Raw genomic sequence first — 57,671 nt, 5'->3', positions numbered from 1 at the left:
ATCTATTTTAAATATGCTGTTGGCAACTGCGTTGATGCTGTTCGTATTTGTTGTCGGTCCGACCATTTTTATCTTGAATGCCTTTATGGAAAATACAGGTAGTTATTTGGGTAATATTGTCGAGCGTACCTTTAGCTTGCAGGCATACGAGAATAGCAATTGGATCGGTAGCTGGACTTTATTTATTTTTGCATGGACGATTGCATGGGCCCCCTTTGTCGGTCTGTTTATTGCCAAGATCAGCCGTGGTCGTACCATCCGTGAGTTTGTACTCGGTGTGATGCTGGTACCGACTTTCTTTACGTTCTTCTGGTTTTCGGTGTTTGGTGATACCGCGCTACACATGATTATGGTCGATGGTTATACCTCATTAATCAGTGAAGTACAAAACAACCAAGCGATTGCTTTGTTTAAACTGTTAGAGAATCTACCGTTTACTGAATTTGTATCGTCGTTGACCATTTTATTGATTATTACCTTTTTTGTGACGTCATCGGATTCTGGCTCATTGGTAATCGACTCGCTAGCGGCAGGTGGTCGCAGTGATACACCATGGTGGCAGCGTAGCTTTTGGGTAGTGACTGAAGGTGCTGTCGCAGCAGTATTGCTACTTGCAGGTGGTTTAGAAGCCCTACAGACAGCGGCTATCGTTAGTGCGTTACCTTTTGCGATTATTATTCTGATTTCTATGTTTGGTATGTGGCGTGCGTTACGTATCGAAGGACATCGTAATCAGAGCCTTGGTAATGACAACAGACTGCCGCCGCATTTACTCAAACCGTCTGCATGGCGCGAGCGTATTGATTATATGACCGATAAGCCAACGCGTGAAAAGGTTCTTAGCTATATTAAAGAAGTGGTTATGCCTTCGATGATGGAGGTGTCGTCTAAATTTGCAGAAACTGGCTGGACGACTGAGGTCAACTATGATGCGGTCAATAACCGAGCCGTATTAGAGCTACAGCGCGGTGACGATGTCGAGTTTTGGTATGAGGTACGCTTATCTGAGCATGATGCGCCTGATTATTATACTGAAGACAGCGCAGATACTTTGCCACAAGAGCACCATCATCGCGCTGAGGTGTATCTACGCCGTGGTGGTCAGACCTATGATTTATACGGCTACAAATCTGAATCAGTGATTAATGACATCATTGATCAGTTTGAGAAGTATTTACATTTCCTCAATGTATCGCCTGATAGTCTACCGTGGCGCATGCAAGAGCATGATGATGACATCACGCTAGAGCAGGGCAGTGTGCTTGATAAATAATGCATGGGATTTATTAAAAACGAGTAATGCTTATGCAAGCTATTCACGTTAATCGCTTGCATTATGTGCACGAATCCTTAGAATAACGGCTTGTTTTCTTTACAAATCAAGCCGTTTTTTATGTCTATTGATTCTCTCATTTTACCTTCGTCCTCGACTTTGTCTGATCATCCGCTATTACAGCCATTAAATATCGGTGGCCTGACGATTGAAAACCGTTTGATGGTTGCGCCGATGGCGGGCGTGACGGACAATCCTTTTCGCCGATTGTGCAAATCATTTGGCGCAGGTCATGCGGTCAGCGAGATGATCATCGCTGATACGGCACTTTATGCACGCAAAAAATCCTTGTACCGTGCCAATTTTGACAATGAGATTGCGCCTATCTCGGCACAGATAGCAGGCGCAGAGCCAGACAAATTGGCTGAAGCGGCTCGTTATCAAATCGATAATGGCGCGCAGATTATCGATATCAATATGGGCTGTCCTGCCAAAAAAGTCTGTCGTAAGCTGGCAGGCTCTGCATTGTTGCAAGACGAAGATTTGGTCGCGCGTTTACTAGATGCAACGGTCAATGCCGTTGATGCACCTGTCACGCTAAAGACACGTCTAGGCTTTGAAAACGGTCGTGAAAATATCTTACGAGTCGCCAAGCGTGCTGAGCAGGCAGGCATTGCAGCGGTTGCTATTCATGGCCGTACGCGTGAAGACATGTATACAGGCAATGCACGCTATGAGCTAATACGCGAAGTCAAAGAAAGTATCAGTATTCCTGTTATTGCTAACGGTGATATAGATAGCGCGCAAAAAGCCCAACACGTCTATGAGATGACAGGCTGTGATGCGGTGATGATTGGGCGTGCTGCACAAGGGCAACCATGGATATTTCGCGATATTGAGCACTTTTTGCGTACTGGCGAGCGCCTAGAGGCACCAAGCGTCAGTGAGATAAAAGAGATCGTACTGGCCCATTTGCAAGAGCTCTATGATTTTTATGGGGAGTACTCAGGCTGCCGTATCGCTCGCAAACATATTGCATGGTATACGACAGGTATTCCAAACTCCAACGCCTTTAGACAGGCGATGTATGGCGAAGAGAGCACGGCTGGGCAATTTAAAGTGGTCGAGACTTTTTTGCAGGCGCACGAATAGCAAACGCTTAAATCTTGTTTTATAAACTCGTGCTAATCATGTCTATGCATCGCTTTTTGATGGCATTTTTGTCCAACAGCTATGTTTTATCAATTGGCACAGTATGATTGTCAGTATCAGACTGTTTATCAGGCGCAGGCTTTCTATTTTGCCAAGGGAACCGTCCTTCTAATTCAACCTGTAACGATAAGCTTAAAAAGGTTCGAATCAGTACGATAAAACCTAGCACCAGTACGCTGCGTAGCGATGGCTCGGTGACGACAGTAGCCACGATATCAGCGGCGATTAGCACCTCTAATCCTAACAATATAGACTTGCCTACGGTCTGCCTGATTTCAACATAAGTATCATTATTGAAATGCCCCGACGCTCGAAAAGCTTTATACAAGGCAAGAAATAGCCCAAAAAACATAATGAGGACGCCAATGACTTCGATCATTTTGGCAATTAAGTCGATATAGTGAGTTAGTGTTTCTATCAAAGCAGATACTCCTCATAATTAATCAAAAAAAAGTTTAGCACTTAACACTTGGTACTTAGCACTTAGCACTTAGCACTTAGCACTTAGTAATTAGTAATTAGGAATTAGGAATTAGGAATTAGTAATTAGGAATTAGGAATTAGTAATTAGGAATTAGTAATTAGGAATTAGTAATTAGGAATTAGGAATTAGGAATTAGGAATTAGGAATTAGGAATTAGGAATTAGGAATTAACAATAAGCTAAAAATGTATTTATAAATATTTATATCGACGACGAAATTTGTAAAAGTTCCGTTAGCTAACGCCTACTATGGTTTTGTTCACTCCATATAACATTTTTTTGCTATGCTATAACCGAATACCAATAACTATAGAATAAACGAAAAGGACTTTTTATGGCCAATCTCTCGAAAAAAGCAATCACCAAAGCCGTCAAAGGCAAGAATATTATCATTACAGGCGCTTCAAGTGGTATTGGTGAGCGCACGGCTTTTTTGCTCAGTGAATGTGGCGCGCATGTTATTTTGCTGGCCCGTACTGAAGATAAGCTAAAAATGGTCAAAGAAAATATTGAAACGCTTGGCGGCGCGGCCAGCTACTATCCATGCGATCTGACCAATATGGATGAGATTGAAAAAACCAGTGAAAAGATTTTGGCTGACTTTAAGCATGTCGATGTACTAGTCAACAATGCGGGTCGTTCGATTCGCCGTTCAGTGCATGAGTCGGTCAACCGTTTTCATGACTTTGAACGTACCATGGAGATTAATTATTTTGGCGCGGTCAAAATCATTCTTGGTTTCTTGCCAACGATGATTGGTCGCCAAACTGGTCAAATCGTGAATATCTCATCAATTGGAGTATTGGCAAACAGCCCTCGTTTTTCAGCGTATGTCGCGTCAAAGGCGGCCTTAGATGCATTTAGTCGCTGTTTGGCTGCTGAAGTCAAAGGCGATAATATCAAAGTAACCAATATCTTTATGCCACTTGTGCGTACCCCAATGATTGCGCCAACCAAGCTATATCGTTATATGCCAGCACTGATGCCTGATGAAGCAGCGATGATGGTCGCAAAAGCCATCGTTCATAAGCCAAATAGCATTGCGAGTAATATGGGCAAATTTGCCTCGGCGACTTATTCACTAGTACCAGCCTTTAACGTTGGCGTTCAGTCCATTGGTTATCGAATTTTCCCAAGTTCGACCGCTGCGCAAACGACGGATAGCAAGCCTAACCTTGCTCAGCGTGCCTTTGCCAAAATTCTTCCTGGTGAGCATCACTAGAATCGATTTGTTATCAGGCTCGAATTTGAAAAAAAAGGATACTACGGTATCCTTTTTTTATGCCTTAAAAATATGCTTAAGCAGTATAAAAGCCTCTTCGCTGCCATTGTGTGAAGGGCTTAGTTGTACGTTAAATAAATCCTTAAAAATTCCGCTGTTAAATTTCCTTCATATGTCTAATTTTCAGGAAGATGAATAAAATTCATCTTATGTTTAAATTGTATCGTTTTTATTCATGTTTAGATTTCGGTATGATTCACCTCATACACAGATTTGGTTTTATCTCAGATAAATAAGGTAGCGGATCACCATGAGTAAAGAATTCAATTGTTCAATTAAGCACATTCGTTTTGACGAAAACTATCAGCCTGCAGATAGCACGCGTTTGACGACTAACTTTGCAAATTTGGCACGCGGCGAGCACCGCCAAGAGAACTTACGCAAAACGTTAAATATGATCAATAATCGATTCAATGCATTGGCGCATTGGGACAATCTGACAGCAGATCGTTATTCTGTTGAAGTTGATATCATCTCTGTCGATCTGGATGTTAAAGGCAATGGTCAGACGTTCCCTATTATCGAAACGCTAAAAACAACGATTGTGGATCACAAAGAAAACAAGCGTATCGACGGTATGGTTGGCAACAGTTTCTCATCTTATGTGCGTGATTATGACTTTAGTATTGTGTTACCAGAGCATCGTGACAAAAACCTAGCATCCATAACGCCAGATAATTTTGGTGAGTTGCACGGCAAGCTGTTTCAATATTTATTGAATTCAGAGGCTTACAACGCTCATTTTCACAAAAAACCAGTGATTTGCCTGAGCGTGTCAACCAGCAAGACTTACTACCGTACTGTCAATCAGCATCCTGTATTGGGCATTGAGTACAAGCAAGATGAATACTCGTTGACCGACGACTATTTTTATAAAATGGGCTTAACGGTACGTTATTTTAAGCCTGAAGGTAGCGCCGCGCCATTAGCCTTTTATTTTGCAGGGGACTTGCTCAGTGATTACACCGATCTTGAGCTGATTAGTGCAATCAGTACTATGGAGACCTTTCAGAAGATTTACCGTCCTGAGATTTACAACGCCAACTCAAGCGCTGGACAAGTGTATCAACCTAGCCTGAATTACCAAGACTATTCATTGACGCAAGTAGTCTATGACCGCGCTGAACGTAGTCAGATGGCAGTAACCCAAGGCAGATTTACTGAGACGCATTTTATTAAGCCGTATCAAACAATCCTTGAGGAATGGGCTGCAAGCTATGATGTAACAGGCGATACTGCTGAAAAAGAAGCTGCTGAAAAAGAAACGGCTAGGAAGCAAGCCGCTTAACTGAGCATTACTCATCAACATAATAAAAAATAAATTAACTAGAAGATAAATCGTATGAAACTACTATTACCGACGTCTACCGCTGGCAGCTTACCAAAACCGTCTTGGCTAGCAGAACCCGAGAAAATTTGGTCACCTTGGGCTTTAGAGGGCGAGCAGTTGCTTGAAGCCAAGCGAGATGCGCTACGTGTATCATTGCAAGAACAACAGCATGCAGGGATTGATATTGTGAGTGATGGCGAGCAGACCCGTCAGCATTTTGTGACTACGTTCATCGAGCACCTTGATGGTGTTGACTTTGAGAAGCGTGAGACGGTCAAAATTCGTAATCGCTATGATGCGAGCGTGCCATCAGTCGTTGCTGCGGTGAGCCGTCCGAAGTCCGTGTTTGTTGATGATGCCAAGTTTTTACGCCAGCAAACTGATCAGCCAATCAAATGGGCGTTGCCAGGGCCGATGACGATGATTGATACGTTATATGACGGTCATTATAAAAGCCGTGAAAAATTGGCTTGGGAATTTGCTAAAATCCTGAACCAAGAGGCAAAAGAATTAGAAGCGGCTGGCGTCGATATTATCCAGTTTGATGAGCCAGCATTTAATGTATTCTTTGATGATGTGAACGACTGGGGTATTGCAACTTTAGAGCGCGCCATTGAAGGCCTAAAATGTGAGACAGCTGTCCATATTTGCTACGGCTATGGCATCAAAGCCAATACCGATTGGAAAAAGACACTGGGTTCAGAGTGGCGCGAATACGAAAAAGCGTTCCCTAAATTGCAACAGTCGAAAATCGATATTGTCTCACTTGAGTGTCAAAACTCACGTGTACCTATGGATCTGATTGAATTGATTCGTGGTAAAAAAGTGATGGTTGGTGCCATTGATGTGGCAACCAACACTATCGAGACACCAGAAGAAGTGGCAGATACGCTACGCAAAGCGCTACAATTTGTCGATGCTGACAAGCTGTATCCTGCGACTAACTGCGGCATGGCACCTTTGTCTCGCCAAGTCGCACGTGGTAAGCTCGCAGCACTAAGCGCTGGTGCTCAAATCGTTCGTCAAGAACTGACTGCTTAGAGTTTAGCCGTTTAGGAAATTCTATTTAAGGAATTTCCCTTGCAAAACTAAAATTGAAGCACAATTTTTTAACGTTATTTTTTAACGTTTCTCAGGATTGAAGCAATGATTAAAGATAGGATTGACGCGACCGACTTTAGAGATGCCATGTCTTTGCTAACGACTGCGGTCAATGTGGTGACCACAGCAGGTGCGACGGGCATGCATGGGTTTACAGCATCGGCAGTATGTAGTGTCACAGACACACCGCCGACCTTGCTGGTCTGTATGAATCAAACGTCTCGGTCACATGGCTATTTTCTGGAAAACAAGATTTTAAGTGTCAATGTGTTAGGCGCGCAACATGAGCAGCTGTCCAATGCTTTTGCCTCTAAACTGTGTTCAGAAGAACGGTTTGAATATGGTTCTTGGACACAATTACAAACAGGCGCTCCTGTGTTAGAAGATGCCTTGGTCAGCTTTGATTGTGAGATTGAACAAATTCAAGAAGTTGGCACACATAGCATCTTTATGTGCCGCGTTGTCGCCATCAATCAGGCTGAGCCACAAGGCGGAACTGATAAAGGGTTGGTTTACTTCAACCGTGCCTATTCTAGAGTTGGGCAAGTGGAGCTTATTTAATCCAATATCTACAATCCAACACCTAAGCCTATGGGCTATTGCTCGTTCAATATTGAGCAGGCATTTAACTATAATTATCATCTCATTAAATCTAAATAAGAAGTAACTATCCTGTGGAATTAATAACTTTTTTAATAATAGGGGCGCTAGCAGGATTTGCTGCGGGGCTATTTGGAGTGGGCGGTGGCACTATCATCGTACCACTGCTATTTATTGTCTTTACGCAAATGGGTTACAGTCCTGACAGTATTATGCACTTGGCCTTGGGTACTTCACTGGCGACTATTATCGTTACATCCATAAGCTCGCTCATGGCGCACAACAAAAAGGGCGCAGTCATGTGGCCTGTCTTTAAAAACCTGACACCAGGTTTAGTAATAGGCTGTTTTTTAGGGGCAGGGATAGCAGGACAGATATCTGGGTTGTATCTTCAGTTGATTGTTGGTGTGTTTTTGCTTTGGGTCGCTTATAAAATGTTTATGGGTGGCAAAAAGAAAGCAAATAACGATGCTGGTAATGTTCATATAGCTTTGCCTTCAAAGCCTAAGCAGCTAGCAGCAGGGGCGGGTATCGGTATCGCTTCTGCTATTTTTGGGATTGGCGGTGGTAGCTTAACCGTACCTTATCTCACACGTTACGGTGTGGTTATGCAAAAAGCCGTTGGAACCTCAGCCGCATGTGGATTGCCTATCGCGATTGCAGGTGCGCTAGGGTTTATGTTCTTTGGTATGCAAGCTCAAGTCGACGTGCCCAATACGATTGGCTTTGTCCATATCTATGCTTTTTTAGGTATTAGCATCATGAGCTTTTTCACCGCTAAGCTAGGCGCAAAAGTCGCTCACGCATTATCGCCGCAGTTGTTAAAAAAATGCTTTGCAATACTGTTAACCGTCGTAGGCTGTTACTTCTTATATAAAGGATTGCTCTAAGTAATTTGAGATTAATGGATGTTTGAAAGGATTCAAGGGCAGGTTTTCAATTAGCATACCAACTAGCTACATTCTTAAATGATAGCTAGTCGGTATGTGGCTGTATAGGGAATATGTTGAGCCAGTTTCTTATTTAGCTAAATCACTTAACCAAATACTCGCCATAATATCCAAAATATTCCTATCATTAAGACAGCGATCACGAGCAATCGTTTTAGCCAATAAGGCAGTAGAGGTTTCTTATAGCCTAAGTCATTCAACTGACTATCGACACCATCTTGTAGCCCCTTAAACCCTTGACTCTGTTTGGTGGTTTTAACACGATTTTTTACCAATGGTCCAGGCTCGTCTTCCTCTTGCTCTCTATCAAAGCTGATGGCTTGATTTGGAATGCCTTGTTTACTAGCGATAGTATTGAGCTTCTGTTGTTGCTTTACTTTTAGCTGGGTCTCATAAGCATCAATTCTACTTTTGGCTTCATCCATACTGATGTTTTCGTCTGCCGCCAAAGTTTTAATAGCCATTACTAGGTTGTTTTTTTCGACCATCATAATGACGTCTCTTGGCAACTTGGTATTGACCGGTTTTGCGCTAGGGTCGGGGTTAAACATGACTGTCCTTATTACGGCGTATAAGTTGGAATGAGTTATATGCTCATTATAACCATGTTAGATAAGCAATGTTCAAGCAAAAAAATACCGCGGCCACTATGGTGACTGCGGTATTTTATTATTTATCGTTATTGGCAGTTTTGCCAATATTTGATAATTATAGATCTTTCCAACGTTGGATAGACTCTTTGATGACTTCTTTCGCTTCTGCGACATCGCCCCAAGATTCAACAACCGTCGTACCAGCTTTTTTCAGGTCTTTGTAATGGCTGAAATGGAACTCTAACTGGTTGATTAACTGCTTTGGTAGGTCTTCTAAGCTGTTGTAAGCATTGCCTGTATCACGGTCATCAGCAGGTATGACAACGATTTTGTCATCTACTTCGCCATCATCAACAAACTTCATGACACCGATAACTTTGGCTTTTAAGAAAATACCAGTCGGTAGTGGCTGTTCAGTCAATAGCAATACGTCAAGCTCATCACCGTCTTCGTCAAGTGTTTGTGGGATGAAGCCATAGTTACAAGGTTTGGCAAAAATCTGTGGGTCAATACGGTCAAGCTCAAATACTGCTAATTCGCGATTCCACTCAATTTTATGGCTGCTACCAGCTGGGATCTCTACTACTACATTGATGATGCCGCCGTCTACGTCGCCTGCGTCCAAAATTTTGTTAAAATCTGCCATAAAATGCTCCAATTTGCTTTTGTTTTAGATGTTTGAATAAGGGGTTGAGCTAGGGATACAGCAAGGATAATTGCTGCGTCCAATTTGTACTGCATGCGATTATAGCAAGTTTGTACTGAATTTTCTCTTAATATTTAAGTCTAAGCGTGCAAGATATTATGCAAAAATAAGCTCAAAACTTACTTAGGCGCGATAGCTCGTAACTCAATCAGACCAGCATGGCGCTTGGCGATGTTATCAATAAGTTTTTGAGTGACTGTCTCATAGCTGAATGAATCGCTCATTTGCTGCTCAGTCTGCTCAGTCTGCTCAGTCTGCGCATCTGGCTCTGTTTGCGCATCTGGCTCTGTTTGCTCTGAATCTGTCTGCATGGCTACAAAGTCAGACAATCGCAACATTTGCATGCCAGCATAGCCACAAGGATTGATGGCGTTAAATGAAGATAGGTCACAATTTAAATTAATCGCAATACCATGGTAGCTAAAGCCATGCTTAATCTTAAAGCCTAGCGAGGCCATTTTGCCCAGCATAATCTTATTATCAAGAGAGTTGTCATCTGTAGAGGTGCTGTCATCTGTTGCAGCAGTATCTGCATATAAGTAGACACCTGGGGCATCGCGGCGTGCATGAGCACTGATATTGTCGCTACTAGATGGTGAGCTACGCAAACAGTCATTGATGACGTCTTCTATCGCTTGCTCAGCATGGGAGACAAGATTGCGCACACTCCATTTGAGACTGTCCAAATCAAACAACCAATAGAGTACTAACTGCCCATGACCATGCCATGTCACTTGACCACCGCGATCGGTCTTGATGATAGGCGTGTCAGTACGCTGTAATATGTGCTCTTCTTTGCCTGCCTGTCCAAGCGTGTAGACATCGTTATGATCGACAATCCACAATTCATCAGGCGTACGCAGCCCTTGTTGTTTTTTTAGATCGATACGTTCGAGGGTGCGTGCCAGCATCGCATCGAGAGTAGGGACATAATCGGCCGCTGAGAGAGATTTGCTGACAAGCGTATCATTAAGGGGTTGTGTGTCATTTTGCATGAGAGTATCTGTCTTATTATTATCAAGTTTAAAATAAATAATGCTCATCGGTAGTGTAGCAGTTTTGGCGACTATCGCCCAAAGATATATACTGGCGCAATGTCTGTAAATGGCGTAAATGCTAATAGAAAACAGCTAGCAATTGATGACGAAATAATAGGTATAGAACAGTGGCAAGTGGTTCATAGCGGTACTGCTAGTACAGACGCAGTAGTCAACCAAAGGTGCTGTTCATTGCTCAGTCGATGCGCTACATTAAAGTGTGATGAATGGAATCTGATGAAATTTATAGTCAGAGTAGGTTATCAAAGAGTGCACCTGACTAGAAAGATAGAGCCTCTAACCCAATATAGTATAGTGACTACAAACCTTATGACTATTACTATGATTATGACAAGGAAGACAAATGACAGATAGCAACCAAAGCGTCCATGAGCAGGCAGTGACCGAGACCGGTTTTGCACTGCAGCGTGTGCCTGAAGCCCTAAGTACGGCGACGACTATCGATGAGATGAAAGCGCAGTTTTCACGCTTGCAAATGTTAAGCCGCACCCAGCCAATCAACGATTGGGGCACTCGTACGATGCAGCTAGACAATCTAGAAGTGATGCTTAGCGACAACCAAGAGAGTTTTGCAAAGGCGATTAGTGCAGATTTTGGCTATCGTAGCCAGTCAGAGACGCAGTTTGCTGAGTTGTTTCCTAGCTTTACCGGTATCAGCCACGCTAAAAAACACGGCAAAAAATGGATGAAAGCACATCGTGCGCCTATTTCAGCGCTATATATGCCAGCCCATAATGAAATTCAGCCTCAGCCATTGGGTGTGGTCGGTATCATGGTGCCTTGGAACTATCCGTTATTTTTAGCAATCGGCCCGATGATTGATGCAATCACCGCGGGCAACCGCATCATGGTCAAGATGAGTGAAGCTGCGCCGCAATTTGCTCAGACGTTTGCTGACGCCATTGCTCGTTATTTTTCGCCAGATATGATCTGTGTGGTGCTCGGTGAGGTTGAGATTGCAGCCGCCTTTAGTGAGTTACCGTTTGACCATCTGCTGTATACCGGATCGACTGCGGTGGGCAAAAAAGTCATGGCTGCCGCTGCACCAAATCTAACGCCAGTGACGCTTGAGCTTGGTGGTAAATCACCAGTGATTGTACTAGATGATGTCAATCTAGAGTCTGTCGTCAATCGAGTGATGATGGGTAAGACACTAAATGCTGGACAGACGTGTATTGCGCCAGATTATGTCTTGATTCAGCGCCAATACCATGACCAGTTTATCCAACTCGCAAAAGAGTGGATGACCAAGCATTATCCTGATATCGAAGAAAACCCAGATTACTCTCGCATTATTAATGGTGAGCAGTTCAAACGGGTAAAAGGCTATCTAGATGCGCTAACAGGTGGCGAGGTGCATGCGTTAACTGGCGCCGAACCCAATATAGAAACCCGTCTGATGCCGCCAGTCATCGTCAGCGAGCCTGCGCCTGATAGCGACCTTATGCAAAATGAAATTTTTGCTCCGATATTGCCGCTGATGCATTATGAGACGCTTGATGATGCCATTTACTTTGTAAACTCGCGTCCACGTCCATTGGCGCTATATGTGTTTAGTGACAACTACAGCAGTATCGAAAACGTACGTAATAATACGGTCTCAGGTGGCTTATGTATCAACGAAGTTTTGATACATGTGGCTCAGCATGATTTGCCGTTTGGTGGCGTAGGTGATTCTGGTACTGGCGCATATCATGGTAAGGCCGGCTTTGAACGTCTCAGCCATATGAAGCCGGTTTTTGTCCAAACCAAGCTCAATGGTCTGAATTTACTATTGCCGCCTTATGGTGGACTGTTTAAAAAGGCGATGGCGCTGTTTTTGAAATAACTGTTCTTGAAATAACAGTCTTTAAAATAACAATTCTTGAATTAGACATTTTATAGTAGCTATAGAAATTAATAGTGACCTTTTTTAGTCGATATCATAACCAATAGCACCTATCCAGATAGGTGCTATTTTTTTGTCTAAAATACCAATTTACAAATATAGGTTTCTAAAATTAAGAGCGACTTTTCATAAGAGCTTTATCAAAATTATCGTAAATTTATCTAATGCGTTAATCGACAAATAAGCGTTTGTCATCACTTCTATAAATCGCTACACTTTGTAGTAAGTCTAAACAACAGTAGATAGTAGCTCAATGGTCTAGAGCCAGCATTGGTAAACTTGATATAGTGACGTTTAGCTGTTTTTTAGTTCTATTGTTTTGATAGTGATTTCATGCCGATACAACATAATAATAGGAAAGAGTATGCGCCAATGTATTGCATTAAGCTTACTGTGGATGAGCGCGTTACTACTGCCTGTATCGGCGTCAGCGGCGTGTGAATCACCGATCAAATTTGGGGCGCTAACCTGGGAGAGTGGGCAATTTACCTCCGGCGTACTCAAATATATCGTAGAAGACGGATACGGCTGCACAGTAGAAGAAGTACCAGGAGCAGGGCCTGCACTTGATACAGCGCTCTCACAGAATGACATTCAGGTCATCGGGGAGCAGTGGGTTGGCCGTTCGCCAATCATGGAAAAAGCCATTGAGCAAAATAAAGTGGCCATCATCGGCGATACGCTAAAAGGTGGTGCAACTCAAGGCTGGTATGTCCCGCGATACGTCTTGGAAGAGAATCCAGGACTTCGCAGCTATCAAGATTTGCCTAAATATACTGAGCTATTTAAAGACCCTGAAGATCCTGGTAGATCACGTTTTATGAACTGTCCCTCTGGTTGGACGTGTGAGATTTTTAACACACGTTTGCTAAAAACCACCGGTCTAGACAGCCTTTTCAACAACGCACACCCTGGTACAGGTGCTGCTCTTGATGCCGAAATTGCCTCCGCTTTTGAACAGCATAAGCCACTGTTGTTTTACTACTGGCAACCCACTGGGCTAATGGCAAAATATGACTTTGCGCCATTAGAGTTCCCAGCTTATGAGGATGCTTGTTGGCAAAATCTGCTGCTCGCTGATGGTAAGATGGATTGCGTGTCAGGATTCCCAGTATCGCCGTTAGGTATTGCCGTTTCTACCCCGTTTGTCGAATCCAATCCCGAACTAGCAGCTGTCTTTGAAAAGGTGCAATTTACCTCTGATGAGCTAAACGGTGCTATCTTGGAGATGAGCGAAAGTAAACGCACTGGCGATGAGCAAGCCATGGTGTTTTTGCGTGACAACCCAGAGGTTTGGCAAGCATGGTTATCCGATGAGGCCGCTACCAACCTCGCTACCAAGTTAGGCCTTAGCTCAACGGGTGCTGTCTCTACAACTGCATCTAGTATCAATGCGTCAGCGCTCGCCTCAAGCTTTCCTTCATGGTCGCTTGAGACCCCACTCAATAATGCCTTAGCAAATGTGGTCCAAAACTATGGTGATGTATTTCGTACTATTAGCACAATGGCGCTTACTTACCTGCTATTACCTATTGAACGATTATTAACGGTTGTCCCGCCTTGGCTTATTATTGCATTTGTGACTGTGCTTGGCTGGTTTGGTGTCCGCAAGATTTGGTTTGCGCTGGCATGTGGTGCAGGGTTGTTTTTGATTGGTGCTTTTGGCTTATGGGGCGCATTAATTGACACTCTAGCGCTGCTTATCGTATCGGTACTGGTCACGGTGGTGATTGGTATTCCTATTGGTATCGCTATGTCAGGTAGCAAACTGCTACGCAAGACTGTGACGCCAGTGCTAGATATCATGCAGACCATGCCGAGTTTTGTATATCTCATACCAGTGCTGATGTTGTTTGGTATTGGTAAAGTGCCTGCGTTATTCGCGACCGTGATTTATGCTTTGCCACCCTTGATTCGTCTGACGACATTAGGGATTACGCAAGTCAATCATGAAATGGTCGAAGCAGGACGATCCTTTGGTAGTACCCACCTACAGCTGCTCCTTTGGATTAAATTGCCACAAGCGTTGCCCAGTATTATGGCAGGTATCAATCAGGCCGTAATGATGTCACTTGCCATGGTGGTATTGGCCTCAATGATTGGTGCTCCTGGGCTTGGTGAAGATGTATTGCAGTCTATCCAAACGCTCAATATCGGTCAGGGTCTACAAGCAGGTACGGCCATCGTTATCGTTGCTATTATCATTGACCGTATCACGCAAGCATTCGGTCAAGGTAAGCGTACCCGTCAAAAAACCATCGAAGCAGGCAGACGTCCGATTGGATAGAAAATTATCTAGTGGTATACGATTGAACCCATGGTAATTGACCGAAGCCCTAATAATAAAAACCACGTGAATAGTGAGAGCACCGATGAATCATATCCAATTAAAAAATATCAGTAAGATTTATAATGCCAGTAGCACGCAAGCACAGTCTGCATTGGCATTGCTGGCTGAGGGTATGGATAGCATCAAAGTAAAAGAGCAAACGGGCTATTCAGTTGGTCTGTATAATATCAATCTAGATATCAAGGCAGGCGAGTTGCATTGCATCATGGGACTGTCAGGCTCGGGCAAGTCAACGCTGATACGCCATCTTAACCGCTTGATAGATCCAACCAGTGGTGAGATATGGGTAGATACTGCTCTGAATAGAGACCGTGCGACTCACACAACAGCTGATAGGCAATTAGCGACAGCTAATATGAGTACGGTAGCAGAAGAAAGCTCTGCTACGGCTATTAACATTTTAGCGCTCAACGATAAACAGTTGCAGCATTATCGTCAGCAGACCGTCAGTATGGTTTTTCAGCATTTCGGCTTAGTGCCGCACATGACGGTCATACAAAACGTCGCTTATGGGCTGCGTGTTCGAAAAATGAGCGTAAACGAGCGACACGAAACGGCTCGACATTGGCTCAATGAAGTTGGTCTATCGAGTTTGGAAAATAGCTACCCTGATGAGCTATCAGGCGGTATGCAGCAGCGCGTCGGGCTAGCTCGTGCTTTAGCGACGGACAACCCAATTTTGCTAATGGATGAAGCGTTCTCTGCACTTGATCCGCTCATTCGCGCTCAGCTGCAAGACCAACTACTCGAATTACAAGATCGACTGAACAAAACCATTGTATTTATTACCCATGATATCGATGAAGCTGTCAAAGTAGGTCAGCGTATCAGTATGCTAAATGGTGGTCGACTCATACAAACGGGGACGCCAAGAGAGTTACGGCACAATCCTGCTGATGATTATGTGGAGCAGTTTATGAGTGCAAAAGCTTAAGCTGTGTTAACCATCCATGAATAGGTTGTCTGGATAGACTTATACGATATTTTTATGAATGGTCTGAGTAATTGTTTTATTGGAATTTTACTGTTCTTTTTCGGCAATCAAAAGTGAACTCTGAAATAAATACCAAACTTCGTTATACTGAACGGTTTATCGATGGCTCATAATGAATGAGCGTGTATTGTTTATCGTCCACATATGATGTCGCTTTGTCTATCAAATGACGTTTGTTTCTTATTTTGCACTTTTAAGGCCATAGCATGACCGTTTCTTATGCACCTATTATTACTTCATTGCTTGATAATGATTTGTACAAATTTACGATGTTACAAGCCATGCTGCATCAGTTTCCGCAAACCCATGGTGTTTATCGCTTTCGCTGCCGTAATAACAAAGATGCAGCCTATCCGTTGGCTGATATCCAAAAAGATCTAGAGCAGCAACTAGACAGCTTATGCGAATTGCGCTTTTTGCCAGATGAGCTAGAGTACTTACGTAGCTTACGCTTTATTCGCTCAGATTTCGTTGATTATCTAGAATTATTTAAGCTAAAACGTCGTTTTATTACGGTAAGTACAGACGATAAAGGTCGCCTGTTTATCGATATCGAAGGGCCAATGATTCAAGCGATGTTCTTTGAAGTATTTGTACTAGCCATTGTCAATGAGCTGTATTTTAATGCGCTATCTAATGACAGCGTGATTGAAGAAGGACAACGTCGCCTCGATGCAAAAGTAGCGCTATTACATCAGTATGCCGAAGAGCAAACCCAGTACGATCAGGATACACCGCCATTTATCGTCGCTGATTTTGGCACGCGTAGACGCTTTAGTCGACGCTGGCAAGCACACGTAGTGAAAACGTTACATAAAGCCGAGCCAAAGATAGTTGGTGGTACATCAAACGTATATTTGGCCAAGCAATTAGGAATGACGCCAATAGGCACCATGGCGCACGAGTTTATGCAGGCGTTTCAAGCATTAGATGTGCGTCTGCGAGATTCACAAAAGGCCGCGCTTGAAGCGTGGGTGCATGAGTATCGTGGCGACTTGGGTATTGCATTGACAGACGTAGTCGGCATGGATGCGTTCTTGCGTGATTTCGATTTATATTTTGCCAAGCTATTCGACGGTCTGCGTCATGATAGCGGTGACCCTTACATCTGGGGCGATAAGGCGATTGCCCATTATGAGAAGCTAAAAATAGATCCAAAAACCAAGATTCTAACTTTTAGCGATGGGTTAGATTTAGAGAAGGCGTGGGAGCTGCATCAATACTTTAAAGGTCGCATTAGAACCAGTTTCGGCATCGGCACCAATCTAACCAATGATATGGGCATTACGCCGATTAATATCGTGCTCAAGTTGGTAGAGTGCAATGGTCAGCCAGTCGCTAAGCTGTCTGATAGCCCAGGCAAGACCATGATCAATAACGACACGTATCTTGCCTATCTGCGTCAAGTGTTTGAGGTTGACGAACCAGAGTAAACCAAGTATCAAACTGTTGCGTTGCCAAATGTGCCAAATGAGATTGATACGCTTGGCTTGACCAAACAGCTGCTATCTAGTGGCTGTTTTTTTAACTATCAACACTACTGGTAGATTTTTCTTCGGCAAAGGCCGCATCTAGTGCTTGCTGTACAGCATTGATACGAGTCTCGCAAACGCGATAAGCGGCAATAGATTCTTCGACCGTTGTCATCAGATTATCAATATCAGGCTCATCCTGTTGCTGTAGTTCAGCCGCATTGGTTTTTAAGATATCGTAAGCCGCCTTAAAGGTTTTTGGGGCGGCTTTTTTGCGTCTGCGAGTAGGGGTAGTCATAAAATTTCCTAATTTTTAAAGGTAAGTCGGTGAATAATCGTTAGATATTATTATTTGGTTAATTTAGAGTGTCTGAGTTTTTCGTCGCTTCTTTATCCATATTGACATCGATAATCTGTGCTTTTGCGTTGCCATCTTTTAAAATGATATTGACAGTTTGCTCAGGATACAGTTGGGTACTACTAGTGAGGGTTTGCTTGTTTTGAGCATCCGTTAGCATGGTATAGCCTTGCTTAAGCACACGAGATGGTCGATGTAATAGCACGATGTCACGTAGATGTTCGCTATCGCGCTGTGCTTGCACAATTTGCTGCTGCGCGTTTTGCATGATTGACTCTTGATAACTTTTGCTATTGGTAGCGGCTTTTACAAGTTGTTGATGCGCCAAGGTTTGCGTTTGTGTGTATCGCTCAGCCGTCAGTCTAGCTGCTTGCTTCACTTGACGCTGTGCGCTTTGTTGAATACTGCGCCATGCATAGTCACTGTCTTTTCGTAGAGCGGTGAGCTGCCCAATCGTTTGCGACTGCATTTGGCTTAACTGGCGTGCGGTTTGTTGCTCAGCAGTATTCAATTGACGCTGAGCCGCTTGCTTGATTTGCGCTTGATATTGTAGCGTCTGAGTGACGAGCTGGGCCAAGTGGCTATGGATAGCAGCAATTACTTTTGAAGGTGTATCAAAACTGGTATGTGCCACTTCATCTAAGATGACTTTGTCACGCTCATGACCGATACCCACCCAGACAGGGACAGGCTGCTCAGCAACCAAAGCTGCCAACTCATAATCATTGAGATAAGCCAAATCACCAACCGCACCGCCGCCGCGAATAATGACCAACAAGTCTGGTAGACGCTGATAAATTTCATAAAACTGCTGCTGGGCGCTAACGATGGCTTGACGGATTTCAGCGGGCGCATGATTGCCCTGAAAAGTTGCATTATGGTAGTGGAAGTGACACGCACCTGTACTGGCTAAGCGATCAGCGTCTGCTTGAAAGTCACCCAATCCGGCTGCCTTTTCAGGGGCGATGACCAGCACATGCTCAATATCAAAAGGGGCAGGTAACTGCTGATTGAGATGTAATAGCCCTTCACCTGTTAGGCGGTCAACCATTTCTGCATACTGCCGTGCCAAGTCGCCTAGCGTATAGCTAGGATCAATATCTTCAATGGTGATTGAAAAACCGTACTGGGCATGGAAGCCTGCTGATACTTTGAGGAGTACGGTCAAATCACGCTCAAGCGGCATGCCAGTTGCACGTTCAAACTTAGCTAATACACGAGCCGCTTTAAAGCGCCAGAGATTGCCACGGCAGCTGGCGACCACTTTGCCGTCGTCATCTTTTTCTGCCAGTTCAAAGTAGTAATGACCACCTTTACTCGACAGATTACGGATTTCAGCTTTTACCCAGACACGGTGGTCAAAAGTTTGTTTGATGACCATCTCAACCGCTGATAAATAATCACTTAGGCGTAGAACCGTATCCTCTAGATGGTCTTCCTGCTCAGCGAGTTCTGCCTCTAGAGTGGCCAAATCTTTGGCAGGTGCTAATACTTTGGCCTGTTTAATATTTGAAAGATTGGGTTTGCGCATAATATTAGACCAAAGGTAATGAAAATATAAAGACTGACGAGGATGTGCTGAATACGATAGCGGATAGTTTAACTTAAAAAGTAGAGTACAAAAAGCGAAGCCAACAAGCTTTGATTGATATATTATCTATATCGCAGTTTGTTGGCTGTTTAATCAGAGAAGGATTGTATGTCACTTAATGTTAGCGATTAGATCGTAAACCTGTTTGCGTCTAAAAGAGATTGTCGTGTAGAGAAAAGTAGATGGATGTTTTTAGCTAGATATAGTCGGTTCAAGATAATTCAGATACAAGGAAGGCAAGCGAAAGTGCTACAAATAGTAGACTGAGTGAGCCTGACACTGTATCTGATTTATATGGTATTGACGATATTTATTGGCAACGGAAGTTAATGGTGTATTCGTAATCATCGCTACGTGACAGATCTGGAGTACCCGTGCCAAATATCGAGCCAACGACAGCACCTACTTGGCCAACCATACGACCAGTGCGTTCGTTTAAAATACCATTATATTTTACATTATCATCAACGATAATCACTTGCTTGCTTCGACAAGTTTTTTGAGCACTATCGATTGCATTTTGCTGTGCTTTGACTTTGGTATCAGCGATACCGGTTGTCTCATAGATAGAGTTGGCACGCTGAATCACTGGTGAAGAAGGTGTACTTTGACAGGCGCTCAAAGCAAGTGCAGCCACTAACGTTGCCGTCAAGCTGGCAGTTTTATTAAAAGTATTCATAAATAATTCCTGATTTATATAAGCAGAACGTCTTAGCGATAGGCAAAGCTTTATGAATGTAGCTTATCTAGATATTACCTGTCTAGACAGTTATTGTGTGCTGTATTACGGGTATATTGCCGATGAACCTTGCCCTAGATATAAATCAATTTAAAACTTCAAGAACAGCAATATTGCAAAACTACAGACAACCGTTATTGACCAAAAATAAAACAAGTCGCATCCGTACACAGCAAATCACTTGAAATATAAATTGTATCTAGGATAATTGAGCCATTCATTTTTTATTAATAAGTAACACTATGCAATTGATTCCTGCTCCTGCCGGCGTGCTCGAGGTTGACGCACTGTGGCAAAATGACAATCCTAATGATCCAGATACAGACACGGTGGCGCTGCTGTGCCATCCCAATCCGTTGTTTGATGGTACGATGAATAACAAAGTGGTCACCACCATGTATCGCTTTGCCCGTGATAATGGTATGCATGTGGTGCGCTTTAACTTTCGCGGTGTTGGTCAATCGACAGGCGAGCATGATTATGCGGAAGGTGAAGTGGTCGATGCAATGACCGTGCTACAATGGATTGCTGAACAAACCAATGCTCGAAAGCTATGGCTAGGTGGTTTTTCTTTTGGTGGCTATGTTACTGCACGCGTGGCTGAGCAAGTGCTTGAAGCCGCACATATATGGGGGCTAGGTGACTTTGAAGTGACGAAAATTGCCCTTATCGCACCATCAGTCGAAAAAAACGACAGTACTGATATTAATTTGCCTGCGGATAGAACTTTTGAGATTTATGGTAATGCGGATGAGGTGATTGAACCTGATAATATGCAGGCATTTGCAGACCGATTAGGTATTGAAGTCAGCGTGGTCGATGGCGCGGGTCATTTCTTCCATGGTCGCTTATCAGAGCTCAAAGGTCTATTAGACAAGCATAGCTTTGGGCAGGACAGCTAAGTTTATTCATAGCTAATTCAGCTTGATGGTTTCCGTTTTGATATGGTTTAGCATGGCTTGCTTGGTAGCACCAGCGTTATGCTAAATTTCCTACTATTTTGATATTTATTTAATTCAACGATGAGTCGTATTATGAGTTTATCTCCATTGCAACGTTACGAGAAAGCCGTCAGTACAGATGAGTTTACTCGGGATGAGCAGCAATTTCAGGCCATGAGCTATCTTGATGAGATATACCATCAGCTCATCAATAGCGCACCGCAAAAGAAAGGTTTTTTTGGCTTTTTAAAATCTAAACCTGTCGCGCCAACAGGCCTTTATATGTGGGGCGGGGTGGGCCGCGGCAAAACATGGATGATGGACATGTTTTATGACTCGTTGACCATCGAACGCAAGATGCGTCTGCATTTCCATCATTTTATGCAGCGTGTCCATAGAGAGCTTAACAAATTACAAGGTGAGAGCGATCCGTTAGAGAAAGTCGCTGATATTATTTATAAAGAAGCAGTTATTATCTGTTTTGACGAGTTTTTTGTTTCTAACGTCTCTGATGCCATGATATTGGGCGATTTGTTCACTATGCTGTTCAATCGCGGTATTACTTTGGTTGCGACCTCAAACATTGAGCCAGCTGGACTGTATAAAGATGGCTTACATCGTGACCGTTTTATGCCTGCCATTGCGGAAGTTGAGCGTCATACGACGGTAATGAATATTGACTCGGGAATTGATTATCGTCTGCGCGTATTGCAACAAGCTGAGTTATACGAAGCGCCGCTTACTAAGGCGAACTACCATTGGTTAGCCAACCGTTTTGCGAGCTTGTCAAATAATCAGAAAATCAGTAAAGAGCCCATTACTATCAATGGACGAGAAGTAAAAATCAACGCTTGTACCGAAGATATCTTATTCTGTGACTTCCGTCATCTCTGTATGGCACCGCGATCAGCCGCTGATTTTATTGAGCTTGCCAAACGATTTAGCACTGTTTTAGTTGACTCTGTGCCAGCACTAGATGACGACTTGCGTGATCCAACGCGCCGCTTTATTTACCTCGTCGATGAGTTTTATGATCGCCGTGTAAAACTATTGGTACGGGCAGAGCAGCCTATTCTAGACTTGTACCAAGGAGAGAAGTTGGCGTTTGAGATTGAACGTACTCGCTCACGTCTGCTTGAGATGCAGTCAGAAGACTACCTACGCATGGACCACCGAGTTGAAGATGTTGCGTAGTTTATTGCTGAGTTGAGACTGCCTATGTGTAGCTCTCAATTGCTCTATAATTGTTAGAAAATAAGAAAATGATATTATAAATAATAAGTAGTGATAGATAATAATAAATAAGGATAAAACAATGACTACAACTGACAATGTTGATAATGAAAGCCAAGAAATAGAAGACAACAAACTGTCTATTAAGAATGTAGCAGCGAATGACATATCATTTACCAGTGATGAGCTGATAGGTTGGATAAATTCAAGACGCAGCATGGGCAATCTAGATGAGCCAGCACCGACGCGTTCGCAGATTGAGTCTGCCATTGAGTGTGCGGCAACTGCGCCAGATCATAAAAAATTGCGTCCGTGGCGGTTTATTGTGACGCAAGGTGAAGCGCGCCACGAGTTAGGCCGTGCCTTGCTCGAAGCTGCCCAAGCAAAAGCGCTAGAAGATGGCGAAGAATTGTCTGAAAAGACCATCACTAAAACTAAAAATATGCCGCTGCGAGCGCCGCTAATCATAACGGCTGTGACTCAAATGCAAGAACACAAAAAAGTGCCACCTTTTGAGCAAATGCTCAGTGCGGGTGCCGCTGTACAAAACCTAATCTTGGCATTAAAAGCTCAAGGGTTTAGTACCGTTTGGCGCACTGGGCTGCTGTGTAATGAGCCTGCAGTAAAAGCGTATTTCGGTGTAGGCGAAGATGATTATGTGACCGCTTTTGTTTATACTGGCACAAGTCCCAAGGATGAGTCCAAACGCAAACCTATTGATATCGAACCGCTAGTTCGCTTCGAGTCGTAATGTAGCTCAGTACTGTCTATTAATAAGATTATAATTTCATAAAGTTGTAATTCAAAGATAATAAGGCCAGTCGCTGAGCACGATAGATTCTATTGATAATACGTCAGTCAACACGGATAAAAGAACATGACAAGTCCTAACAATAGTAATAAAGACAAAACCAGTGCTAAGAATGAGACGGACAAAGAGTCGTCTGAAAAACAGAACGGTATGCTTGCAGGTATTCTTGAGCGAGCAACCAAGTCAGGTCTCGGCCGAAAAAAGTCAAATCCTAGCCCTGTTGAATCAGCTGTGGCAAAGGATATGGCCGACATTCATAGCAATCCAACCAAGCTGCGTTTGGCGTTTTTGGGTGGTGGTAGCTTTGGTACGGCAATGGCAAATTTAGCCGCACGTAATGGCTGTGATACCACGCTGTGGGTACGTAATAAGCGCACCGTAAAAGCGATGGCAAAAACACAAACCAATAAGAAGTATCTACCAGGCTACAAGCTTGATGATCGATTGAAATACAGTCATGATTTGGCGGCAAGCGTCAAAGATAAAGATATTATTTTTATCGCTGTGCCAGGTTTGGCCTTTCGCGAAACGCTAAAAAACATCGCACCTTTTATCAGTGGTCAGTCTATTGTATCGTTGACCAAAGGTATGGAAAAAGACACCTTTGCGATGATGAGTGATATCATCAAAGAAGTGCTGCCAGAAGTGAATTTTGGCGTCATGTCAGGGCCGAACCTCGCTATCGAAATCATGAAAAATATGCCGTCTGCTACGGTTATCGCAAGTGAGTCGGAACCGTTGCGTCATGCCGTGCAAGCAGCATTACACAGTGCCTTCTTTAGAGTATTTGCTAGTGATGATATACGCGGCGTCGAGCTTGGCGGCGCGCTAAAAAACATCTACGCAATTGCCATGGGTATGGCAGCAGCTTATGAAGTAGGTGAGAATACTAAAGCGATGATCCTTACTCGTGCTTTGGCAGAAATGAGTCGTTTTGGTGTTGAAGAAGGCGCCAATCCGCTCACTTTCTTGGGCTTATCAGGGGTAGGCGACTTATACGCTACCTGTAGCTCAGAGCTAAGTCGTAACTATCGTATCGGTAATATGCTTGGACGCGGTATGAGTATTGATGCCGCGGTCAAAAAGCTTGGCCAAACCGCTGAAGGGGTAAATACCATTCAGCAAGTACATGAAAAAGCGACCAAGGCGGGTATCTATATGCCAATTACCCATGCGCTCTATGCGGTCATTTATGAAGACAAAGCTGCTCTAGGCGTTGCATTGCATCTAATGGAAGCAGGATTCCGTAGCGATGTTGAGTTTGTCATGGCGCATGATCATAGCAATGCAGCACTTACCGCTCATATGAAAACCTCTGGTAGCAATACCAAAAGCAAAGACAGCGATGCTGATAAGTAAGATATATTACTAGAAGACAGTATTGAGAGAGTCGAACTTAGCGCTCCAAGGAAGGTTATGAAAATTATATTAGTACGTCATGGTCAAGCAGAAGACGAAACACGTCCAGATAGTGCACGTCAGCTGACGGACTTTGGTCAGCAGCAGGCAGCGCAAACGGCAGAGTATGTGACCACTCACTATAGCCCAGATCGTTTTGTAGTTAGCCCTTATATTAGAGCGCAGCAGACTTTGTCTGCGTTCCAGTCACGAGCACCGCAAGCCGCCTCATCTGTGCAAGACAATATCACGCCCTCGGATGACGCTCGCCAAGCTTTGATAGATATTGCCAATATTGAAGCTGAGTGTTTGGTCGTTGTTTGTCATATGTCTATCGTCGCCTATATCGCGGGATTGCTTACAGGGGATTATCCTGAGTCATTTTCTCTAGCGGAAGTCAGAGTGTTTGATATGGAGTTTGTGATGACTGGCATGGCAACGGAAGTTGATCGTTTTGTTCCTGACCAGCCTTATTAGACTAGACATTCTAATATTTTGCTTAGAAACGATTTGCTAGAGCAGAATTGATTGGATATGACGGATTTAAAATGGTATTGGCGAGAAGCATGCCAGCTATTAATCGTATAAAGTCATTCAGTTATTTTAAAAACCGTATCAACCTTAACAATATTTTGATAACCGCAGCAATAATTGAGGACACGTTTAGTGTTACATGTTTGGTTACGAGCGCAGCATAGCCCGCTAGCTGTCTGGCACGAAGATATACAGCAATGGCAAATGGTTGATGGTTGGCAACAGCTACAGACAATCTATGGTAACTATAAGTCCAATAGCCAAAAGGCGCTTTGTCTATATTTTCCCTCAAGTCATGCATTGCAAGTGGATACGGCACTTAATGCTGCTCAGCTTAAACAGCTTGGTAATGGCGGCAAGCAATACTTATTTGAAGAAACTTCATTAACACCTATTGAGCAATTAAACATCCGCCAATTGAGCCATGCTGATACGACGCAATTGTATGCACTGGCACAAAACGATATTGAGGCATGGCAGCAAAGTGCGCAGCTAGCCGGTATGAATATAGTAGCGTTACTGCCAGATTTTTTATTGTTGCCACCGCCAGAAGAGGGCGCAGGTCAGCAAGTGACTCTTTATCAAGATTCGCAGACTATGCTGCTGCGCCAATCATTGCGTCAAGGTATGGCCGTCAGCTATTTACCACTAATGTTTGAGCGTTTCCCGCATTTAAGTGAGGTAAGGGTGTTGCCTTCTATTGAGGCAGCTATTGACGCATCGGTCGACTCGCTAGATTCCTCATCGACGCTAGAGTTAGCGGCGCAAACTAAAGCGTTGATCGCTGATCATCAGCTATTGCTGACGACTCTGTCTACAGTACCTAAACCAATTGACAGTCCCGAACGTCACGTGCTTAATTTCTTTATGAAATCTACTGACTCACAACTATCACCATACCTACGGGTGGCAATGATGGTTGCGCTATCAGCGTTAGTGCTGCAAATGGCAACCGATGGTGTGCAGTGGTACAAGTATAATGAAGCAACCGCAGCAACCAAGGCTGCAATTGCGGCACAGTATCAGTCTTGGTTCGCCGATGAGCCGCTGAGTACACGCACCAAACTGCAAGTACAGCTGCAACCAAAACTGCGTAGCGATAGCCAAGCGCCTGCATCGCATATGGCCGCACTGTCACGCATATCACCGCTGATTAAACAGTCCTCATTGCATGCACAGTCATTGGTAATGCAGCCATCAGCGCTCAGTTTTACCTTGATTGCCCCAGATCGCGGTAGTCTTGATAAATTTACGAGTACACTGGTAGCACAAGGCTTAAATGCCAAATTAGAGCAAGTCAATAGCAATGAGCAAGGTCAGTTTAGTGGTCAAGTCACCGTCAATGTGGTAGAAAATAATATTGTAGAAAACAGCGACATGACAAGCAATGCGGCAGCGTCGTAACTCATCAAGGTATTGGTAATAAAGGTCAAAACATGAAACGATTACAACACCGTACCAAACGTAATGCAGCTGTTTCTGCAACCAGTATTAAGGCTCATGTATTGTCAGAGCGTATGAATAATTATCAAAATGTACTAACGACGCGCTGGCAAGGATTACCTCCCCGTGATCAGCTAGCATTAGCTATATTGTCTGTATTTCTGCTGTTGTTTATTGGCGGCTATGGTGGCTATAGCGTTCATCAAGCAGCGAGCGATAGTAAAAACGACTATCAGGAGCAAGTGGCGGATTATTTTTGGTTGCGTGCTCAAGCAGGTAATATTGATAGTAGTGCATTGAATACTGGGAATAACGCTACTGGAGAGTCTGATATGCCACCCGCTAGTCGTATCAATGCGCTGCTCAATAACTCAGGTATAGCAGATGCTCAGGTGGTTGCGACTGGTGATGCAGTGCAACTGAGCTTTACGCATCCTAGTCAAGCGGTTGTCAGCACTGCACTGGGTAAGCTTGAACAGCAAGGCTGGCAATTTACACAGCTATCTATACAGCAAGATCTGACCAATAAATCTATTCAGGTACAAGCAACGGTCACTTCTTAAAACGCATCATTTTGTGATAAAGATTTTAGATACTTATAATACTGTGTGTCTAGTACTCGACACTCAATCCTCGTCAGCAGAATACTGCTTTATCGTTGGTATCATTGAAAAGCCATTTATCCGGCTCCATTAAATAGTTAATCATATGACTATTGAACAAAAATATTACCAGTAAGGAAAACCTCACATAATGCGGGACAGTATGAGCAACGATAAGCGCCGTTCTTTAATTACTTATAACCACATCACTTATTTCTTATATGTGATCAGCTACTTTACCGCTGGTCTATTGTGGATTGTGCCGATTGTGATGAATTATGCCAAGCGCCACGATGCTGATGGTACGTGGTTAGCCACGCATTTCGATTGGCAAATCAAGACCTTTTGGTACAGTATCGTTTGGTTCGTCATTGGCATTATTTTGATTACCTTTGCACTAGGCGGCTTTGGCGTTAGCGTACTAGCGGATAGTGGCAATATTGCTATTGGTTCAATATTATTGGCCGGGCTTGGTTTACTGATTATGACCTTCACCTTTATCTGGCATTTATATCGCATTATACGTGGTTGGATTGCGTTGACTGATGGGCGTCCAGTACCGTAGACGTTTAAGAGTACCTTTGTGCTATGTTTTTAGCTTAGAAAGTGGCAATTTATCGTTATTTAGTAGAGATTCATCAGTATTGGTTACTGCTTAAATGTAGAAATTTAGCGACTGAAACTTTGCTCTTATTTCTGTTAAGCTGATATAATCGCTGCGCCCGATTTCATTCGCATTTTTTATTCACTATTTCTTCCAAGCAGGGTCTGCCATCACTATGTCTTATGCCTTACTTCGTCCTTTTTTGTTTAATATGGATCCCGAACACGCCCATGAGATGACACTATCTTTATTGGATAAAGCGCATAAAGCGCGTGTTTTAGGCTTGGCGTATGGTCAGTCAATGCAACCAACAGACTGTATGGGTTTGCAGTTTTCTAATCCAGTTGGTCTGGCAGCAGGCTTGGATAAAAACGGCGATTATATTGACGCGCTGGCTGAGCTAGGGTTTGGTTTTATAGAAGTAGGAACCGTCACGCCAAGACCGCAAGTAGGCAACGACAAGCCAAGGCTGTTTAGAATCAAGCAAGCAGACGCGATTATCAATCGTATGGGCTTTAACAATGAAGGCGTTGATTATCTGATCGACAATGTCAAACGCTGTAAATATAAAGGCAATATTGGTATTAATATTGGTAAAAATGCCGATACGCCAGTAGAGCAAGCCGCTGATGATTATGTGTATTGCTTAGAGCGTGTGTATCCGCATGCCTCATACATTACGGTCAACATCTCCTCGCCAAACACTAAAAACTTACGTGATTTGCAAAGTGGTGAAGCACTGACTCAGTTAATGGATACGATTAAAAATCGTCATAGTCAGCTGGCTACTGAATATGGTTTTTATGTCCCATTAGTGCTTAAAGTTGCTCCAGATTTAGAGCCATTACAAGTTGACTATATCTCGCAGCAATTAATAGACTTTGAAATTGATGGTTTGATTGCGACCAATACAACACTAAGCCGTGTAGGTGTCGAAGACTTGCGTGATGGCGACCAAATGGGCGGCTTATCTGGTCGTCCTGTGAGTCATATTAGTACTCAGATTTTGCAACAGTTCTCTGATCAGTTAGATGGTAAAGTCGCTTTGATAGGCGTAGGCGGTATCGATAGTGGTGCCAAAGCCGTCAAAAAAATCGAAGCAGGCGCAGACATGGTACAGCTCTATACGGGGCTTATTTATCGTGGTCCTGGACTGGTGCAGTCTTGCATACAGGCAATCGGTGGCTATTACGATGCCATGGAAAGCTAATCCAATAAATAAGGTAATAAGGCGTAGAGCATGAGTGGTTTAGATATTGTGATTGCTATTGTTGTCTTGATTGGCTTATGGCGCGGCTTTCAAGTAGGACTGATTAAAACAGTAATAGGCTTGGTAGGTTGGTTTATCGCCCTTATCGCTGCTACTAGGCTGGCAGGAGTAGTGTCGCCCCAATTGACGGGTATCGTACAAAACCCTGTGTTACAGATGGCTATGGCCTTTTTATTGGTAGTGATTGCCATATTAGCAATCATGCATCTGATGGCGTTTGTATTCTCAGGCGTGCTCAAAACCTTACGTTTGGGCGTCTTGGATAAAATGGCAGGCGGCGTACTGGGTGCTGCCAAAAACGTACTAATGGTCTTGGTTGTACTGAGCGTCAGTGCGCCATTGCTAGTACAGATGCCGCAGTGGCAAACCTCCGTACTAGCGCCAGAGCTAATGCCATATGCACCGATGGGCAAGGCGTTGGTATCAGATGTATTAGGCATGGCTTGGGATCAGGTCAATCAGTCATAATTGTTTAATTGCCTATTATTTTATCTGACTGTCTATTATTTTACTTCTTTTTATACTTCTAAATTTTTGCACGTGTCACTGATAATCAAACATAGGTTATCGAAAAATCTCGTTAAGTTTCTTACAATATCATCAGGTTAGCGGCGTGCGACAGTGAATGATTTTAGCAATATACTGTCGTTAATTTTGCCGTTATTGTCGTACTAATGTATGAGTCAAAATAGGATATAGCTATTATGTGTGGAGTCATTGGAGTTGCAGCTCACGAACCAGTCAATCAGATTCTTTATGACGGTTTGACGATGCTACAGCATCGCGGGCAAGATGCAGCAGGTATTGTCACTTTGCAAGATGGGCGACTCTATCTACGTAAAGAAAATGGCATGGTACGTGACGTATTTATGAATCGTCATATGATGAAACTGGTTGGTAAGTTCGGTATCGGTCACGTTCGTTACCCGACAGCTGGTACTTCTAGCAGCGCCGAAGCACAACCATTTTATGTCAACTCACCATATGGTATTACCCTTGCGCATAACGGTAACTTGACCAATGCTGAGAGTTTGGCCAAATCTTTGTATATCGAAGATCGTCGCCACCTTAATACTGACTCAGATTCTGAAGTACTGTTAAACGTACTAGCACATGAGATGCAGAATTTAGGCAAAACACATCCAACGGCTGATGATATCTTTGAAGCAGTAAAAGCCGTCTATAAACGCTGTGAAGGCGCTTATGGCGTTGTCGCTCTGATCACTGGTCATGGCTTACTTGCATTCCGTGATCCAAACGGTATCCGTCCACTTATCTTTGGTAAGCGTATGGCACCGAATGGCGGCACTGAGTATATGGTTGCCTCTGAATCAGTTGCATTGACAGGTTCTGGCTTCACTATCGTTCGTGATGTAAAACCAGGCGAAGCAATTTTCATTGATTTGAACCATAAGCTACATACGCATCAGTGCGTAGAGCAAAAAGAATACACGCCTTGTATCTTTGAATATGTTTACTTTGCTCGTCCAGATTCGATTATGGACAACATCTCAGTTTACAAATCACGCCTACGCATGGGTGAAAAACTGGCAGATAAAATCCTTGCTGAATGGGGTGAGGATCATGATATCGACGTGGTCATTCCAATTCCAGATACGTCGCGTACTTCAGCAATGGAGCTGGCGCTAAAAATGAACGTCAAGTACCGTGAAGGGTTTATGAAAAACCGCTACATCGGTCGTACGTTTATTATGCCAGGTCAGCAGCAGCGTAAAAAATCAGTTCGCCAGAAACTCAGCGCTGTGCCGTTAGAGTTCAAAGGCAAAAACGTCCTATTGGTTGATGATTCTATCGTTCGTGGTACGACCTGTCATGAAATTATTCAAATGGCACGAGATGCTGGTGCTAACAAGGTGTTTTTTGCCAGTGCTGCGCCACCAGTGAAATTTCCAAACGTATACGGTATTGATATGCCCGTACGTAGCGAGCTTATTGCCTCAGGCAATAGCGTTGAAGAAGTACGTGATATCATCGGCGCAGATCGTTTGATCTTCCAAGATTTGGATGATTTGATTGACGCAGTAAAAGATACCAAACATAGCCGAGTGGAAGGCTTTGACTGTGCGGTATTTAACGGCTGCTATATCACTGGCCAAATTAATGAAGCGTATCTTGATCACCTGCAAGAGCAGCGTAATGATACGGCCAAAACCGGTAAAAAAGGCGTACAAATAGTGGCTGATACCCCAGTTGATATGATGGGTGTAGAAGAGCTTTAAGCTAAACTAAAGCCATTGTTTTCAGATAACAAAAAGCTAGATTCTAAATAGAATCTAGCTTTTTTATGTTTAAAATATCGCTAAGGGTACTGGCGTTTTATAAATGGTCGAAACAGTTTTAGCCTAGAAAACTGCTAAATAACCAAAATAAACCATTGATTGCTGCGATACCGACAACCATACTGACCAAAAGCTGACGGCTGATATGATAGATAAACAATACCAAAATAAGTGCACCGACTTGTGCCATTAATAGATGTAGTTCGGTATCGCTTAAAGCAACAGTCATCGATATGTCTTGATAGGACAGGCTAGTCAAAATTAGCAGTACCATCACTGATAACGGTAAGCTCTCATTTAACCGATGTAGCCAAGGTGTATCCAGCAGCTTTCTAGGTATCAGTGCTGGTAATGCACGAGTGATAAAGGTCACTGCTGCCATGGCAAGCGTAGCAAAAATAAGATAACTACTGGTCATAAGAGTCTCCCGTCTTTTGACGCTCTATCCAAAACCCACGTACCAAAATCATCAACATACAGATAGTGATGGCTACTAGTAGCAACCAGTCACTGGTAAATAGCGAAGCAATGATTAAGCCAAGCACGGCAATACCAATCGGGAAGTAGCGTTTGATACTTTGAAATTGCTCATAAGCAAGAATTGCAAACAGACAAACTAACGCAAAATCTAAATTTGGCACCAAATCACTGAGCGTACTACCAATCATTACGCCAACCGTACTCGCGAGCACCCACCAGCTTTGGTTAAATAGGCTGATAGGAAGTATCAGCGCTCGTCGCGACTCATTTGGTAAGCTGGTCATGATCGAAAAAGTCTCGTCGGTCAAAGCAAACAGACAATACGTCTTGGCCAGCTTATTTTTCGGTAAATACTGTAATAACGGCATACCATAGAATACATGACGTAGATTAATCGCGGCAATATTGGTGGCGATATTGCCAATCGGTAAGCCAGCGCTTAGCATCGGCAGACAAGCATACTGAGCTGCACCAGCATAGAGAACGATACTGAGCATAATCGTTGCCCATATCGGGATACCTGCCACCTGTGCGAGTACACCAAAGGCAATACCGGCAGGCAGATATCCCATAGCAACTGGCAAGCTTTTTTTAAAGCCGTCAGCCCAGTGGTAGCGGTTTTCAGGTTGATGACTTAATTCATTTGAATGAGTATTCACACGATATCCTAAATTTTTCTCATGATATTTTTATAAATCTATCGATATAAAAATTATTGATTCAAACGGTATTGCTGCAAAATTAAAAAATGAAAAACGAGCTTAATAAAGATGCTCTATCGAAAATTGATAGAGCAAACATAGTATAAAATCAACTAAGCTTCAGGTTGTAGCTTCTCATAACTGCCAGTCTGATTGGCACGGTACAAAAACCCACCTAGAATAACTAGTCTCAATAATAATAGACACCACACGCTAAGCCAAATACCAGTCATATCCCATTGCTGATAGAGCAACCAGCTTAACGGAAAGAAAATAGCAGCCAGTATCAGCGCCGCATTACGGATCACGCTACCAGCCGTCAAGCCGAAAAATATCCCATCCAACCAATAGGCACCAACGCCGACAAGAGGCAATAATACGGCATATAAATGGTAGTCATAGGCGAGGGCAAATACCGACTCAATATTGGTCATAAATCCCAAATACGTAGGCATTGCAAGCCACCAAATGGCGCTTAACATGATAGCAAGGCCATAACTAACCACGCCTGTACGCTTTATGATAATACGAAACCGTGGCCAATCGCGACGTCCTGCAGCTTGTCCACTTAACGTTTCAGCAGAAACAGCGACGCCATCTAAAGCGAAGGCAGATATGCTTAATACTTGCAATAAAATAGCGTTAGCAGCCAGTATGACATCTCCGCTTTGCGCAGACAGTCGAGTAATCCAAGCAAAGCTTAGCGTTAAGATAAGAGTGCGTACAAAGATATCTTTGTTTAAAGAAAATAGCCTAAGCATCTTTTCTTTCGTAAAATACTGTCGATCCGCTTTGAATAATACAGACCACGATATTTTTAGATGTTGGCGGCTCAACCACAGTGCCATCAGTATTCCAAACCAAAATGCAATAGTCGTTCCCAGTGCGACACCAGCTAATCCCATCTGCATTGCAAATACAAAAAACAAGGTCAGTACGATATTAAGTACGGCAATAAAGCCCTGTTGATAAAGCATATAACGGGTCTTACCTTGTCCTGCAAACCAACCAATAAATGCAAAATTCATCAGCTCTGCGATCACGCCCCAAAAGCGTACGTCTAAGTAGGTTTTCGCTGCGCGTCCACTCTCAGGATTGGCTGATAGTGCTTGTAAGCCAAAATCAATCAGCCAGGGCTTTGCCAGTAGCAATATTGCTCCAATAACAAACGCCAATAGTAACGCGCGTTGTAAGATAGACAGCAAAGGCGTGGGCACTGATACAGCCGATGTATTGCTAGTATTATTCGCCAGCTGTCCCAATGCCTGTGCAGCAAGCCCAGATGATGCATACTGCAAAAAGTTAAAGCTAACAAGCAATAGCGACAGCAGTTGTATGGCTAGACCCATACCAGCAAGTTTCGCCGTGTCATTCATATTACCTACAATGGCCGTATCAATAACGCTCTGCAATGGCATAGCCAAATTGGCCAGTAGCACAGGCAATGCAATCGCGACAATACGCTTATAGCTTGTGTCAATAGGTGGCATCGCGTGAGAAGTTGCGGAATTAGCTGACATGGGTGACTCGTTTATACGTGAACGATAAAGAGGTGTGTTCGTTAAATGATAATAGACTCGTAAGGCAATACATCTAATATGAGAGACAAAATAGCTATAAAGACAAAAGCACCTAGACTCATTATTCATGAGTCAGGTGCTCTTATTTAAACGTTGTAGCTGTACAATCAGTAGGTCTATAAAGACTAATGACACGCTAGTTCAACGTATCAATCCATCTAATATACCTTACTAAACGTTGTCTTGCTCAAACATTTTTGGATCATTAAAAGTAACGATTTCTTCTTCAAACTCTGGTTTTACTTTCACGATAAAGTCATCACGCGACAGACCCATGCGCAGCGGAATCGAGCTGGCGATATAAGTCGATGAGTAAGTACCCGCAAGCAAACCAATAAACAGAGCTACTGAGAACCAGTATAATCCATCACCGCCCAAGAATAGCATAGCCAATACGACCAATAGAACAGTTGAGATGGTCATAATCGTGCGTCGTAGCGTCTCGGTCAATGACAAATCAATCGTCTGTTCTGGCGTAATTCCGCGAACACGGCGGAAGTTTTCACGAATACGGTCATAGACAACGATGGTATCGTTCAATGAATAACCAATCAATGCCAATACCGCAGCCAATACCGTCAAATCAAACGGGAAGCCAAACAATGCAAATACACCGATGGTTACGACAGCATCATGGAATAGTGACAGTACTGCACCTAGGGACAGTTTGAACTGGAAACGTAGGGCAACATAGCCAAGCATACAAACCAGTGCCAATACCAATGCCATGACTGAGTTTAAATAAACCTCATTACCAACTTGGCTACCGATGATATTCACGTTGCTAATTGTAGCGGTGTTGCTAGGTAGGGCCAATGCTTGCGTCAGATTTGCACTTAGCCCATCGACGTTATCAGACTGAGGCGGTAGACGTACGAGTAGCTCTTCACGAGTACCTAGATACTGTACAACCGCATCATCGAAACCATTGTCTGCCAGCGCTTGTACAACAGCAACTTGCTCAACAGGCTGCTCATAGCGAACGTCTGCTGAGACACCACCAGTAAAATCAAGACCTAAGTTCAGACCGTTTACCGCGATAGCAATGATACTACCGATCACCATAAACAAAGATAGTAATGCCATTGGCTTTTCTATCTTCATAAATGGAATAATACGCTGGTTACCAACCGCTTTGATCCCACCTTCAGCAACAGCTGCGGCATCATCAGCGGCGTCACCTGATATTACGTCAGAATCAATAGCGGTAGACAGCGCTTGACTGTCTTTGGCATTTTGACCTTTACCACCGCGACGACTAGGGCTTTTGCCTGACTTTGCGGTAGTAGGGTTATTGGTTTTAGTATTGCTACCTTTACCATCACGACGCGGTTTGTTACGGCGACGCGTACTTGCATTAGTCGTCTCACCGTTTGAGCCATTTCGATCAGGATTATTCTGCTGTTCTAAAGGGTTGTTATTATCGATCGCCATAATGTTCTCCTAACCGATGCTCAGACTTTTGATGGATTTACGCTTACCATAAGCAATTTGTACCAGTGCACGTGTCACCAAAATTGCAGTGAATAGCGAGCTGACAATACCAATAGCTAGCGTAATCGCAAAGCCTTTAATCGGACCAGTACCAATCGCAAATAGGATAAACGCGACCAATAAGGTTGTAATGTTGGCATCAAAAATACTGCTAAATGCGCGATCAAAACCTGCCACAATGGCTGACTTTGGCCGGACACCATTGGCAATCTCTTCTCGTATTCGCTCAAAAATCAGTACGTTGGCATCAACTGCCATACCGATGGTTAAAACGATACCTGCGATACCAGGTAGGGTAAGTGATGAACCCAAAATTGACATAATCGCAATGATAATAATAACGTTAACGGCTAGCGCAACGTTGGCAATCACACCAAACAGACGATAGAAGATAATCATAAACGCGAAGACTAATAGATAGCCGACCTGCGTAGAGAACAACCCTTTATCAATGTTTTCTTGACCGAGTGATGGACCGATAGTGCGCTCTTCTACAAAGTACATCGGTGCGGCAAGTGCGCCTGAACGTAGCAATAGCGCAAGCTCAGCTGCTTCAGCACTACTATCTAGACCAGTAATACGGAATGATGAACCCAATACCGCTTGAATGTTGGCGCGGTTGATGACCTTTGTTTCAGCGTAAGGTGTGCGTACTTCAGTTGTCTCACCAGTCGCTGGATCTTCTTCGTAAGTGATTCTTTGTTTGTTTTCAATGAACAATACAGCCATCTGTTGACCAACCGCTGTACGAGTGGCGTTCTGCATGAGCTTACCGCCAGCACTATCCAAGGTAATACTTACTTCAGGTAGACCGCTTTCATCCAAGCCAGTTTGCGCGTTGGTTACTTTGTCCCCGGTAACGATCGCTTGACGATCTAACAATACAGGCGGGCCATCGAGTGTTTCGAATGGGAATGCCTCTGTGCCCGCTGGTGGTATGCCACCAGTATAGGTATCGGCATCTTCTGCCACCATACGGAACTCAAGGTTTGCAGTACGACCAAGTACACGTTTTGCTTCAGCAGTATCTTGTACACCAGGTAGCTCAACAACGATACGGCTAGCACCTTGCGACTGTACCAAAGCTTCGGTAACACCCAACTCAGCAATACGGTTACGTAAAGTCGTCAAGTTCTGATTGACCGCGTAGCTATTGATTTCGTCAAGTGTCGCATCGTTATACGATAAGACCAATGCAGGTCCTTGATCATCAATAGAAGACTGCAAGTTAAACGTATTGCTCATCGAGCCTTGCAATACGTTCTGTGCACGGTTACGAGTGTCAGTATCAGCAAAATGCAATACCACGCCGCGATCTTCGGTTTTGATACCTTTGATTGCTACTCGCTCAGCACGTAGCTCACGTCGCATATCGCGACTGGCACTGGTCAAACGCTGTTCAAGCGCCTTGTCCATATCGACTTCGAGTACAAAGCGTACACCACCACGCAAATCGAGACCAAGCTTCATCGGTCTTGCACCAATATCGCGTAGCCACTGCGGGGTAGTCTGTGCTAGGTTAAGGGCAACGACATAGTCTTCGCCCAAGTTTTGACGTAGCACTTCTTGCGCTTTTAGCTGATCGACTGGGTTGTTGAGGCGTACCAGCGCGCTGTTTCCCTCAAACGTACCATCGTGGTTATCTAGACCTGCCTCTTCGAGTAAGCTTTGAGACTCGGTTAAGATGCCTTCAGATAGCTGAGTTCCTGCGGCTGCGCTCGTAATCTGCACAGCAGGTTCGTCAGGATAAAGGTTGGGGGCAGCATATAGACCGGCAACGAGTAGCACGACGGCAATTAGTAAGTATTTCCAAGCGGGATATTGCATAATCACTTCTTTAAGTTGATAAACGACTGGCGACGTAGGCCACAAGTTAGCAGATGGGAAGTTAGCGATAGCAACGGTCGAGTGCTATGTTCAGCAGCCGTCATCATGCACCATTGCGATCATCCGCGATGATAGTAACGCATAAAACAGTAAAGCAAATAATACAGATGTCTGTTTATCTGGTCACCAAAAATCATATGGCTGACTTGGATAAAGATAGGACATCTAAACAGTAAGCCTAATTTATATAGCAATTTTACCTTACTGTGTTAATAGTGAAAAATGACCGTAAATTATATACGGTCATTTTTTAGTCATTACATTCATTAATGTGACGACTATTGAATGTTCACTAATAAAAACCAGTGAACATTCTCATTAGACGCTTTCGATCGTGCCAGCAGGCAATACTGAAATAACAGAAGCACGTTGTACTTTCACGTCAGTATTGTTGTTTAGGCTCACAACGGCATAATCGCCTTCGATTGCTTTGATACGACCCATTAAGCCACCAGCAAAAATGATTTCACTACCAACGGTCAATGCGTTAACCATGGCACGGTGCTCTTTGGTACGCTTAGACTGCGGGCGAATGACCAAGAAGTAAAAAATCGCAAAAAACGCAACAGGCAGTAAAATCTGACCGAATAGACCTGCAGCACCTGCAGTCTCTGGTGCAGCATGGGCAGCTTGAATAAATAAGCTCATAATATCTCTCAGTAAGTCATAGACAATAATAAAATTAGACGCATAGTAACAAAAAATCCCAGACTTGGTAACTGTTAATCATAGGCTGAGCGTGTTTTTCTTAGCGTAAGGCATACTATCAGCCAATGGGTAGGACAACAATGTTTTTACTATATTCAGATAATCTATATAAAGCCTCAGGCTAAATAGCTGTCATGAATTGGCTAGTAAAGATGTCGTCATACAACCGTTAATAGTAGGGCAATAAAAGTCATCAAAAAACAAAAACTTAAAAATGGTGACTTATTGTGAAATGGTATCATCAATGCTACTATCAAATGGCAATGATTGCCTGCATTTAGTATGCTACGTATTGAACCATAATACGTCTTATTGAAGCATAGTATGGCTTTGAAATAGCGATTAAATCGGCTTTGAGTAACTATTTATACGATAGACAGATGTCTTTTATTACTTTGTTAATGATAATCTGAAAATCAATATAAATTGCTCATGACATTATCTTTCTTTTACTCTTTTTAGGTTACCTAACTTGTTCACCACTTTTATGTTTGTACCTCGTTTATGTCGTCCGCGCGCTCATCGTAAAGACGCATCTGCAGAACCTCCCCCGAGAATGACTACTAGTTCTCGATTTGGTTATACTTCTTTTTCAGTACTATCTGCATTGGCAATTCTTATGCTACCGCAGGCAGTGTGGGCAGCTGGTGCTGTATCAACATCCAGCGAGGCGGCAGCACCAACTGCGCTTAGCGTTTCTTTATTGATATTTTTTGTCTTACTCGCTATTGGCGTTTCTTTTGTCTGTTCATTAGCAGAGTCTGTTTTGCTGAGCATGACGCCATCGTTTATTGCGGATGTACAAGAAACCAGTCCCAAAAAAGCAGAAATGCTTAAAAGCCTCAAAGTGGACAATATTGACCAGTCACTAGCTGCTATTTTAACCTTAAATACCGTTGCCCATACACTTGGCTCTATCGGTGCGGGTGCACAGGCTACGATTGTCTTTGGTAGTGCGTGGTTTGGTCTGTTTTCGGCGCTCATGACGCTTGCTATCTTATTCTTGTCTGAGATTATCCCAAAAACACTAGGTACGGTTTACTGGCGTCAGCTAAGTGGCTTGGTTGCTTATTTCGTTCGTGGCATTATCATGCTGCTATACCCGTTAATTTGGTTCTCAGAGCGTCTGACGAAACTATTGGTACGCGGTAAAGAGCCGCAAACCTTTAGCCGCCGTGAGTTTGCTGCTCTTGCTAGTATCGGTGAAGAATCAGGACAAATTGACCCACTAGAGTCGCGTATCATTCGTAACTTGCTCGCATTTGGCGCTATTAAAGTAGAAGACATCATGACACCGCGCTCGGTGATGCTCGCATTCGAAGAGAATAAAACCGTCGCTGAGCTATTGGTTGATCGTCCAAAGCTAACGTTTTCTCGCTTGCCAATCTATGATGGTGACTTGGATAACATTACAGGCTTTGTCCTAAAAACGGACATGCTACTGGCTAAAGTTAATCATGCTATGCACAAGCCGTTGACGCAGTTTCAACGAGACATCACTTTTGTTTTCTCTAAAATGAAGCTGTTTGACTTGTTAGAGTTGATGCTAAAAAACCGTATTCATATTGCGATTACAGTCGGTGAATATGGTGAAGTTAAAGGACTTGTCACGTTAGAAGATGTATTTGAGACATTGTTGGGTCTTGAGATTGTTGATGAGATAGACCGTGTCGAAGACATGCAGGCCTTGGCTCGTCAGATGATGGACAGACGGGTAGAGCGTTTGGGTATGAAGCTCAGCGATGATGAGCAATATGAAGACAGTAACAACGAACCTAAGTCCTAACGAAGCCTTAACTATGCCCTAATGAAGCCAAGCCAAACTCTAACGTTAATAGCTTAACCATAAGTATTGATGGTTCTAAAGATTGATGGTTTAAAAATGGTCAGCTCATTATGGGCTGACTATCAAGCTAGAGCCACAAAGTATATAGTTATTATGGCTAGAATCTGCAGTATAAATGCTTATGGATATTTGATTTGATAGCCTGTGTTTTTATTCGCAATAATTACACAGGGTGTCACATGGCTGTGAGAATTCGATGATAGGCTCGGCATATGATATGAGTATACTTATATAGATATATCTATACAGACACACTGCCAAAATAAATGATAAAAGAGCGTTAATCGTCACTATATGACACTAACGAAAAAAATATCGCTAAGGATTATCATGAAAAAATTATTGGGAAATAGGCTATTAGCTCTATTGGTGAAAAGCGCCAGCATCACTGCAATCGTAGCAGTAGCCAGCACCATCAGTATCAATGCACAAGCGGCAACTATGACCGAAGATTTGGTACAGAACTATGCCGCCGCAATGAAAGCATCAGCGAATAGCCAAAGTATCAATCAGGTATCGCGCCTAGTATCGGACGACGCGCTTATTTCTTTATCTAGAAAAGGAAAGTCTACCAGTTTAGATAAAGATGCGTACTTAAAGTTGCTTCAAAACAGCTGGAATGATACGTCTAATTATCGCTATGATATTTCGGTAGACAACGTAGTTATTACTGGTTCACAAGCCAAAGCCAATGTGACGACAAATGAGAGCTGGGTAAAAAATGGTCAGCAAGTATCATTTGTCACCACATCTCGTGTGACCTTGACCTTGTCTACTGGTAATGCAGTGCTCTTGCGCGCAGTATCACAGGTGGCTATTAATTAAGTCGCCATTAATCAAGCAAGACTCAAAAATATAATGGGTCATATAAGCGATAGCTGATTGAGCTAGCTGCGATTTCGACCTATAAAAAGTCTTAGCTGGCTAACAATAGTCATTACTTAGTTTTATAGGCTACTTGAGCGTCTATTATTATCTTTTATATTAGGCTAGTCTTTGCTTTACATTGCATACTATACTATCCATCAACTTTATCTTATTAATTTCTGTCGTTAGGAAACCTCCAATATCATGTCTACTGTGCTATCACACTCTCGCTCATTTATTGCGTTGCCATTGACGCTTGCGGTATCCACTTTACTGATTAGTGCGTGTAGCAATACATCAGCGGTAAAAAACAAAGGTGCGACCAATAGCTCATCTGTCATTACCAAAAGTCCTGCCAGTCAAGGGGCTAATACAGGTAGTGCAGACTACTCAACTGCGTTTTTAGATGCAGAGAGTTTGGATGAGTTGGCTGACTTGTTAGAAGCCACTGACATGACCATGGTAGAAGGTAACCAGCTTGCTATTCAGCAATATGGTGATTTGTGGAATCGTTTACGTGCAGGCTATCGCATGAATGGTGGTAAGCCAATCTATAATCAGCGTATTGAAGGTCAAAAAAGCTGGTTTACCAGTAGACAGGATTATCTCAATCGCCTAACTGCACGTGCCAGTCGTTATATCTATCATACGGTACGAGAGGCAGAGCGTCGCAATATCCCAACAGAGCTTGCCTTGTTACCAGTTATCGAGAGCTCTTACGATCCAAGTGGTACGAGTAGTGCGGCAGCCGCGGGCTTATGGCAGTTTATTCCAAGTACGGGCCGTATTTATGGCTTGAACCAAAGCAGTACTTATGATGGTCGCCGTGATGTTATTGAATCGACACGTGCTGCCTATGACTTTTTGACAGCACTGCACAACCAGTTCGGTAGTTGGGAGCTAGCATTGGCTGCTTATAACGCTGGCCCTGGCCGTGTACAGAAAGCAATCGATGCCAACGCAGCGCGCGGACTGCCAACAGACTATTGGTCACTTCAACTACCGACTGAAACGATGAACTATGTGCCGCGTTTCTTAGCCGTAGCCGAAATCGTCGCTAAACCTGAGCAGTATGGTGTGTATCTACCAGCTATCGCTAACCGTCAGCATTTCCGCAGTGTACCTGTTAACTATGGTGTGAGCTTGGCGGAAGTGTCGCAGTTAACTGGCGTTAGCTATGATGAGCTAGAGCGTCTAAATACTGCACTGACATCAGGCCGCGTTGACTCTTCAGGTCCGCAGCGTGTCATTATTCCAAATGACGTCAGTCTCAATGCCGATGCCAAATTAAGTGGGCTCAGAGGTAATGGTACAGGTAATGTGCTTGCATCAAGCAACGCAGGTAGCTCAAGCACGACAGCGACTACGCCAAGCTACAATAACAAACCATATACTGCCTCATCACTGCCGTCTACTGGTAGCGCATTGGCTGATTATGCCGCTAGTGCAAGTGTACCTCAGCAGACCACCAGCTATATCTCACCGTCTGCGACACCGACTAGCAGCTCGGTATACAGTGGTAATTCCTCAGCTCGCACTGAGCCACCACTGACCACCGCAGAGACTAACAAGATCAATGCTGAGCTTAAGAGCAGTAACAGCTTACCGACCACCTCAGCTCAGATTACTCAGAATAATACGATTGTCCAAGAGCCACCGCTTAGCAAAGAAGAGCGTGATTTTATTGCTAATCAAATCCGTAGAAACACTTCTGAGACCAATGTCATCAATGCTGACGGCAATATTAATCTATCAGCCGTACAGACACAGCAGTCTATCTTAGAAGCGAGTGGTGCAGAGAAAAAACTTAGCTTTGCCAAAACCTCGGTAAGTAAGCCAAAACCACAAGGCGCACGTACCACTTATACGGTAAAACGTGGCGATACGCTCTCGAACATTGCGAGTCGAGCAGGGGTTAGCTGGCGTGATATCGCAGAATGGAACCAGATAGATGCTAGTGCCAATCTGCTCTCTGGCAGTACGTTATATCTATATAATGCCAAGAATATTGAGCCATTAAGCACTGCTAATAACGCCGCCGCTAGTCAGCCTGACAGTTACGTCGTACAAGGCGGTGATACGCTTATCGGTACGGCCAATCGTTTTGGCTTATCGGTCACTCAGCTAGCCAGCTACAATAATCTGAGCAGCCGTGCTGATTTGCTCAGAGGTCAAAAATTATGGCTCATACCGGGTAAAGTGACTGCACCTGCGACAACACCTGCCGCTCCTTCTACCAAGCCGAGTAAATCAAGCACTGCGACCAAGAATTATAAAGTAAAAGCAGGGGACGGATTAATTGCATTGGCACGTCAATTCAATGTGTCGACAGATACTTTAGCCAGCCTCAACGGCATCAACAGCACAAGTTCGCTATATGTTGGTCAGACACTTAAAGTGCCAGCCAGTGTTGATTTCGATGTTGCAAGTACGACAAGTACTAGCAGTAGTAACAGCTCAAGCTCGGTCGCGACCACCAATTACAAAGTAAAATCAGGTGATACGCTGATTGGTATTGCGAATAGCATCGGAGTGAGTGCAACGGAGCTGGCTGCAGTAAATAGCAATTTTGATGCGAAAGCTCGCCTGCAACGTGGTCAAACGATTAAAGTTCCTGCTACTAAAGAATTGGTCGACCGTCAATTGAATGATAAAGCGGTCAGCTATAAAGTAAAATCAGGTGATACCTTAACGGGTGTCGCTAAACGTTACAATATTGGCTTAAGTGATTTGGCATCAGCAAATAACTTAAATACCAATTCGAATCTGATACTGGGCCGTACTATCACTATTCCTGCGAGCGGCAGTGTGGCTAGTGCATCTAGTAGCAGCAGTCAAAGCAGCAGCTCTGCTAATAGTAACAGTAGTAGCTCAGCAAGCAGTGGTACGAAATTAGGTAATACTGAAAGCTACAAAGTAAAATCTGGCGATGGCCTAATTGCTCTAGCACGTCAGTTTGGTATATCGGTAGAGGACTTGGCGGCGACCAATGATTTAGCGACCAATGCTCAGCTACAACGCGGCCAAACGCTTAAAGTACCAAAAGCGACAGTAAGCTATACGGTTGGCTCGGGTGATAGCTTGATTGGTCTAGCACGCAAATATGGTGTCTCAACACAAGAGCTGGCTGATATGAACAATATCGCCGCTGATACGATGTTGCAGCGTGGTCAGCGTCTGACTGTACCTAATCGTTAATGAATAAAATATTAATGGATACCGTTTACATAAGACGTCATTAATATTAACTATGAATCGTATCGCACAAAAAAGCTGCTCTCTATAAGAGCAGCTTTTTTTATTCAATAAAAATGACTTACTGTTAGAAGTTAGCTTACAAACCGCCTAGTAATATCTAAAAATTAGACAGTCTGAGTTTTAATAGTCTCAAGATAGCTTCTGATATTACTGACATAATGCATAGCTTGACCATAACGGCTATTCGACGCTCTATTATCTGCTAAATAAGCATAGACGTTCGCCCAGCTCTTATCATCGATACCCTGAGCTCGTAGTTCACGTTGGATTCTTTTTACCGCATTGGGACCCATGTTATAACCTGCAAGGGCAAACCAGATACGGTCAGTTTTTGGCACATCAGAGAAGTCCGCTTTCACTTGCTCTAGATAGCGTGCACCGCCACCAATGCTTTGGTACGGATCGACACGGTCTGAGACGCCCATCGCTTTTGCAGTGTTATTGGTCAGCATCATTAATCCGCGTACACCAGTCGGCGACACAGCGTTGGCATCAAGATGCGACTCTTGATAACCCATCGCGACCAGCAATTCCCAATCGTGATTATAATTGCGTGCTTGCTCTTCAAACGAAGATTGATAGTCCGGTAACTTTTCCGTCAACGTTCTCTGGAAATGATCCTGACTATAGGCATCTTTAAGCAAGTTTTGATTGTAGAACGCAGCAAGTTTTTGTGTGTTTTTTAGCTTGATGCTATCGCACAAAAAGTAACTGGCCTTTCTTGATAGTGGATCATTGGATGAGCTAAACGTCCAACTTACTTTAGGGTGTAGACCGTTCTTAGTCAGACTAGAATCATAACCACAGCTGACATTGATAGACGATAGGTTCAACTGGCTTTTTAGCTTGGTGCTAGCCGTAGTCAACGCCATGTCAGCATTGCCTGTTCTTAGTGCTTTTAGTGCCGCTTCTTCACTGGCATAGGCTTTTAGATTGATATCGACACCGAGCTCGTCGGCATAAGTGCGCACCAGATCAAACCCAAAACCATGTTGGAAGCCATCAGTAGCAAAGTAAGTGCTATCGCCAGGCACCGCAGCAATGGTCAAGGTATTTTCCAGCATGACATTGTCATAGGCTGGTACCGATGTGTTCATGGTCGTCAAACTCTCAGCGGGCAACGAGAGTAGAGCGATGCTAGAGATTTGTGCCAGCTTCTTGGTTCTGGCAAAATGATTAGACGCAATAGGGGTAACGGATGAAACGATGTTACTTTTGGTGTTCAGTAGGCGTTTAGATGGACGCAGTAAATAAGAAATACGGCGTTTGGCCCCTTGCGCAGATACTTTTACACGATAAGTAATACGCTGCATGGATGTCTCCTGATTTTAGCCATCCTTCTTACCGCAAAAACACGTATAAATATATGTGCATAATATTGACATATATCGATATCGTATCTTAAATAGAGTGGCATTTTTAATAGAACAAATGCCACTCTATCTTGTTTGACTATAGCGCCACTAGCGTACTCTCTCTAAGAGTTAGTGGGATAGTTTGTCGTCAGCCAGCTATCGATATGTCATAAAAGCGTTCTAAACAGTGTTCATAAGTACTGGTTTAAAATACTGAACGCACAACGACGCGAAGGATATAAATCAGATGATTCCTTCATCGATAACTAAATATGGCTAGTGGCCAAACAACTATATATCAAACATAGGTAAGGTCATGATTAAGTTATTGAGACAAAGACATAGCTTGAAACATTGATGTAAGGTTTTGCCAATGAGGCAAATACATTCAACTGTTTTAACTATGCTAACTTTGATGGCTGGCTATACTTTGAATCACTAATATTAAGTTACTAGTAATAGGATAGCTGGCTACTAAAGTTGTTTGTCCAGCAATGAGGGTAAGTAAAATAACCAGAATTGATAGTTTATAGCTGTCTATCAAACTGACTATGTCATACCGTCATCGCGACACCAAAAATAAAAAAATACCATGCTGCTAACATACATAGTGCAAACATAGTATTTCGATGGGTAGCGGTTTAAAATCTTATCGCTGATATAGCATGATAAAGTTTTAAACAACTACCAACATTATTTTAGTGCCATAACCGGAAGCTGTAATAATGGGAAGTTTCATGACAAAACGTTCTTTCTTACGGGTAGTAATATGCGGTTACTAATTGCATTATTCAAGTGGAGTTAAGAAAAAAGCGATAAAACTTAACAATTGAGATATAAACGGTTAATTTTCCAGATATTTGGTACATAATAATCAAAAATAGAATAACAAAGTTTAAATAGTAGTCAAACTAGACTTTATGCTTATGGTGTGACTATAGCATTAGCAAGTCTAGTTTGGCTTTTAAATTATCATTTCCTTTATAAGTTTTTCTCTATCAATGACAACCGTTTAAAATGGCTTTTTAAGTGGCTAGTTTATGCTGGGTTTTTGATATCGATAAAGGTAACTGGCAGACCAAATTTTTGAGCGACTATCTCTCCTAATGCTTGAATACCGCCACATTCTGTCGCATGATGACCACAAGCAAAATAGTCAATCCCAAGCTCACGCGCGCTATGTGTGGTACGCTCAGATATCTCACCAGAGATAAATGCATCACAGCCCATGCTAGCCGCTTGCTCAATCATATCCTGCGCACCGCCCGTACATATACCCACACGTTCGATCAGCCTACCATTTTTCTGAGTAGGAGAGTCTGCATGATACTCAGCTGAAATATGTAATGGCGCGCGGCCTAAAGCTTGAGTAATGGTGGCAATGAGATCGTCAGTACTTTGCGGTGTGCAAGTAGCGATATTGCCCACAGGATGGGACTCGGTAGGATAGAGCGCACCAGTAATCGTCATGCCGAGTACGTCAGCAAGTTTTGCGTTGTTGCCAGAGATTGGGTGTGAGTCAAGCGGTAGATGATAGCCAATCATAGAGATACCGTGTTGCATCAGCTTGCGCACGCGTCGACCTTTCATCCCAGTAAGCGGTGCAGGTTCGCCTTTCCAGAAGTATCCATGATGCACCATAATTGCATCGGCATTGTCAGCGATCGCAGCATCAATTAGGGCTTCACAAGCCGTGACACCAGTGACGATACGCTGAATTGGTCGTCCGCCATCTACTTGTAGACCGTTTGGTGCGTAGTCTTTAAACGCACTAGTAGATAAGTAGTCGTCACAGAACTGTGTCAATGCCTGAGCGCTAATGCTTTGAGTATTGGATTCAGCTGTCGTATGATTTGCAGTCATTATGTTTTCCTGTCATCAATAAAATGTATGTCGTAAGGTGCTGTAGATTAACTAAGCAAAAATTATGTATTATCTGTCATGTTTGAGAGTGTTTGGTTTTGGACTTCTCGCTTTATGTTCAATTCTCGAAATGTTGAAGTGTCGAGCATCGTAAAAGCTATTTTAACATGCCGTTGTAAGCAAGCAGACAAGCTGGATAACTGAAATGGTACACGATACGTTACTATTTACTGGTATTGCGGTTATAATTTATATACGTGAGTCTGCCTAGCTGTATAGCATTTGACCATCTGATGAATGGGTCAACACTAGCTAAGCGGTCGCCATTATCTCACATCGTTTTTCACTGTCTGTTTGCAATAAATTTATAGAGGTTTTATATGTCGTCATCCCGGAACACCAATAACAAGGCGTCTTTATTAAAATGGTTACCTTGGGTCTTATTGCTGCTAGTGTTGGCAGCGTTTATCTGGTTGTTCACGAGTATGAAGTCGACGTCAGAGGCCACATGGGAGCCGCCGAGAACCCCGCCTGCGGAGCAGCAAGCAGCAGAGCCAGTGTCGGACACGCCAGCGCCTATCTCTTCTTATCATAATGCAGTGGCGCGTGCGTCGCAGTCTGTAGTCAATATCTATACGACGCAAACGATGACCGAGCATCCTTATATGGATGATCCCGTACTGCGCCGGTTTTTTGAGTATCATGGTGGCCCATCACAAGAGCAGGGCAATACCAATTTAGGCTCTGGTGTGATCGTATCAGAAGATGGCTATATCGTGACCAATGCCCACGTAATCGAAAAGGCCGATGAGATCACAGTCGCGTTCAATGATGGTCGTAAGAGCCGTGCCAGAATCATCGGTACAGATCCTGATAGTGACCTAGCTGTGATTAAAGTCGATATGACTGGATTGACGCCACTTGGCTTCCGTGAAGATCCGATTCGTGTGGGTGATTTGGCTCTAGCGATTGGTAACCCATTTGGTGTGGGTCAGACAGTGACGCAGGGGATTATTTCAGCGACTGGACGTACTGGACTGGGTGTCAATAAATTCGAAGACTTTATCCAGACTGATGCCGCTATCAATCCGGGTAACTCAGGCGGTGCGTTGGTCGATGCTCGTGGTGAGTTGGTCGGTATCAATACCGTTATATTCTCGCGCTCTGGTGGTTCGATGGGTATTGGCTTTGCCATTCCGACGGCACTGGTTGAGCAAGTGATGAATGCTTTGATTAAAGACGGCCGTGTAAGTCGTGGCTGGCTAGGTATCGAGATCCAGTCACAGCTACGTGATCCAACGCAATTAGAGACGTCAACAGGTGTAGAAGTACTAAACGTCATTGATAACAGTCCAGCGGCGAAAAGTGGTCTACGTGTCGGTGATATCGTCCTAACCATCGATGATGTCGAGATGACAGATGCCAATACGTTGATTCAGTATGTTGCCCGTAAGCCACCAAACACTGAGCTAGATGCGCAAATATTGCGTCAAGGTAAAAACGCCCAAGTAAAAATCACCCTAGAAGAGCGTCCAGCACAAGAACCACTTGAGCGTCCTGTCGTACTGCAAAATGAGAGTATGGGCGGCATGGGAGAGCCAAGCATCCAAGGTGATGAAGAAACGCCGATGATGTCAAAGGCAGAGCGTGATCGTATGCGCGAAGAGCTGATGAAACTGTTTGAGCAAGATACCGCAACGCAGTAAGTCGTAGGTTCTTCTTACCACTATGTGCTGGCTCATAACGTGTTTATGGGACAGCACACTGATGTAGCTAATAGCATAAAAAAGCGCGTTCCTTATCTAAAGGAGCGCGCTTTTTGTTGGAGCTGATTTTTCTAAATTTTAAAGGCTAGCTTTATCTATACCTAACCCTGCTATAACTTCTCAATAGGGTCATGATTGATATAGATGACACCTTGCACACGGCAACAGCAGGGCAGGATCTCATCTTCTTCAATCATCGCCAGTGGGTCAAATGGATAATCGACCGTATGCGAGCTAGCAATACGTTTGACTCGGCAACTACCACAGTAGCCCTCGCGGCATTGATAGTTTACCTCGTGTCCGGTGCGTAGCAGTCCATCTAGCAGACTCTCGTCATCATGTAGATAGAACTGCTTTTTACTGGTCATTACCCAAGTCATCGTTAATCCTATTGGGATATGTCTGTGCTACTGCTATCCCTACTATTAACCCATAAGACGATTACAGCGATAGAAATTTTATAACTTCAAATTTCTACCGCTCAAACCTTTATAGCTCAAAGCTCTTATAATGTAGATTCTTATAACGCAAAGCTCTTACAATTCAAAGTCATCAAAATCACTGTCTGATAAGTCAGAGTCAATCTGACCAACCAAGTACGAGCTAATCTCAGTCTCTTGCGGTGCTACTTGCACATTGTCAGACGACAACCACGTGTTGATCCACGGGATTGGGTTTGATTTTGAATTCGGGAACGCCGCTGGCAAGCCGACCGTTTCCATACGCAAGTTGGTGATGTATTCGATATATTGGCAAAGGATGTCTTTGTTTAGACCAATCATCGAGCCATCTTTGAATAGATAGCCTGCCCATTCTTTTTCTTGCTCAGCAGCCTTGCGGAAAATCTCAATGCTTTCCTCATAGCATTCTGCGGCAATCTCGACCATCTCAGGATCGTCACGACCGTTGCGCATGAGATTTAGCATATGCTGCGTACCCGTCAAATGCAGCGCTTCGTCACGAGCGATGAGCTTGATGATTTTGGCATTACCTTCCATCAATTTACGCTCAGCAAAGGCAAACGAGCAAGCAAAAGACACATAGAAACGAATCGCTTCTAGGACGTTGACCGCCATGATGCATAGATACATTTGCTTTTTCAGCGATCGCAAATCAACGGTCACTTCCTCACCATTGATATTATGCGTACCTGGACCGTACAGGCTATATAGCTGTGAGTTGCGATACAGCTCATCATAATACTGGGCGATATCAGAGGCACGGCCTAAGATGTGCTCGTTTTGCATAATGTCATCAAAGATAATATTTGGGTCATTGACGATATTACGAATGATATGCGTATAGCTGCGTGAGTGAATGGTCTCAGAGAACGACCATGTCTCAATCCACGTCTCAAGCTCAGGGATAGACACCAGCGGCAGTAGCACCACGTTTGGACTACGACCTTGGATAGAGTCGAGTAGGGTCTGGTACTTAAGATTGCTCAAAAATATGTGCTGCTCATGCGAGGACAGATTACTAAAGTCGATACGGTCTTTTGATACATCGACTTCTTCTGGACGCCAAAAGAACGATAGCTGCTTTTCTATCAATTGCTCAAAGATCGGGTGTTTTTGTTGGTCATAGCGCGCCACGTTGACGGGCTGACCAAAGAACATCGGCTCTTTTAGCGCATTGTTTGGCGTTTGAGAAAAAATCGAGTAAGTCATGGGACTGCCTTTATAATTGATACGGTTATTAATTTATAGGGGTTTGACTGGTTTTGATTTGATGTTATGACACGTTTTTGGATTATAGCGTTTTAGCTTAGAGGTTCTCTAGTGATATCTGTGACGACTCTTGCCCATCGTTCATATAGGCTTTGAATATCTCGCTCAGCTCACTATCATCGAGTGCCTCTAATTCATCAAGTGCGCTTTTGCGTAGGGTACTTACATCAGACGCTTCTGCTGCTATTTTTAAGTCCTTTTTAGCCGCTCTCGTTACTGGTTTTTTGGCTGATTTTGCCACGCTTTTTTTGGCGACGGCTGCCTTTGGTGCTTCATCCACACCTAACTGCTGACGCACCTCTGCAATATCAACCTCGACTTGTACGATATGCGAGCCACCATCGTTTAGGTCTGAAAATACGTTTGGGATAAACAAACCACCGTCTTTGATGATTGCGGTATAGTGCACATGACCTCCGTTATTTTTATTGCTGCTTACGTGTTTTCGTTAGGGTTGACGCGTCGCCAGACTGTCGTATACCTTGTTGTTTTCTCTTTTACCGACTGCCAATACATAAACTACCACCACGTCATCTTTGACGGTATATACCAAACGATACCCTATGGTGCGTAATTTAATTTTATAAGTATCTGTATGTCCAGAGAGTTTTGACGCAGGCACATGAGGGTTGGATAGTCGCTGCTGTAATTTTTTCTTAAATTGCTGCTGGATACTTGGCGCTATCTTTTTCCATTCTTTTAACGCTAACGGGTGAAACTCAAGACTATAAGTCATCTAACGTGACCTTTATCGGTGTTTGCCCATCATTCATCCGTGCGTTTACGGTTTGGCTGAGTGCCATATCATCCATCGCTTCCATCATGCGCTCAAACACGTCTGATGAGACCAAGTAAGCCACGGGTTTGTTGTGGTTTAAAATAGCAATTGACTCACCATCTGATTGTTTGATCAAGGCAGAAGGATTGTTTTTTAGCTCTGAGATACTGGCTGTTTGTGTCGCAAATATCGGTTGCATGACTCATTCTCCATTAAAATTACGCTCTAAATATAGGGCTAATTTTAGCATGAAAATTAGGTCTTATTTGTTATTGTATTAAATTTAAATATTTGCGGTAGCCAATCCCGCCTACCGCTTGTATCTGCCTAGCCGCTAGCGTGCAGTCTATCGTGTCTGACCGCATTCCTGTTGTCTCGATACTGCATTCAGCCACAGACTTGAGGAGGGAAAAAGCAAAGCACTGCTTTGCCCCGACGCAAGAGAAAATCTATGATTTTCTGAGAGCCATAGTCGTCAGCAGGATACGCTATAGTCGCGGCTAAACGACCTCGTTATAGTATTGATGGTCTTTCTAATTAAATCTGCTACTTAAGTGATTATATAAATGTTGCAATGCCAGTTTACTTCCGGAGTAGTATCCTGCTAATAGATTTTCCAACACATAACTTTCAATTTTATAATCTAGTCTAGGTTTATCGTAATGAACTTCTAGCGAGTCCATTGCCATTTTTTCTCTGCTTTCTAAACTTTCTGTTAGAGATGTAGATTTTAACGAACTCTTTCTACGAACATGTTGTATAAAAGCAAGCTCCGAAAAAATCCATGGTGATTTTAACGATTCTTGATTTTCAATACCATTTTTTACTGATATAGAGTTCGGTGTACCTAAGAATAGGAAAATCTCACATCTATCTATCATTTTATGTAAAGCGGTATTCAGCATCATATATGCATGAGATGTTGAATGATTTCTCTTATTATAATCATACATACTATCGTCGAAATTACGACAATACTGGTCATCTATAACTTTTAATAAATCAAACGCATTGCCCCAAATACATGAATCAATGAAAACTTTCAAACCTTTCCTTTCCAAAGCAATTGCTAGTCTTATAGCTTTATCAGCATCGCTATGCGAGTGAGATAAAAATATATCAACGTCATCATCAGGGAATAAATATTTTTGTATTTCACTACCATCTAAACTACTACCATCAATTAGTAAATAATCCTTTAAATCATTTAAAGCTTCTTTTTTTCGAGATTTATATAACGTTACATCAAAATCATTAATATTTTCAGGTGGATTAAAAAGATGAAAGTCTGTGACTTCTATACTTCTATACATAGTATTTCTCTCATAGTTGTTATAGAAAAAATTAATTATCTTGAAGTAATAGCCTCTTCAATCCAGTCCTCCAAATTATTGGCAATATCTTGATATGTATTAGTAAATGAAGGGCTATGGCAAGTAATATAACTTGAAAGTTTATTTCCATTCTTAAGATCAATATTATCGAAAGGACTTTGTCCTTTATTAGCTCTATTACCATTCAAGTCTTTTAAGTTATGAATGTATATTCCAACAACAGCTTTACCACTATCCCACGCTTGTCGAATTTCATAATCTACCCACTTACTATTTGCTGTATCCTCACCTATCAAAACAATTAGACAGCTCTTACCTTTGAGATTACTATCAATCCAGTCTTTGACAGCTTTATCACCTTTTCTTTTTAATTCTTCCCACTTATTAGGAGCAACAAGAGGGTTTTTGTCAAGTACGCCAATATTCCTAACCATTTGTACTCTTGTGACATCGGTTTTATAATGGAAACTATAAAAAACTTTTCTAGTCATTATTTTATTCCTTTTAAAATAGTCAGAATATTGTTTTTAATAGTCTCTAGATCAGTGATTGAAGGTGCAAGACTATTTATATCTATTGTTTGATGATTATCTTTGTTATCTGACACATTTTCCCATAGATTTCTCGACATGAAACCTGTTCCCCCGACTGGAAGCAAAGTATTGCCATTGGTTTTCGAAATATCAAACTCTTCCTGCATACCATTTGAATCTATCACTTTACCTTCAGAGTCAATTTTATTACCAAAAAGGAATATTGAAATACCAGCATAACTGATCATGTCTTTTCGATATAGTGTCCATAACTGCTTCCCTTCTTCATTTTGAGGAAAGGGTCGAAGGATTAGATGATCTTCATTTATTTTTAAACGATTCTCTAATAAATGCTTCACTGCACCAGAGATTACAGAGCTACCAATACCAAGTCCAAAACCAGTTACAACTCTATAGCCAAGTTTAAGGATTTCCTGCGTGAGAGAAGAAACGAAACTTTCTACTTCTTTTTGAGAGTAAGGAGCATAATCTTCGGCAGCGCCAGAAATAAAAATGGTTTTTCGTTTTTGCGATTTATCGACTTCTAATAGTATTTCAGTAATCTCTTGATAATCATCTACTAGTACAGTTTGTATTCCTACACGTTTTAGGTCTCCAATAAACAACTCTTGTTTTCGTTTTCTATAATCAAAATCTGCTTGTTGCTCATCTTTTAGTTTATTAGTATTCTTTAAAATACAGTAATGTTGTGGTTGGTTTTCATTATAAGATGATCGAATACGGCTTAAGATATAATCAATATTTGGATCAGAAAAGCTTAATCCTAAAAATAGAAATCTCTTAGTAATTAAATCGCCTCTAAGGGCTGTGAAGAACTCCCCTCTATTTAGATGATACTTTTCATAGTCATCTTTTATTAAAACTGCATTGGTTGAATCTGTATAATCACCATGCATTTTATAGAGTACAGCATCTCTATTTCTTATAGAAATAGGTAGTTGATTTACGTTGTGTTTTATATCTACTATTTTTCCAGATTCTTTTAATGATTTTTCAATTAATGAATCATAATTAGTTGTCCAATAAGTATCTATCGGTAATCTAGCAAGTATTTTATGATTCTCTGTGATGTTTTTATTATGAGAGAACTCGTTAAGGATAAGTTTGTTAATTTCAGAACGGTTACCTCCTTTTTCGTTAGTATGATACTGAGCTAAAGAAATTAAATCGTATTCTTTATCGACGTCTAAGCCAATTTCATCTGCTAAATCTCTTAGTAAGTTTCTCCAGTCAACAAATCCAGCACCAACAGATAATCCAGCACCTGCAAAAATAGCTAGGTTGTTATTTTCTATTTCTTCTACTAATTTTTTAACTAAAGTTTGTTTTTTAATCATGACCTTTCAAATCCTTTTGTAGTACGTGAGGTGAAAATTGAATTAGTAACAGCGGACTTAACCCAAAAGCCAAACCCGCCATCCTCAGAAATTCTATTTAAAGAATTTCTCTTGCGAACCTAAAATTGACATGCAATTTTTTAACGGTTCTCACCTTAAATCTTACACGCCCCGCCAGCACAATCATCTTCCATATCCGCTTGGGCATCGTTCGCACCATCACGAGTGTTATGGTAGTACAACGTCTTCACACCCATCTTATAAGCGTTTAGCAAGTCTTTTAGCAATATCTTCATCGGTACACGGCCACCTGCGTAACGAACTGGGTCGTAGTTGGTATTGGCAGAGATACTTTGATCGACGAATTTTTGCATGATAGCGACCAGCTTTAGGTAACCGTCATTGTTTGGCATTTGCCATAGTAGCTCGTACTGATCTTTTAGGGTAGCAATCTCAGGCACAACTTGCTTTAAGATGCCGTCTTTTGACGCTTTGATAGAGACCAGACCACGTGGTGGCTCGATACCGTTGGTCGCGTTGGCGATCTGGCTTGAGGTTTCAGACGGCATCAAGGCGGTTAGGGTAGAGTTGCGTAGACCGTGCGCTGTGATCTCGCCACGTAGCGTTTCCCAATCGAGATGTAGTGGCTCTTGGCAGATTTTGTCTAAGTCGGCTTTGTACGTGTCAATCGGCAAGATACCTTGTGAGTAGGTGGTCTCATTGAACGCAGGGCACGCGCCTTGCTCTTTTGCCAATTTGTTCGACGCTTTCAAGAGGTAGAACTGCAACGCTTCAAAAGTCTGATGGGTCAGACCAAGCGCGCTGTCGTCAGAGTAGCGTGCACCATTCTTAGCTAAGTAATAAGCATAGTTGATTACGCCCACACCTAGCGTACGGCGACGCATGCTGCCGTTTTGAGCGGCTTTTACTGGATAGTCTTGATAGTCGAGCAGGGCATCAAGCGCACGGACGATTAGCTCGGCTGGCTCTTCGATGTCGCTGACGTTTTCGACTTTACCCAAGTTGACCGCTGATAGCGTACAAAGAGCGATTTCGCCTTCTTCGTCATTGATGTTATCCAGTGGCTTGGTCGGTAGCGCGATTTCCATACATAGGTTTGACTGGCGAATCGGGGCAACCGTCGCATCAAATGGGCTATGGGTGTTGCAATGATCGACGTTTTGGATATAGATACGACCCGTGCTGGCGCGCTCTTGCATCATTAGGCTGAACAAATCAGCGGCTGGGATTTGACGGCTACGTACGTTAGGATCGTTTTCGTACTTGGTGTATAGCTCTTCGAATTTGTCTTGATCTTCAAAGAACGCATCATATAGGCCTGGCGTGTCACCTGGTGAGAATAGCGAGATGTCTTGACCTTTGATGAGGCGCGTGTACATCGTTTTGTTTAACTGTACGCCGTAGTCCATATGACGGACACGGTTGTCTTCGACACCGCGGTTGTTTTTGAGTACCAGTAATGACTCAACTTCTAAATGCCATAGTGGATAAAATAGAGTCGCAGCACCGCCACGGACGCCGCCTTGTGAGCAGCATTTCACAGCCGTTTGGAACAGTTTGTAGAATGGGATACAGCCAGTATGCTGTGCTTCGCCGCCACGGATAGGACTACCAAGGGCACGGATACGACCCGCGTTGATGCCGATACCAGCACGCTGTGATACATAGCGTACGATGGCGCTAGTGGTCGCGTTGATAGAGTCTAGGCTATCGCCGCACTCGATCAAGACGCACGAGCTAAACTGGCGTGATGGCGTACGCACACCTGACATGATAGGCGTCGGTAGTGAGATTTTGAACTCTGAGGTTGCATCATAGAAGCGTTTGACGAAATCAAGACGGTCTGACTTGTCGTATTGGCTAAACAGACACATACCGACGAGCATGTATAAGAACTGCGGGCTCTCATAAACAGTTTTGCTCACACGATCTTGTACCAAGTACTTACCAGCCATTTGCTCAACAGCGGCATAAGCAAGGTTCATATCGCGCCAGTGATCCAGATACTCTTCTAGCTCGTCAAATTCAGCACGGCTATAGTCAGCTAGGATATGTTGATCGTATTTGCCAGCATCAGTCAAAGTTTTGACATGGTCATATAGGTGCGGCGGGGTGAATTTGTTATAAGCAATCTTACGTAAATGGAAAATAGCCAAACGCGCTGCTAGATATTGATAATCAGGCGTGGTTTCAGAAATTAGGTCGGCGGCAGACTTGATGATGGTTTCGTGGATATCACGAGTCTTGATACCTTCATAAAACTGGATGTGCGATTTTAGCTCAACTTGCGATACTGACACATTTTCTAAACCATCAGCCGCCCACGCGATTACCTTGTGAATTTTGTCTAAATCAATAGGCTCTAAACGTCCATCACGTTTGGTTACTTGGATTTTGTCAATATGTGTCATGCTGGCCTCTATTTTGATTGCTTATTGTGATGCTGCGCGCCAAAGCAGCGGCAGACATTCTTTATAACGCTATTATACGGGGGTGTGGTAGCTGTTTTTTTGGGCAAAAAGCTACCACTACTCGTAGTGACGGTTAAAATCACTGAGTACTACATATAGCGTTTTTGTTAATTGGTAGGCACAATATAGCGGGAAAATTTTGAAAATACTATATTGATTTTAGAATAAAACTATGTTGCTACAAGGTTGTAGGCAGTCCAAATTTTGGCAAAGGACGATGGGATAAGGGTTAGACGCAAATGCGGTCAATAATAAATTTTTGTAAAAATATCGTGAGATTTACTTTTCATTCTCTCGGTTATTGTCGACTGATAATGGGAGTCATGGCGGCAATAATGCGGGCGCAGATTGTACATTAAACCACAAAAAATCGCCACCCATAACTTATTACTAGCGAGTGACGATTTGGACTAAAAAGGCGTGAAAGTTTTTTATGCGACTTATAAAACAATACGAACCGTTTTTGCATTATCAAGTGAGGCATAAAGCGCATTCACTTGCTCAGCAGCGGTTAGGTACAAATTA

At 43.1% G+C, this 57,671-nt stretch carries 51 protein-coding genes (2 of these 51 cut by a window edge); 26 read left to right on the top strand and 25 right to left on the bottom strand.

Annotated features, from left to right (window positions below):
- Both QO187_RS00700 and dusB read left to right on the top strand, forming a co-directional pair.
- Nucleotides 1-1,273, top strand: partial view of a BCCT family transporter gene (locus tag QO187_RS00700; protein WP_191115093.1) — the 3' portion only. It extends 773 nt beyond the left edge of the window; only the last 1,273 of its 2,046 coding nucleotides appear in the window; its start codon lies off the left edge, out of view; it ends in the stop codon at nucleotides 1,271-1,273.
- 120 nt (nucleotides 1,274-1,393) lie between these two features.
- Entirely contained in the window at nucleotides 1,394-2,425 is a 1,032-nt protein-coding gene (dusB, locus tag QO187_RS00695) for a tRNA dihydrouridine synthase DusB (RefSeq protein ID WP_160020869.1), read from the top strand.
- 79 nt (nucleotides 2,426-2,504) lie between these two features.
- On the opposite strand, the gene QO187_RS00690 is transcribed toward dusB, so the two are convergent.
- Nucleotides 2,505-2,906 carry a DUF1622 domain-containing protein gene (locus tag QO187_RS00690; RefSeq protein WP_205962037.1) on the bottom strand — a complete coding sequence of 134 codons (402 nt, stop codon included), beginning with the start codon at nucleotides 2,904-2,906 and terminating at the stop codon, nucleotides 2,505-2,507.
- 396 nt (nucleotides 2,907-3,302) lie between these two features.
- Between QO187_RS00690 and QO187_RS00685 the strand changes: the two genes are divergently transcribed.
- The 5 genes from QO187_RS00685 (at nucleotide 3,303) to QO187_RS00665 (ending at nucleotide 8,171) form a co-directional block, all read left to right on the top strand.
- Nucleotides 3,303-4,190 carry an SDR family NAD(P)-dependent oxidoreductase gene (locus QO187_RS00685; RefSeq protein WP_057759469.1) on the top strand — a complete coding sequence of 296 codons (888 nt, stop codon included), beginning with the start codon at nucleotides 3,303-3,305 and terminating at the stop codon, nucleotides 4,188-4,190.
- Nucleotides 4,191-4,500: 310 nt separating this feature from the next.
- A complete protein-coding gene (locus QO187_RS00680) occupies nucleotides 4,501-5,538 on the top strand; it encodes a DUF1852 domain-containing protein (RefSeq protein ID WP_101205397.1) in 1,038 nt (345 codons plus the stop codon).
- Between the two features lie 54 nt (nucleotides 5,539-5,592).
- Entirely contained in the window at nucleotides 5,593-6,621 is a 1,029-nt protein-coding gene (locus QO187_RS00675; protein ID WP_101205396.1) for a methionine synthase, read from the top strand.
- 105 nt (nucleotides 6,622-6,726) lie between these two features.
- Nucleotides 6,727-7,242, top strand: coding sequence for a flavin reductase (locus tag QO187_RS00670; RefSeq protein ID WP_101205395.1), 516 nt, complete (start codon nucleotides 6,727-6,729; stop codon nucleotides 7,240-7,242).
- A 113-nt stretch (nucleotides 7,243-7,355) separates the two neighbouring features.
- Entirely contained in the window at nucleotides 7,356-8,171 is an 816-nt protein-coding gene (locus QO187_RS00665; RefSeq protein WP_101205394.1) for a sulfite exporter TauE/SafE family protein, read from the top strand.
- Between the two features lie 146 nt (nucleotides 8,172-8,317).
- On the opposite strand, the gene QO187_RS00660 is transcribed toward QO187_RS00665, so the two are convergent.
- The 3 genes from QO187_RS00660 to lipB all read right to left on the bottom strand — a co-directional run bounded on the left by QO187_RS00660 (nucleotide 8,318) and on the right by lipB (nucleotide 10,525).
- A complete protein-coding gene (locus QO187_RS00660; protein WP_101205393.1) occupies nucleotides 8,318-8,782 on the bottom strand; it encodes a hypothetical protein in 465 nt (154 codons plus the stop codon).
- 157 nt (nucleotides 8,783-8,939) lie between these two features.
- Nucleotides 8,940-9,470, bottom strand: coding sequence for an inorganic diphosphatase (locus QO187_RS00655; RefSeq protein ID WP_101205392.1), 531 nt, complete (start codon nucleotides 9,468-9,470; stop codon nucleotides 8,940-8,942).
- Between the two features lie 179 nt (nucleotides 9,471-9,649).
- Entirely contained in the window at nucleotides 9,650-10,525 is an 876-nt protein-coding gene (lipB, locus tag QO187_RS00650; protein WP_371546661.1) for a lipoyl(octanoyl) transferase LipB, read from the bottom strand.
- Nucleotides 10,526-10,931: 406 nt separating this feature from the next.
- Between lipB and QO187_RS00645 the strand changes: the two genes are divergently transcribed.
- The 4 genes from QO187_RS00645 (at nucleotide 10,932) to pncB (ending at nucleotide 17,253) form a co-directional block, all read left to right on the top strand.
- Complete coding sequence (locus tag QO187_RS00645; RefSeq protein ID WP_371546658.1) at nucleotides 10,932-12,416, top strand: coniferyl aldehyde dehydrogenase; 1,485 nt, start codon at nucleotides 10,932-10,934, stop codon at nucleotides 12,414-12,416.
- Between the two features lie 424 nt (nucleotides 12,417-12,840).
- Nucleotides 12,841-14,763, top strand: a complete 1,923-nt coding sequence (locus QO187_RS00640; RefSeq protein WP_101205388.1) for a glycine betaine ABC transporter substrate-binding protein — start codon at nucleotides 12,841-12,843, stop codon at nucleotides 14,761-14,763.
- 85 nt (nucleotides 14,764-14,848) lie between these two features.
- Complete coding sequence (locus tag QO187_RS00635) at nucleotides 14,849-15,760, top strand: ATP-binding cassette domain-containing protein (protein WP_101205387.1); 912 nt, start codon at nucleotides 14,849-14,851, stop codon at nucleotides 15,758-15,760.
- A 266-nt stretch (nucleotides 15,761-16,026) separates the two neighbouring features.
- A complete protein-coding gene (gene pncB / locus QO187_RS00630) occupies nucleotides 16,027-17,253 on the top strand; it encodes a nicotinate phosphoribosyltransferase (RefSeq protein ID WP_101205386.1) in 1,227 nt (408 codons plus the stop codon).
- 91 nt (nucleotides 17,254-17,344) lie between these two features.
- Here pncB and xseB read toward each other — a convergent pair whose 3' ends face one another.
- The 3 genes from xseB to QO187_RS00615 all read right to left on the bottom strand — a co-directional run bounded on the left by xseB (nucleotide 17,345) and on the right by QO187_RS00615 (nucleotide 19,920).
- Nucleotides 17,345-17,590, bottom strand: coding sequence for an exodeoxyribonuclease VII small subunit (gene xseB / locus QO187_RS00625; RefSeq protein ID WP_101205385.1), 246 nt, complete (start codon nucleotides 17,588-17,590; stop codon nucleotides 17,345-17,347).
- A 58-nt stretch (nucleotides 17,591-17,648) separates the two neighbouring features.
- Nucleotides 17,649-19,181 (bottom strand): exodeoxyribonuclease VII large subunit, encoded by a 1,533-nt coding sequence (xseA, locus tag QO187_RS00620; protein WP_371546652.1) that lies wholly within the window; start codon nucleotides 19,179-19,181, stop codon nucleotides 17,649-17,651.
- A gap of 370 nt (nucleotides 19,182-19,551) precedes the next feature.
- Complete coding sequence (locus QO187_RS00615; RefSeq protein WP_102090963.1) at nucleotides 19,552-19,920, bottom strand: hypothetical protein; 369 nt, start codon at nucleotides 19,918-19,920, stop codon at nucleotides 19,552-19,554.
- Between the two features lie 302 nt (nucleotides 19,921-20,222).
- On the opposite strand from QO187_RS00615, the gene QO187_RS00610 reads away from it, so the two are divergent.
- From QO187_RS00610 to purF, 11 genes are all read left to right on the top strand, one after another.
- A complete protein-coding gene (locus QO187_RS00610) occupies nucleotides 20,223-20,882 on the top strand; it encodes an alpha/beta hydrolase (protein WP_371546649.1) in 660 nt (219 codons plus the stop codon).
- Between the two features lie 132 nt (nucleotides 20,883-21,014).
- Nucleotides 21,015-22,115, top strand: a complete 1,101-nt coding sequence (gene zapE, locus QO187_RS00605) for a cell division protein ZapE (RefSeq protein ID WP_057759500.1) — start codon at nucleotides 21,015-21,017, stop codon at nucleotides 22,113-22,115.
- Between the two features lie 121 nt (nucleotides 22,116-22,236).
- On the top strand, nucleotides 22,237-22,905 hold the full coding sequence (locus QO187_RS00600; RefSeq protein WP_371546648.1) for a nitroreductase family protein: 669 nt from the start codon (nucleotides 22,237-22,239) through the stop codon (nucleotides 22,903-22,905).
- Nucleotides 22,906-23,031: 126 nt separating this feature from the next.
- Nucleotides 23,032-24,324, top strand: a complete 1,293-nt coding sequence (locus tag QO187_RS00595) for an NAD(P)H-dependent glycerol-3-phosphate dehydrogenase (protein ID WP_371546646.1) — start codon at nucleotides 23,032-23,034, stop codon at nucleotides 24,322-24,324.
- 57 nt (nucleotides 24,325-24,381) lie between these two features.
- Complete coding sequence (locus tag QO187_RS00590) at nucleotides 24,382-24,840, top strand: histidine phosphatase family protein (protein ID WP_371546644.1); 459 nt, start codon at nucleotides 24,382-24,384, stop codon at nucleotides 24,838-24,840.
- A gap of 189 nt (nucleotides 24,841-25,029) precedes the next feature.
- Nucleotides 25,030-26,301: a type II secretion system protein GspL gene (gspL, locus tag QO187_RS00585; RefSeq protein ID WP_371546641.1), complete on the top strand. Its 1,272-nt coding sequence runs from the start codon at nucleotides 25,030-25,032 to the stop codon at nucleotides 26,299-26,301.
- A gap of 32 nt (nucleotides 26,302-26,333) precedes the next feature.
- Complete coding sequence (gspM, locus tag QO187_RS00580; RefSeq protein WP_101205377.1) at nucleotides 26,334-26,903, top strand: type II secretion system protein GspM; 570 nt, start codon at nucleotides 26,334-26,336, stop codon at nucleotides 26,901-26,903.
- 202 nt (nucleotides 26,904-27,105) lie between these two features.
- Nucleotides 27,106-27,507 (top strand): hypothetical protein, encoded by a 402-nt coding sequence (locus tag QO187_RS00575; RefSeq protein WP_227522930.1) that lies wholly within the window; start codon nucleotides 27,106-27,108, stop codon nucleotides 27,505-27,507.
- Between the two features lie 214 nt (nucleotides 27,508-27,721).
- Nucleotides 27,722-28,756: a quinone-dependent dihydroorotate dehydrogenase gene (locus tag QO187_RS00570; protein ID WP_057759514.1), complete on the top strand. Its 1,035-nt coding sequence runs from the start codon at nucleotides 27,722-27,724 to the stop codon at nucleotides 28,754-28,756.
- 30 nt (nucleotides 28,757-28,786) lie between these two features.
- A complete protein-coding gene (locus tag QO187_RS00565; protein WP_101205375.1) occupies nucleotides 28,787-29,284 on the top strand; it encodes a CvpA family protein in 498 nt (165 codons plus the stop codon).
- Nucleotides 29,285-29,520: 236 nt separating this feature from the next.
- Complete coding sequence (gene purF, locus QO187_RS00560) at nucleotides 29,521-31,056, top strand: amidophosphoribosyltransferase (protein WP_101205374.1); 1,536 nt, start codon at nucleotides 29,521-29,523, stop codon at nucleotides 31,054-31,056.
- A gap of 118 nt (nucleotides 31,057-31,174) precedes the next feature.
- On the opposite strand, the gene QO187_RS00555 is transcribed toward purF, so the two are convergent.
- The 6 genes from QO187_RS00555 to yajC form a co-directional block, all read right to left on the bottom strand.
- The gene (locus QO187_RS00555; RefSeq protein WP_101205373.1) at nucleotides 31,175-31,534 is read right to left on the bottom strand and encodes an AzlD domain-containing protein; all 360 of its coding nucleotides are present in this window, start codon (nucleotides 31,532-31,534) and stop codon (nucleotides 31,175-31,177) included.
- Nucleotides 31,524-32,255, bottom strand: a complete 732-nt coding sequence (locus QO187_RS00550; protein WP_101205372.1) for an AzlC family ABC transporter permease — start codon at nucleotides 32,253-32,255, stop codon at nucleotides 31,524-31,526. The genes QO187_RS00555 and QO187_RS00550 overlap by 11 nt, the downstream gene beginning before the upstream one ends.
- A gap of 155 nt (nucleotides 32,256-32,410) precedes the next feature.
- Nucleotides 32,411-33,817 (bottom strand): MATE family efflux transporter, encoded by a 1,407-nt coding sequence (locus QO187_RS00545; protein WP_182176705.1) that lies wholly within the window; start codon nucleotides 33,815-33,817, stop codon nucleotides 32,411-32,413.
- A gap of 231 nt (nucleotides 33,818-34,048) precedes the next feature.
- Nucleotides 34,049-35,311, bottom strand: a complete 1,263-nt coding sequence (gene secF, locus QO187_RS00540) for a protein translocase subunit SecF (protein WP_101205371.1) — start codon at nucleotides 35,309-35,311, stop codon at nucleotides 34,049-34,051.
- A gap of 9 nt (nucleotides 35,312-35,320) precedes the next feature.
- Nucleotides 35,321-37,198 carry a protein translocase subunit SecD gene (gene secD, locus QO187_RS00535; protein ID WP_101205370.1) on the bottom strand — a complete coding sequence of 626 codons (1,878 nt, stop codon included), beginning with the start codon at nucleotides 37,196-37,198 and terminating at the stop codon, nucleotides 35,321-35,323.
- A 378-nt stretch (nucleotides 37,199-37,576) separates the two neighbouring features.
- Entirely contained in the window at nucleotides 37,577-37,906 is a 330-nt protein-coding gene (yajC, locus tag QO187_RS00530) for a preprotein translocase subunit YajC (protein ID WP_057759529.1), read from the bottom strand.
- 547 nt (nucleotides 37,907-38,453) lie between these two features.
- Here yajC and QO187_RS00525 point away from each other — a divergent pair.
- The 3 genes from QO187_RS00525 (at nucleotide 38,454) to QO187_RS00515 (ending at nucleotide 43,877) form a co-directional block, all read left to right on the top strand.
- The gene (locus QO187_RS00525) at nucleotides 38,454-39,752 is read left to right on the top strand and encodes a CNNM domain-containing protein (RefSeq protein ID WP_101205369.1); all 1,299 of its coding nucleotides are present in this window, start codon (nucleotides 38,454-38,456) and stop codon (nucleotides 39,750-39,752) included.
- A 390-nt stretch (nucleotides 39,753-40,142) separates the two neighbouring features.
- On the top strand, nucleotides 40,143-40,637 hold the full coding sequence (locus tag QO187_RS00520) for a hypothetical protein (RefSeq protein ID WP_101205368.1): 495 nt from the start codon (nucleotides 40,143-40,145) through the stop codon (nucleotides 40,635-40,637).
- Between the two features lie 246 nt (nucleotides 40,638-40,883).
- A complete protein-coding gene (locus QO187_RS00515; RefSeq protein ID WP_101205367.1) occupies nucleotides 40,884-43,877 on the top strand; it encodes a LysM peptidoglycan-binding domain-containing protein in 2,994 nt (997 codons plus the stop codon).
- Between the two features lie 164 nt (nucleotides 43,878-44,041).
- Here QO187_RS00515 and QO187_RS00510 read toward each other — a convergent pair whose 3' ends face one another.
- On the bottom strand, nucleotides 44,042-45,250 hold the full coding sequence (locus QO187_RS00510; RefSeq protein ID WP_101205366.1) for a transglycosylase SLT domain-containing protein: 1,209 nt from the start codon (nucleotides 45,248-45,250) through the stop codon (nucleotides 44,042-44,044).
- A gap of 1,080 nt (nucleotides 45,251-46,330) precedes the next feature.
- The gene (locus tag QO187_RS00505; RefSeq protein WP_101205365.1) at nucleotides 46,331-47,155 is read right to left on the bottom strand and encodes a Nif3-like dinuclear metal center hexameric protein; all 825 of its coding nucleotides are present in this window, start codon (nucleotides 47,153-47,155) and stop codon (nucleotides 46,331-46,333) included.
- A gap of 380 nt (nucleotides 47,156-47,535) precedes the next feature.
- Here QO187_RS00505 and QO187_RS00500 point away from each other — a divergent pair, with 380 nt between their 5' ends.
- Nucleotides 47,536-48,861 (top strand): S1C family serine protease, encoded by a 1,326-nt coding sequence (locus QO187_RS00500; RefSeq protein ID WP_101205364.1) that lies wholly within the window; start codon nucleotides 47,536-47,538, stop codon nucleotides 48,859-48,861.
- A gap of 170 nt (nucleotides 48,862-49,031) precedes the next feature.
- Here QO187_RS00500 and yfaE read toward each other — a convergent pair whose 3' ends face one another.
- The 10 genes from yfaE to QO187_RS00450 form a co-directional block, all read right to left on the bottom strand.
- On the bottom strand, nucleotides 49,032-49,301 hold the full coding sequence (gene yfaE / locus QO187_RS00495) for a class I ribonucleotide reductase maintenance protein YfaE (RefSeq protein WP_101205363.1): 270 nt from the start codon (nucleotides 49,299-49,301) through the stop codon (nucleotides 49,032-49,034).
- Nucleotides 49,302-49,457: 156 nt separating this feature from the next.
- Nucleotides 49,458-50,591 (bottom strand): class Ia ribonucleoside-diphosphate reductase subunit beta, encoded by a 1,134-nt coding sequence (gene nrdB / locus QO187_RS00490; RefSeq protein ID WP_371546631.1) that lies wholly within the window; start codon nucleotides 50,589-50,591, stop codon nucleotides 49,458-49,460.
- Nucleotides 50,592-50,688: 97 nt separating this feature from the next.
- Complete coding sequence (locus QO187_RS00485; protein WP_371546628.1) at nucleotides 50,689-51,060, bottom strand: hypothetical protein; 372 nt, start codon at nucleotides 51,058-51,060, stop codon at nucleotides 50,689-50,691.
- A gap of 39 nt (nucleotides 51,061-51,099) precedes the next feature.
- Nucleotides 51,100-51,387, bottom strand: coding sequence for a type II toxin-antitoxin system RelE/ParE family toxin (locus tag QO187_RS00480; protein WP_071001399.1), 288 nt, complete (start codon nucleotides 51,385-51,387; stop codon nucleotides 51,100-51,102).
- A complete protein-coding gene (locus tag QO187_RS00475) occupies nucleotides 51,377-51,628 on the bottom strand; it encodes a type II toxin-antitoxin system Phd/YefM family antitoxin (RefSeq protein ID WP_075102948.1) in 252 nt (83 codons plus the stop codon). The genes QO187_RS00480 and QO187_RS00475 overlap by 11 nt, the downstream gene beginning before the upstream one ends.
- A gap of 334 nt (nucleotides 51,629-51,962) precedes the next feature.
- Nucleotides 51,963-52,742: a toll/interleukin-1 receptor domain-containing protein gene (locus QO187_RS00470; protein ID WP_230709694.1), complete on the bottom strand. Its 780-nt coding sequence runs from the start codon at nucleotides 52,740-52,742 to the stop codon at nucleotides 51,963-51,965.
- 35 nt (nucleotides 52,743-52,777) lie between these two features.
- On the bottom strand, nucleotides 52,778-53,254 hold the full coding sequence (locus QO187_RS00465; protein WP_230709692.1) for a TIR domain-containing protein: 477 nt from the start codon (nucleotides 53,252-53,254) through the stop codon (nucleotides 52,778-52,780).
- Entirely contained in the window at nucleotides 53,254-54,654 is a 1,401-nt protein-coding gene (locus tag QO187_RS00460) for an SIR2 family protein (protein WP_230709691.1), read from the bottom strand. The genes QO187_RS00465 and QO187_RS00460 overlap by 1 nt, the downstream gene beginning before the upstream one ends.
- A gap of 155 nt (nucleotides 54,655-54,809) precedes the next feature.
- Complete coding sequence (gene nrdA / locus QO187_RS00455) at nucleotides 54,810-57,086, bottom strand: class 1a ribonucleoside-diphosphate reductase subunit alpha (RefSeq protein ID WP_371546624.1); 2,277 nt, start codon at nucleotides 57,084-57,086, stop codon at nucleotides 54,810-54,812.
- A gap of 500 nt (nucleotides 57,087-57,586) precedes the next feature.
- Nucleotides 57,587-57,671, bottom strand: the 3' portion of a protein-coding gene (locus QO187_RS00450) for a YbeD family protein (protein WP_057762424.1). The gene runs 206 nt beyond the window's last position; the window shows 85 of its 291 coding nt (coding positions 207-291); the start codon falls outside the window, past its right edge; the stop codon is at nucleotides 57,587-57,589.

Origin of the sequence: Psychrobacter sp. Arc9, assembly GCF_041431295.1 — a bacterium.
In the GTDB taxonomy this organism is placed as follows: domain Bacteria; phylum Pseudomonadota; class Gammaproteobacteria; order Pseudomonadales; family Moraxellaceae; genus Psychrobacter.
This window is presented reverse-complemented; position numbering and strand designations above follow the sequence as displayed.

Excerpts from the sequence above, each read along its gene's own strand:
- QO187_RS00475 (WP_075102948.1), bottom strand. The coding sequence starts at position 51,628 with ATGCAACCGATATTTGCGACACAAACAGCCAGTATCTCAGAGCTAAAA.
- QO187_RS00655 (WP_101205392.1), bottom strand. The coding sequence starts at position 9,470 with ATGGCAGATTTTAACAAAATTTTGGACGCAGGCGACGTAGACGGCGGC.
- QO187_RS00545 (WP_182176705.1), bottom strand. The coding sequence starts at position 33,817 with ATGTCAGCTAATTCCGCAACTTCTCACGCGATGCCACCTATTGACACA.
- QO187_RS00515 (WP_101205367.1), top strand. The coding sequence starts at position 40,884 with ATGTCTACTGTGCTATCACACTCTCGCTCATTTATTGCGTTGCCATTG.
- nrdA (WP_371546624.1), bottom strand. The coding sequence starts at position 57,086 with ATGACACATATTGACAAAATCCAAGTAACCAAACGTGATGGACGTTTA.
- QO187_RS00525 (WP_101205369.1), top strand. The coding sequence starts at position 38,454 with ATGTTTGTACCTCGTTTATGTCGTCCGCGCGCTCATCGTAAAGACGCA.
- QO187_RS00610 (WP_371546649.1), top strand. The coding sequence starts at position 20,223 with ATGCAATTGATTCCTGCTCCTGCCGGCGTGCTCGAGGTTGACGCACTG.
- QO187_RS00500 (WP_101205364.1), top strand. The coding sequence starts at position 47,536 with ATGTCGTCATCCCGGAACACCAATAACAAGGCGTCTTTATTAAAATGG.
- QO187_RS00635 (WP_101205387.1), top strand. The coding sequence starts at position 14,849 with ATGAATCATATCCAATTAAAAAATATCAGTAAGATTTATAATGCCAGT.
- QO187_RS00645 (WP_371546658.1), top strand. The coding sequence starts at position 10,932 with ATGACAGATAGCAACCAAAGCGTCCATGAGCAGGCAGTGACCGAGACC.
- QO187_RS00460 (WP_230709691.1), bottom strand. The coding sequence starts at position 54,654 with ATGATTAAAAAACAAACTTTAGTTAAAAAATTAGTAGAAGAAATAGAA.
- QO187_RS00640 (WP_101205388.1), top strand. The coding sequence starts at position 12,841 with ATGCGCCAATGTATTGCATTAAGCTTACTGTGGATGAGCGCGTTACTA.
- zapE (WP_057759500.1), top strand. The coding sequence starts at position 21,015 with ATGAGTTTATCTCCATTGCAACGTTACGAGAAAGCCGTCAGTACAGAT.
- QO187_RS00570 (WP_057759514.1), top strand. The coding sequence starts at position 27,722 with ATGTCTTATGCCTTACTTCGTCCTTTTTTGTTTAATATGGATCCCGAA.
- QO187_RS00590 (WP_371546644.1), top strand. The coding sequence starts at position 24,382 with ATGAAAATTATATTAGTACGTCATGGTCAAGCAGAAGACGAAACACGT.
- QO187_RS00685 (WP_057759469.1), top strand. The coding sequence starts at position 3,303 with ATGGCCAATCTCTCGAAAAAAGCAATCACCAAAGCCGTCAAAGGCAAG.
- xseB (WP_101205385.1), bottom strand. The coding sequence starts at position 17,590 with ATGACTACCCCTACTCGCAGACGCAAAAAAGCCGCCCCAAAAACCTTT.
- QO187_RS00510 (WP_101205366.1), bottom strand. The coding sequence starts at position 45,250 with ATGCAGCGTATTACTTATCGTGTAAAAGTATCTGCGCAAGGGGCCAAA.
- QO187_RS00520 (WP_101205368.1), top strand. The coding sequence starts at position 40,143 with ATGAAAAAATTATTGGGAAATAGGCTATTAGCTCTATTGGTGAAAAGC.
- QO187_RS00565 (WP_101205375.1), top strand. The coding sequence starts at position 28,787 with ATGAGTGGTTTAGATATTGTGATTGCTATTGTTGTCTTGATTGGCTTA.
- lipB (WP_371546661.1), bottom strand. The coding sequence starts at position 10,525 with ATGCAAAATGACACACAACCCCTTAATGATACGCTTGTCAGCAAATCT.
- QO187_RS00575 (WP_227522930.1), top strand. The coding sequence starts at position 27,106 with ATGAGCAACGATAAGCGCCGTTCTTTAATTACTTATAACCACATCACT.
- QO187_RS00680 (WP_101205397.1), top strand. The coding sequence starts at position 4,501 with ATGAGTAAAGAATTCAATTGTTCAATTAAGCACATTCGTTTTGACGAA.
- QO187_RS00465 (WP_230709692.1), bottom strand. The coding sequence starts at position 53,254 with ATGACTAGAAAAGTTTTTTATAGTTTCCATTATAAAACCGATGTCACA.
- QO187_RS00670 (WP_101205395.1), top strand. The coding sequence starts at position 6,727 with ATGATTAAAGATAGGATTGACGCGACCGACTTTAGAGATGCCATGTCT.
- QO187_RS00675 (WP_101205396.1), top strand. The coding sequence starts at position 5,593 with ATGAAACTACTATTACCGACGTCTACCGCTGGCAGCTTACCAAAACCG.
- pncB (WP_101205386.1), top strand. The coding sequence starts at position 16,027 with ATGACCGTTTCTTATGCACCTATTATTACTTCATTGCTTGATAATGAT.
- dusB (WP_160020869.1), top strand. The coding sequence starts at position 1,394 with ATGTCTATTGATTCTCTCATTTTACCTTCGTCCTCGACTTTGTCTGAT.
- purF (WP_101205374.1), top strand. The coding sequence starts at position 29,521 with ATGTGTGGAGTCATTGGAGTTGCAGCTCACGAACCAGTCAATCAGATT.
- nrdB (WP_371546631.1), bottom strand. The coding sequence starts at position 50,591 with ATGACTTACTCGATTTTTTCTCAAACGCCAAACAATGCGCTAAAAGAG.
- QO187_RS00595 (WP_371546646.1), top strand. The coding sequence starts at position 23,032 with ATGACAAGTCCTAACAATAGTAATAAAGACAAAACCAGTGCTAAGAAT.
- yajC (WP_057759529.1), bottom strand. The coding sequence starts at position 37,906 with ATGAGCTTATTTATTCAAGCTGCCCATGCTGCACCAGAGACTGCAGGT.
- QO187_RS00600 (WP_371546648.1), top strand. The coding sequence starts at position 22,237 with ATGACTACAACTGACAATGTTGATAATGAAAGCCAAGAAATAGAAGAC.
- yfaE (WP_101205363.1), bottom strand. The coding sequence starts at position 49,301 with ATGACTTGGGTAATGACCAGTAAAAAGCAGTTCTATCTACATGATGAC.
- xseA (WP_371546652.1), bottom strand. The coding sequence starts at position 19,181 with ATGCGCAAACCCAATCTTTCAAATATTAAACAGGCCAAAGTATTAGCA.
- gspM (WP_101205377.1), top strand. The coding sequence starts at position 26,334 with ATGAAACGATTACAACACCGTACCAAACGTAATGCAGCTGTTTCTGCA.
- QO187_RS00555 (WP_101205373.1), bottom strand. The coding sequence starts at position 31,534 with ATGACCAGTAGTTATCTTATTTTTGCTACGCTTGCCATGGCAGCAGTG.
- secD (WP_101205370.1), bottom strand. The coding sequence starts at position 37,198 with ATGCAATATCCCGCTTGGAAATACTTACTAATTGCCGTCGTGCTACTC.
- QO187_RS00505 (WP_101205365.1), bottom strand. The coding sequence starts at position 47,155 with ATGACTGCAAATCATACGACAGCTGAATCCAATACTCAAAGCATTAGC.
- QO187_RS00615 (WP_102090963.1), bottom strand. The coding sequence starts at position 19,920 with ATGAATACTTTTAATAAAACTGCCAGCTTGACGGCAACGTTAGTGGCT.
- secF (WP_101205371.1), bottom strand. The coding sequence starts at position 35,311 with ATGGCGATCGATAATAACAACCCTTTAGAACAGCAGAATAATCCTGAT.
- QO187_RS00660 (WP_101205393.1), bottom strand. The coding sequence starts at position 8,782 with ATGTTTAACCCCGACCCTAGCGCAAAACCGGTCAATACCAAGTTGCCA.
- QO187_RS00480 (WP_071001399.1), bottom strand. The coding sequence starts at position 51,387 with ATGACTTATAGTCTTGAGTTTCACCCGTTAGCGTTAAAAGAATGGAAA.
- QO187_RS00470 (WP_230709694.1), bottom strand. The coding sequence starts at position 52,742 with ATGTATAGAAGTATAGAAGTCACAGACTTTCATCTTTTTAATCCACCT.